The 55542-nt window shown below is 71.0% G+C and carries 54 protein-coding genes, 1 pseudogene and 1 riboswitch (2 of these 56 running past the window's edge); of the genes and pseudogenes, 29 read left to right on the top strand and 26 right to left on the bottom strand.

Features of this window, described 5'->3' with window-relative positions; translation table 11 throughout:
- Window positions 1–972, top strand: the 3' portion of a protein-coding gene (locus tag AC3AGO_RS13105; protein ID WP_487820355.1) for a catalase. The gene continues 495 nt to the left of window position 1, outside the view; only the last 972 of its 1467 coding nucleotides appear in the window; the start codon falls outside the window, past its left edge; its stop codon occupies window positions 970–972.
- Between the two features lie 81 nt (window positions 973–1053).
- Here AC3AGO_RS13105 and AC3AGO_RS13100 read toward each other — a convergent pair whose 3' ends face one another.
- Both AC3AGO_RS13100 and hisN read right to left on the bottom strand, forming a co-directional pair.
- A complete protein-coding gene (locus AC3AGO_RS13100; RefSeq protein WP_487820354.1) occupies window positions 1054–1464 on the bottom strand; it encodes a CBS domain-containing protein in 411 nt (136 codons plus the stop codon).
- A 205-nt stretch (window positions 1465–1669) separates the two neighbouring features.
- Window positions 1670–2464 carry a histidinol-phosphatase gene (hisN, locus tag AC3AGO_RS13095; RefSeq protein ID WP_487820353.1) on the bottom strand — a complete coding sequence of 265 codons (795 nt, stop codon included), beginning with the start codon at window positions 2462–2464 and terminating at the stop codon, window positions 1670–1672.
- Window positions 2465–2641: 177 nt separating this feature from the next.
- Between hisN and AC3AGO_RS13090 the strand changes: the two genes are divergently transcribed.
- Window positions 2642–3256: a TetR/AcrR family transcriptional regulator gene (locus AC3AGO_RS13090; protein ID WP_487820352.1), complete on the top strand. Its 615-nt coding sequence runs from the start codon at window positions 2642–2644 to the stop codon at window positions 3254–3256.
- A gap of 80 nt (window positions 3257–3336) precedes the next feature.
- Here the strand turns inward: AC3AGO_RS13090 and AC3AGO_RS13085 are convergent, their stop codons facing one another.
- From AC3AGO_RS13085 to AC3AGO_RS13070, 4 genes are all read right to left on the bottom strand, one after another.
- The gene (locus AC3AGO_RS13085; protein ID WP_487820351.1) at window positions 3337–3660 is read right to left on the bottom strand and encodes a DMT family transporter; all 324 of its coding nucleotides are present in this window, start codon (window positions 3658–3660) and stop codon (window positions 3337–3339) included.
- A 65-nt stretch (window positions 3661–3725) separates the two neighbouring features.
- Window positions 3726–4760 carry a ribosome small subunit-dependent GTPase A gene (rsgA, locus tag AC3AGO_RS13080; protein WP_487820350.1) on the bottom strand — a complete coding sequence of 345 codons (1035 nt, stop codon included), beginning with the start codon at window positions 4758–4760 and terminating at the stop codon, window positions 3726–3728.
- A 12-nt stretch (window positions 4761–4772) separates the two neighbouring features.
- Window positions 4773–6134: a 3-phosphoshikimate 1-carboxyvinyltransferase gene (aroA, locus tag AC3AGO_RS13075; RefSeq protein ID WP_487820349.1), complete on the bottom strand. Its 1362-nt coding sequence runs from the start codon at window positions 6132–6134 to the stop codon at window positions 4773–4775.
- A gap of 99 nt (window positions 6135–6233) precedes the next feature.
- On the bottom strand, window positions 6234–6965 hold the full coding sequence (locus tag AC3AGO_RS13070) for a M50 family metallopeptidase (protein WP_487820348.1): 732 nt from the start codon (window positions 6963–6965) through the stop codon (window positions 6234–6236).
- A 91-nt stretch (window positions 6966–7056) separates the two neighbouring features.
- Here AC3AGO_RS13070 and AC3AGO_RS13065 point away from each other — a divergent pair, with 91 nt between their 5' ends.
- The 8 genes from AC3AGO_RS13065 (at window position 7057) to def (ending at window position 14759) form a co-directional block, all read left to right on the top strand.
- Window positions 7057–7875 carry an SOS response-associated peptidase gene (locus tag AC3AGO_RS13065; protein WP_487820347.1) on the top strand — a complete coding sequence of 273 codons (819 nt, stop codon included), beginning with the start codon at window positions 7057–7059 and terminating at the stop codon, window positions 7873–7875.
- Window positions 7876–7936: 61 nt separating this feature from the next.
- Entirely contained in the window at window positions 7937–8614 is a 678-nt protein-coding gene (locus tag AC3AGO_RS13060; protein ID WP_487820346.1) for an alpha/beta hydrolase family protein, read from the top strand.
- A gap of 337 nt (window positions 8615–8951) precedes the next feature.
- Window positions 8952–9605 (top strand): sigma-70 family RNA polymerase sigma factor, encoded by a 654-nt coding sequence (locus AC3AGO_RS13055; protein WP_487820345.1) that lies wholly within the window; start codon window positions 8952–8954, stop codon window positions 9603–9605.
- On the top strand, window positions 9602–9958 hold the full coding sequence (gene rsrA, locus AC3AGO_RS13050) for a mycothiol system anti-sigma-R factor (protein WP_487820344.1): 357 nt from the start codon (window positions 9602–9604) through the stop codon (window positions 9956–9958). Before AC3AGO_RS13055 ends, rsrA begins: the two co-directional genes overlap by 4 nt.
- A 195-nt stretch (window positions 9959–10153) precedes the next feature.
- On the top strand, window positions 10154–11638 hold the full coding sequence (locus AC3AGO_RS13045; protein ID WP_487820343.1) for an HD-GYP domain-containing protein: 1485 nt from the start codon (window positions 10154–10156) through the stop codon (window positions 11636–11638).
- Entirely contained in the window at window positions 11635–12894 is a 1260-nt protein-coding gene (locus AC3AGO_RS13040) for an HD-GYP domain-containing protein (RefSeq protein ID WP_487820342.1), read from the top strand. Before AC3AGO_RS13045 ends, AC3AGO_RS13040 begins: the two co-directional genes overlap by 4 nt.
- 95 nt (window positions 12895–12989) lie before the next feature.
- Entirely contained in the window at window positions 12990–13991 is a 1002-nt protein-coding gene (locus tag AC3AGO_RS13035; protein ID WP_487820341.1) for a tetratricopeptide repeat protein, read from the top strand.
- 138 nt (window positions 13992–14129) lie between these two features.
- Window positions 14130–14759 (top strand): peptide deformylase, encoded by a 630-nt coding sequence (gene def / locus AC3AGO_RS13030; protein WP_487824640.1) that lies wholly within the window; start codon window positions 14130–14132, stop codon window positions 14757–14759.
- Between the two features lie 63 nt (window positions 14760–14822).
- On the opposite strand, the gene AC3AGO_RS13025 is transcribed toward def, so the two are convergent.
- The 5 genes from AC3AGO_RS13025 to AC3AGO_RS13005 all read right to left on the bottom strand — a co-directional run bounded on the left by AC3AGO_RS13025 (window position 14823) and on the right by AC3AGO_RS13005 (window position 22282).
- Window positions 14823–15839, bottom strand: a complete 1017-nt coding sequence (locus AC3AGO_RS13025) for a ribonucleotide-diphosphate reductase subunit beta (RefSeq protein ID WP_487820340.1) — start codon at window positions 15837–15839, stop codon at window positions 14823–14825.
- Window positions 15839–18322: a ribonucleoside-diphosphate reductase subunit alpha gene (locus AC3AGO_RS13020; RefSeq protein WP_487820339.1), complete on the bottom strand. Its 2484-nt coding sequence runs from the start codon at window positions 18320–18322 to the stop codon at window positions 15839–15841. Before AC3AGO_RS13020 ends, AC3AGO_RS13025 begins: the two co-directional genes overlap by 1 nt.
- Before the next feature lie 136 nt (window positions 18323–18458).
- A riboswitch (adenosylcobalamin-variant (AdoCbl-variant) riboswitch) is annotated at window positions 18459–18559 on the bottom strand.
- A gap of 61 nt (window positions 18560–18620) precedes the next feature.
- Complete coding sequence (locus AC3AGO_RS13015) at window positions 18621–19133, bottom strand: GNAT family N-acetyltransferase (protein ID WP_487820338.1); 513 nt, start codon at window positions 19131–19133, stop codon at window positions 18621–18623.
- Window positions 19134–19206: 73 nt separating this feature from the next.
- A complete protein-coding gene (locus tag AC3AGO_RS13010) occupies window positions 19207–21384 on the bottom strand; it encodes a carbon starvation CstA family protein (protein WP_487820337.1) in 2178 nt (725 codons plus the stop codon).
- A 103-nt stretch (window positions 21385–21487) separates the two neighbouring features.
- Window positions 21488–22282, bottom strand: a complete 795-nt coding sequence (locus AC3AGO_RS13005) for a GntR family transcriptional regulator (RefSeq protein WP_487820336.1) — start codon at window positions 22280–22282, stop codon at window positions 21488–21490.
- A gap of 278 nt (window positions 22283–22560) precedes the next feature.
- Here AC3AGO_RS13005 and AC3AGO_RS13000 point away from each other — a divergent pair, with 278 nt between their 5' ends.
- The 5 genes from AC3AGO_RS13000 to AC3AGO_RS12980 all read left to right on the top strand — a co-directional run bounded on the left by AC3AGO_RS13000 (window position 22561) and on the right by AC3AGO_RS12980 (window position 29134).
- Window positions 22561–23832 (top strand): extracellular solute-binding protein, encoded by a 1272-nt coding sequence (locus AC3AGO_RS13000; RefSeq protein ID WP_487820335.1) that lies wholly within the window; start codon window positions 22561–22563, stop codon window positions 23830–23832.
- A gap of 112 nt (window positions 23833–23944) precedes the next feature.
- Window positions 23945–24928 (top strand): carbohydrate ABC transporter permease, encoded by a 984-nt coding sequence (locus AC3AGO_RS12995; protein WP_487820334.1) that lies wholly within the window; start codon window positions 23945–23947, stop codon window positions 24926–24928.
- Window positions 24925–25755, top strand: a complete 831-nt coding sequence (locus AC3AGO_RS12990) for a carbohydrate ABC transporter permease (RefSeq protein ID WP_487820333.1) — start codon at window positions 24925–24927, stop codon at window positions 25753–25755. The genes AC3AGO_RS12995 and AC3AGO_RS12990 overlap by 4 nt, the downstream gene beginning before the upstream one ends.
- 10 nt (window positions 25756–25765) lie before the next feature.
- Complete coding sequence (locus tag AC3AGO_RS12985; RefSeq protein WP_487820332.1) at window positions 25766–27295, top strand: glycoside hydrolase family 3 N-terminal domain-containing protein; 1530 nt, start codon at window positions 25766–25768, stop codon at window positions 27293–27295.
- A gap of 363 nt (window positions 27296–27658) precedes the next feature.
- Window positions 27659–29134, top strand: a complete 1476-nt coding sequence (locus tag AC3AGO_RS12980; protein WP_487824639.1) for a histidine kinase N-terminal domain-containing protein — start codon at window positions 27659–27661, stop codon at window positions 29132–29134.
- Between the two features lie 136 nt (window positions 29135–29270).
- On the opposite strand, the gene AC3AGO_RS12975 is transcribed toward AC3AGO_RS12980, so the two are convergent.
- Entirely contained in the window at window positions 29271–29534 is a 264-nt protein-coding gene (locus tag AC3AGO_RS12975; RefSeq protein WP_016469673.1) for a WhiB family transcriptional regulator, read from the bottom strand.
- A gap of 320 nt (window positions 29535–29854) precedes the next feature.
- Window positions 29855–30823, bottom strand: a complete 969-nt coding sequence (locus AC3AGO_RS12970; protein ID WP_487820331.1) for a diacylglycerol/lipid kinase family protein — start codon at window positions 30821–30823, stop codon at window positions 29855–29857.
- A 72-nt stretch (window positions 30824–30895) separates the two neighbouring features.
- On the opposite strand from AC3AGO_RS12970, the gene AC3AGO_RS12965 reads away from it, so the two are divergent.
- Entirely contained in the window at window positions 30896–31321 is a 426-nt protein-coding gene (locus AC3AGO_RS12965) for a hypothetical protein (RefSeq protein ID WP_487820330.1), read from the top strand.
- Between the two features lie 122 nt (window positions 31322–31443).
- Here AC3AGO_RS12965 and AC3AGO_RS12960 read toward each other — a convergent pair whose 3' ends face one another.
- The 5 genes from AC3AGO_RS12960 to AC3AGO_RS12940 all read right to left on the bottom strand — a co-directional run bounded on the left by AC3AGO_RS12960 (window position 31444) and on the right by AC3AGO_RS12940 (window position 36401).
- Window positions 31444–32379 carry an RNA polymerase sigma factor SigF gene (locus AC3AGO_RS12960; RefSeq protein WP_487824638.1) on the bottom strand — a complete coding sequence of 312 codons (936 nt, stop codon included), beginning with the start codon at window positions 32377–32379 and terminating at the stop codon, window positions 31444–31446.
- Window positions 32380–32399: 20 nt separating this feature from the next.
- Window positions 32400–32822: an ATP-binding protein gene (locus AC3AGO_RS12955; RefSeq protein ID WP_487820329.1), complete on the bottom strand. Its 423-nt coding sequence runs from the start codon at window positions 32820–32822 to the stop codon at window positions 32400–32402.
- A gap of 457 nt (window positions 32823–33279) precedes the next feature.
- The gene (locus AC3AGO_RS12950) at window positions 33280–34188 is read right to left on the bottom strand and encodes a 1-aminocyclopropane-1-carboxylate deaminase/D-cysteine desulfhydrase (RefSeq protein WP_487824637.1); all 909 of its coding nucleotides are present in this window, start codon (window positions 34186–34188) and stop codon (window positions 33280–33282) included.
- 102 nt (window positions 34189–34290) lie between these two features.
- Window positions 34291–34881 carry an N-acetylmuramoyl-L-alanine amidase gene (locus AC3AGO_RS12945; protein ID WP_487820328.1) on the bottom strand — a complete coding sequence of 197 codons (591 nt, stop codon included), beginning with the start codon at window positions 34879–34881 and terminating at the stop codon, window positions 34291–34293.
- Window positions 34882–34994: 113 nt separating this feature from the next.
- Window positions 34995–36401 (bottom strand): NsdA family TPR-like regulatory protein, encoded by a 1407-nt coding sequence (locus AC3AGO_RS12940; protein WP_487820327.1) that lies wholly within the window; start codon window positions 36399–36401, stop codon window positions 34995–34997.
- A 214-nt stretch (window positions 36402–36615) separates the two neighbouring features.
- Between AC3AGO_RS12940 and AC3AGO_RS12935 the strand changes: the two genes are divergently transcribed.
- Complete coding sequence (locus AC3AGO_RS12935) at window positions 36616–37974, top strand: NsdA family TPR-like regulatory protein (RefSeq protein WP_487820326.1); 1359 nt, start codon at window positions 36616–36618, stop codon at window positions 37972–37974.
- Between the two features lie 89 nt (window positions 37975–38063).
- The gene (locus AC3AGO_RS12930; protein ID WP_487820325.1) at window positions 38064–38594 is read left to right on the top strand and encodes an NUDIX hydrolase; all 531 of its coding nucleotides are present in this window, start codon (window positions 38064–38066) and stop codon (window positions 38592–38594) included.
- Between the two features lie 42 nt (window positions 38595–38636).
- Here the strand turns inward: AC3AGO_RS12930 and AC3AGO_RS12925 are convergent, their stop codons facing one another.
- Window positions 38637–38903: a hypothetical protein gene (locus AC3AGO_RS12925; RefSeq protein ID WP_487820324.1), complete on the bottom strand. Its 267-nt coding sequence runs from the start codon at window positions 38901–38903 to the stop codon at window positions 38637–38639.
- A 70-nt stretch (window positions 38904–38973) separates the two neighbouring features.
- Window positions 38974–39861, bottom strand: a complete 888-nt coding sequence (locus AC3AGO_RS12920; RefSeq protein WP_487820323.1) for a LysR family transcriptional regulator — start codon at window positions 39859–39861, stop codon at window positions 38974–38976.
- Window positions 39862–39929: 68 nt separating this feature from the next.
- Between AC3AGO_RS12920 and AC3AGO_RS12915 the strand changes: the two genes are divergently transcribed.
- From AC3AGO_RS12915 to AC3AGO_RS12895, 5 genes are all read left to right on the top strand, one after another.
- Complete coding sequence (locus tag AC3AGO_RS12915; RefSeq protein WP_487820322.1) at window positions 39930–40904, top strand: EamA family transporter; 975 nt, start codon at window positions 39930–39932, stop codon at window positions 40902–40904.
- Between the two features lie 23 nt (window positions 40905–40927).
- Window positions 40928–41971: a methyltransferase gene (locus AC3AGO_RS12910; RefSeq protein ID WP_487820321.1), complete on the top strand. Its 1044-nt coding sequence runs from the start codon at window positions 40928–40930 to the stop codon at window positions 41969–41971.
- Window positions 41972–42077: 106 nt separating this feature from the next.
- Window positions 42078–43823, top strand: coding sequence for an FAD-dependent oxidoreductase (locus AC3AGO_RS12905; protein WP_487820320.1), 1746 nt, complete (start codon window positions 42078–42080; stop codon window positions 43821–43823).
- A 65-nt stretch (window positions 43824–43888) separates the two neighbouring features.
- Window positions 43889–44800, top strand: a complete 912-nt coding sequence (locus AC3AGO_RS12900; protein ID WP_487820319.1) for a YceI family protein — start codon at window positions 43889–43891, stop codon at window positions 44798–44800.
- A 159-nt stretch (window positions 44801–44959) separates the two neighbouring features.
- A complete protein-coding gene (locus AC3AGO_RS12895) occupies window positions 44960–45529 on the top strand; it encodes an EF-hand domain-containing protein (RefSeq protein WP_487820318.1) in 570 nt (189 codons plus the stop codon).
- A 4-nt stretch (window positions 45530–45533) separates the two neighbouring features.
- Here the strand turns inward: AC3AGO_RS12895 and AC3AGO_RS12890 are convergent, their stop codons facing one another.
- The 3 genes from AC3AGO_RS12890 to sodN all read right to left on the bottom strand — a co-directional run bounded on the left by AC3AGO_RS12890 (window position 45534) and on the right by sodN (window position 47089).
- Window positions 45534–45947 (bottom strand): ATP-binding protein, encoded by a 414-nt coding sequence (locus AC3AGO_RS12890; protein ID WP_487820317.1) that lies wholly within the window; start codon window positions 45945–45947, stop codon window positions 45534–45536.
- A gap of 38 nt (window positions 45948–45985) precedes the next feature.
- Window positions 45986–46480 carry a DUF3662 domain-containing protein gene (locus AC3AGO_RS12885; protein ID WP_487820316.1) on the bottom strand — a complete coding sequence of 165 codons (495 nt, stop codon included), beginning with the start codon at window positions 46478–46480 and terminating at the stop codon, window positions 45986–45988.
- A gap of 213 nt (window positions 46481–46693) precedes the next feature.
- A complete protein-coding gene (sodN, locus tag AC3AGO_RS12880; protein WP_487820315.1) occupies window positions 46694–47089 on the bottom strand; it encodes a superoxide dismutase, Ni in 396 nt (131 codons plus the stop codon).
- 144 nt (window positions 47090–47233) lie between these two features.
- On the opposite strand from sodN, the pseudogene AC3AGO_RS12875 reads away from it, so the two are divergent.
- Window positions 47234–47506, top strand: a pseudogene (locus AC3AGO_RS12875) (S24 family peptidase); the annotation flags it as partial.
- A 92-nt stretch (window positions 47507–47598) separates the two neighbouring features.
- On the opposite strand, the gene AC3AGO_RS12870 reads toward AC3AGO_RS12875, so the two are convergent.
- Window positions 47599–48294 (bottom strand): CGNR zinc finger domain-containing protein, encoded by a 696-nt coding sequence (locus AC3AGO_RS12870; protein WP_487820314.1) that lies wholly within the window; start codon window positions 48292–48294, stop codon window positions 47599–47601.
- Between the two features lie 105 nt (window positions 48295–48399).
- On the opposite strand from AC3AGO_RS12870, the gene AC3AGO_RS12865 reads away from it, so the two are divergent.
- On the top strand, window positions 48400–49158 hold the full coding sequence (locus tag AC3AGO_RS12865; RefSeq protein ID WP_487820313.1) for a class I SAM-dependent methyltransferase: 759 nt from the start codon (window positions 48400–48402) through the stop codon (window positions 49156–49158).
- Between the two features lie 360 nt (window positions 49159–49518).
- Here AC3AGO_RS12865 and AC3AGO_RS12860 read toward each other — a convergent pair whose 3' ends face one another.
- Complete coding sequence (locus AC3AGO_RS12860; RefSeq protein WP_487820312.1) at window positions 49519–50715, bottom strand: NAD(P)-dependent malic enzyme; 1197 nt, start codon at window positions 50713–50715, stop codon at window positions 49519–49521.
- 467 nt (window positions 50716–51182) lie between these two features.
- Here AC3AGO_RS12860 and AC3AGO_RS12855 point away from each other — a divergent pair, with 467 nt between their 5' ends.
- From AC3AGO_RS12855 to AC3AGO_RS12840, 4 genes are all read left to right on the top strand, one after another.
- Window positions 51183–52136: an ABC transporter substrate-binding protein gene (locus AC3AGO_RS12855; protein WP_487820311.1), complete on the top strand. Its 954-nt coding sequence runs from the start codon at window positions 51183–51185 to the stop codon at window positions 52134–52136.
- Window positions 52137–52138: 2 nt separating this feature from the next.
- On the top strand, window positions 52139–53089 hold the full coding sequence (locus AC3AGO_RS12850) for an amino acid ABC transporter permease (protein WP_487820310.1): 951 nt from the start codon (window positions 52139–52141) through the stop codon (window positions 53087–53089).
- Between the two features lie 5 nt (window positions 53090–53094).
- A complete protein-coding gene (locus AC3AGO_RS12845; protein ID WP_487824636.1) occupies window positions 53095–53847 on the top strand; it encodes an amino acid ABC transporter ATP-binding protein in 753 nt (250 codons plus the stop codon).
- A gap of 267 nt (window positions 53848–54114) precedes the next feature.
- Window positions 54115–55077, top strand: coding sequence for a zinc-binding dehydrogenase (locus AC3AGO_RS12840; RefSeq protein WP_487820309.1), 963 nt, complete (start codon window positions 54115–54117; stop codon window positions 55075–55077).
- A gap of 32 nt (window positions 55078–55109) precedes the next feature.
- On the opposite strand, the gene AC3AGO_RS12835 is transcribed toward AC3AGO_RS12840, so the two are convergent.
- Window positions 55110–55542, bottom strand: partial view of a DUF6624 domain-containing protein gene (locus AC3AGO_RS12835; protein WP_487820308.1) — the 3' portion only. 116 nt of this gene lie beyond the right edge of the window; only the last 433 of its 549 coding nucleotides appear in the window; its start codon lies beyond the right edge, outside the window — the gene reads right to left on this strand; it ends in the stop codon at window positions 55110–55112.

The following is a 55542-nucleotide window of genomic DNA, read 5'->3' as shown; positions in this document are numbered from 1 at the left end:
GTCTGGGACTTCTGGGGTCTCTCGCCGGAGTCCACGCACCAGGTGACGTGGCTGATGGGCGACCGCGGCATCCCCGCGTCGTACCGGCACATGGACGGCTTCGGTTCGCACACCTTCCAGTGGACGAACGACGACGGTGAAGTCTTCTGGGTCAAGTACCACTTCAAGACCGACCAGGGCATCAAGAACCTCACCCAGGCCGAGGCCGACAAGCTCGCCGGTGAGGACCCGGACAGCCACCAGCGTGACCTGCGCGAGTCCATCGAGCGCGGCGAGTTCCCGAGCTGGACCGTCCAGGTGCAGATCATGCCGGCGGCGGACGCGGCCGACTACCGCTTCAACCCGTTCGACCTGACCAAGGTCTGGCCGCACGAGGACTACCCGCCGATCGAGTTCGGCAAGCTGGAGCTGAACCGCAACCCGCGGAACATCTTCGCCGAGACCGAGCAGTCCATCTTCTCCCCGCACCACTTCGTGCCGGGCATCGGCCCCTCGCCGGACAAGATGCTGCAGGGTCGGCTGTTCGCGTACGGCGACGCGCACCGCTACCGCGTCGGCATCAACGCCGACCACCTGCCGGTGAACGAGCCGAAGGCGACCACCGCGCGTACGCACGGCCGGGACGGCGTGATGTACGACGGCCGGCACGCGGGTGCGAAGAACTACGAGCCCAACAGCTTCGGCGGCCCGGTGCAGACGAACCGTGCGCCGTGGGAGCCGACCGCCGTCGCCGGGGTGACCGGTGACCACGTCGCGCCGTCGCACGCCGAGGACGACGACTTCGTGCAGGCGGGCAACCTCTACCGGCTGATGTCCGAGGACGAGAAGAAGCGCCTTATCGACAACATCTCCGGCGGCATCTCGCAGGTCTCGCGGGACGACATCGCCCAGCGGGCCATCGAGAACTTCCGCAAGGCGGACGAGGACTTCGGCAAGCGTCTGGAGGCCGCGGTCCAGGCCCTGCGCGGCTGACCCGGCGCTCGCCGAAACAACCCGGAGGGACCGGACGCCATGGGGCTCCGGTCCCTCCGGTGCTGTCTCCTCCCGCCCGTGTCAGACCGCGAGTTCCGGTTCGGAGCGCTCTCCGGCCGTCGTCCAGCAGCGGACGATGTCGCGTACGGAGACCACGCCGACAGGTTCGCGGTCGTCGAGCACGATCAGGTGCCGGAAGCCGCCGTGTGTCATGGCGTCCGCCGCCTGCTGCAGCGTCCAGTCCCCGGCGGCGAAGACGACGTCGGTCGTGGTGTGTGCCTGAGCCGTCTCGGCGTCCGGATTCTGCCCCGCTCCCAGGGAGTTGAGGATGTCGCGCTCGGTGAGGATGCCGATTCCGCTGGTGTCGGGGTCGAGCACGATGGCCGCGCCGACGCACCGCGCCGACATCAGTTCCGCGGCCTGTCGGAGAGTGTGAGTGGGGCCGATGGTGAGCACGAGCGTGCTCATGGCGTCGTTGACGTGTTGGGGCATGGCCGTTGGCCACCTCCTTGGCGGAACCACTTCCGCTGGAGAAGCAATTCACAAGGGCACAAGCGGTCGAGTTCTCATGTTCACACGGGGCCGTGACCACAACAAGGGGCGCGCGAGACGAACCGGTTCTGCTCGGTCCGCCCCGCGCGCCCCTGCGCCGTTCTGCCCTCCGGTACGTGCCTCGTGCACGTACGAGCCGGGGGTCTCAGGCCGTCAGATATCCCAGCAGCTGGTCGTGCAGCAGGCCGTTCGAGGCGGCCGCGTTTCCACTGTTCGGGCCCGGATTGCCGTCGAGCCCCGTGAAGCAGCCGCCCGCCTCCTCGACGATGAGGGCGTTCGGCGCCATGTCCCACAGCGACAGCTCCGGTTCCGCGCACATGTCCACCGAGCCCTCGGCGACCATCATGTACGGCCAGAAGTCCCCGTAGCCGCGGGTGCGCCAGCAGTCCCGGGTCAGGTCCATGAAGCCGCCCATCATGCCGCGCTCCTCCCAGCCGTGCAGCGAGGAGTACGCGAAGGAGGCGTCCCGCACCTGGGACACCTGCGACACGTGGATCTGGCTCGCCTTGGTCAGACTGCGGCCCGTGTAGGCGCCGCTGCCCTTCGCCGCCCACCAGCGGCGGTTCAGCGCCGGCGCCGACACCACGCCGACCACGGGACGGTCGCCGCCCTCGCCCAGCTCCATGAGCGCGATCAGCGTGGCCCACACGGGCACGCCGCGTACGTAGTTCTTGGTGCCGTCGATCGGGTCGATGACCCAGCGGCGGGGCCCGTGGCCCTCGGTGCCGAACTCCTCGCCCAGCACGGCGTCGCGCGGCCGGGTGCGCTGGAGCGACGTACGGATCAGCTCCTCGGTCGCCTTGTCGGCCTCGCTCACCGGCGTCATGTCGGGCTTGGTCTCGACCTTCAGGTCGAGAGCCTTGAACCGCTCCATGGTCGCGGCGTCGGCGGCGTCGGCCAGCACATGGGCGAGACGCAGATCATCGTGGTAGTCCAGCATGTGCGAAGAGTATCGAGCCCCCGGAACAGGGGCCACAGCACCACGGCCCGGTGAGCCGCGGGTACACGCGTCCGGTGTGTACCCGCGGTATTGACAGCTTCTTACGCGACGTATTGACACCGTCTGGCGGTGCGTCAATTCTGAGCCGCACCCCAGCAGTCGGGTCCGGAGGCGACGATGCCTACTGCGCGCGAGTCCCTGCTCGAGGCCGCACACGCAGCGGTCGTCGCACAGCCCTGGACGGGAGTGCGGATGGTGGACGTCGCAGCCGCGGCGGGCGTCTCCCGGCAGACCCTCTACAACGAGTTCGGCAGCAAGGACGGGCTGGGCGCGGCCCTCGTCAGCCGTCTGATCGAAGGGTTCCTCGACGGTGCGGCCCGGTCGGCGACCGAGGCGGCACGGCGCGGCGCCGACCCGGCGACCTGCTGCGCGGCCGCGGCCGCGTGGATGCTCCGTACAGCCCGCGGCGAACCCATCGTGCGGGCGGCGCTTACCGGGTGCTGGGGGCTGCGCATGCCGTCGCCCGCGCCCGCACGGCACGCGCCGTCGCAGTCCGTACCGGGAGAGCCCGCCCGGCTCGCCTCCGTGCTGCGCGACCGGATGGTGTCCGGGCTGGCCTCCGGCGGGACGTTCCTTCCCGCGGCCACATCGCCGGCCGCCCTCGGCAGGGCGTACGACGCGGGGCTGCGCGTCGCCCTGTCGTACGTCGTGGCGCCGGAGGACGCACCGGACGACGAGACGTGCGGACGGGTCGGGGACGTCGTACGGGCGCTGCTGACAGTGCGTCAGTGACCGCGCGCGGGTGCTCGGTTGCTGCCCGACGGTGTGTCAGTGAGTGCACGCCTGTGCGTCGTTGAGCGCGCGCGGGTGTGTCAGTGGGCGCCGCCGGACAGCTGCAGTCCGACCACGCCGAGGATCACCAGTGAAATGGAGACCAGTTTGAGGGCCGACACCACGTCGCCCAGGAAGATCATCCCGTAGATCGCCGTACCGGCGGCGCCGATTCCCGTCCAGACCGCGTACGCGGGGCCCACGTCGAGGCGCTTGAGCGCCAGCGTCAGCAGGCCGAAGCTGCTCAGCGCGAAGACGCAGAAGAAGACGGTCGGCCACAGCCGGGTGAACCCGTGCGACAGCTTGAGACAGACGGCGAACCCCGTCTCAAGGAGCCCCGCGAGGACGACCAGGACCCACGCCATTGTTTTGCCTCCCGTTGGTGCAGCTCGTTTGTGTGAGTATGCACGCAATCAGGAGAGCTGTACGGTCAATCCCCCTCGCGCCGTTCGCGCGTCGCCAGGAGCCGGCGCAGCGAGTAAAGGCGTGCCGGTTCGGCGTGCCCGTCGGCGACCCACTGGTCCAGCGCGCAGTCCTGCTCGTCGTGGCTGCACGCCCTGGGGCACCCTTCGGCCCCCGGCACCAGGTCGGGGAAGGCGAGGATGACCCGTGCCGGGTCGACGTGGTGCAGGCCGAACGACCGTACGCCCGGGGTGTCGATGACCCAGCCCTGCTCGCCGTCCGGCACCACCTCGCCGCCGGGGCCCGGCAGCGGCAGGGCCAGCGCCGACGTGGTCGTGTGCCGGCCGCGGCCGGTGACCGAGTTGACGTGTCCGGTGATCCGCTGCCGCTCCGGTACGAGCGCGTTCACCAGAGTGGTCTTGCCGACGCCGCTGTGCCCGACCAGAACGGTGTTCTGTCCGTACAGCAACTCGCGTACCTGTTCCGCCGTTTCGTCCTCGCCGAGATGGTCGTGGCTGGTGACCACGGCTCGCACGCCCAGCGGCCCGTACGCGTCCAGCATCGGCCCCGGATCGGCGAGATCCGACTTGGTCAGCACGAGCAGCGGTACGAGCCCGGCGTCGAAGGCGGCGACGAGACAGCGGTCGATGAGCCGCGGCCGGGGCTCCGGATCGGCCAGCGCGGTCACGATGGCGAGCTGGTCGGCGTTGGCGACGACGACGCGTTCGTACGGGTCGTTGTCGTCCGCGGTACGGCGCAGCACCGAGGTGCGCTTCTCCACACGGACGACCCGCGCGAGGGTGTCCTTGACGCCGGACAGATCACCGACGATGGCGACCCTGTCGCCCACCGCCACGCTCTTGCGGCCCAGTTCGCGCGCCTTCATGGCGGTGACGGTGGTGCCGTCGACGAGGCAGGTGATCCGGCCGCGGTCCACGGTGACGACGAACCCCTCGACGGCGTCCTCGTGTTTGGGCCGGGTGTGCGTACGAGGGCGGGTGCCCTTGCGGTTGGGCCGTACCCGGATGTCGTCCTCGTCGGTGTGCTTGCCGTAACGGCGCATCGCGGGAGCCCCTCAGGCTTTCGCTCCGGCGGCGCCGGAGGGCCCGGTGCCGTCCGGCTTCCCGTCGAGCATCTGCTCCCACATGCCGGGAAAGTCCGGCAGGGTCTTGCCGGTTGTGGCGATGTCCTCGACCTCGACGTCCGGGACGATCAGCCCCAGCAGGGCGCCGGCGGTGGCCAGCCGGTGGTCGTCGTACGTGTGGAACACGCCGCCGTGCAGCTTCCGCGGGCGGATGCGCAGCCCGTCGGCGGTCTCGGTGACGTCGCCGCCCAGACCGTTGATCTCCTTGGTGAGCGCGGCCAGCCTGTCGGTCTCGTGCAGCCGCAGGTGTGCGATGCCGCGCAGCACGGACTCGCTCTCGGCGAGCGCGGCCACCGCCGCGATGCCCGGGGTGAGTTCGCCGACGTCGCTCAGGTCGACGTCGATGCCCCGCACCCGTCCGGTGCCGGTGAGGGTCAGCCCGCGCTCGTCCAGTTCGCAGCTGCCGCCCATGTCGGTGAAGATCTCGCGCAGCGCGTCACCCGGCTGTGTGGTGTGCTGCGGCCAGTCCGGAACGGTGACCCGGCCGCCGGTGACGAGCGCGGCCGCGAGGAAGGGCTGCGCGTTCGACAGGTCCGGCTCGACGGTCAGATCGCGGCCCAGCAGCGCACCCGGCGTCACCCGCCACACGCCGCGCTCCCCGCCGTCCTCGGGGGCGTCCACCTGTGCGCCGGCCTGGCGCAGCATGTCGACGGTCATCCGGATGTGCGGCATGGACGGCAGGGCGCTGCCCGTGTGCCGTACCTCGACGCCCTGGTTGAACCGCGCGCCGGACAGCAGCAGCGCGCTGACGAACTGGCTGGAGGACGAGGCGTCGATGTCGACGGGACCGCCGGTGAGGGAGCCGCTGCCGTGCACGGTCAGCGGCAGCGCGCCGCGCTTGTCGTCCTCGACGCGGGCGCCGAGGGTGCGCAGGGCGTCGATGACGCCGTGCAGCGGCCGCTCGTACGAGCGGGGGTCGCCGTCGAACCGGACCGGGCCGTCGGCCAGCGAGGCCACCGGCGGCAGAAAGCGCATCACGGTGCCGGCGTTGCCGACGTCGACGGTGGCGGGCCCGTACAGCCCGTCGGGGATGATCCGCCAGGCCTCGCCGGTGCCGTCCGGGCCCACGCCCTCCTCGATGTCCACACCCATGGCGCGCAGCGCGGCGGCCATCAGCAGGGTGTCCCGCGAGCGCAGCGGGCGGCGCAGCCAGCCCGGCTCGGAGGAGAGCGCGGCCAGGACGAGGCCGCGGTTGGTGACCGACTTCGACCCGGGCACGGTGACGGTCGCGTCGAGCGGGCCGGACGCGAGCGGCGCGGGCCAGAGAGCAGTGGCTTCGGTGTGGTCGGTCATGCCGCCCACTTTAGTGGTTCCGGCAGGTCACGGATCTTGATCAAATACGGCGAAATGCCGTCGAAACATGGCACTGATAGCGGGTCCGAGCGGGCTGTGTCACAGCCCGAGGAGCCAGCGCCCGCCGCCGATCAGCGAGAGGATCGCGACCGCGTGGAACAGCAGCAGCCATGCCGCGGCCGGCAGGTGGGTCAGCCGGGCCAGCTGGTCGGCGTCCGAGTCCGGCGCCCCGTGGCCGCCGCGGGTCCCGCGCGGCTTGCGCTTGCGCTGCACCTCGAAGACCGGCCGTACGCCGCCGAGCAGCAGGAACCACACCACGACGTACGCGAACGCCGCCTGCACCTGAGGCCCCGTCAGCCAGGACACGAGCAGGAAGGCGCCGCCCGTGATGACGACGGTGAGCACCCCGTACGCGTTCCTGATCATGATCAGCATGACCAGCAGCAGTGCCGTCGCGCTCCACAGCAGCAGCGTGATGTGGTTCGCGGCCAGCAGCCACGCGCCGCCGAGACCCAGCAGGGGAGGGGCGGTGTAGCCGGAGGCCGCGGTGAGCACCATGCCGATGCCGGTGGGCTTGCCGCGGGAGACGGTGAGGCCCGAGGTGTCGGAGTGCAGCCGGATGCCGTCGAGGCGCCGGCCGGACAGCAGTGCCACCAGGCCGTGCCCGCCCTCGTGGGCGATGGTCACGGCGTTCCGCGAGACCCGCCATATGCCGTGCGGCAGTACGGCGGCCAGGGCCACGATGCCGGTGATGATCACCAGCCACTGGTCCGGGTCGGGCTGGGTGCCGAAGACCCGGTCCCAGATGTCGGTGATGTTCGCGGTGTCCATCGCTTCCTCTGTCCTCCGTTGCCGTCCGCCGCCTGCTGTGCGCTCCCCGTTCGTGCCCGGGCGCGTGCCGTGCCGTGGCAGTGTGGCACTTATGTGCGGACGGTATGCAGCGAGCCGTGGGCCCGAGGATCTGGCCGGGCTTTTCGGAGTGGAGAAGTGGGAGCCCGAGGAGGCTCTGGCGCCGGACTGGAACGTCGCCCCGACGAAGGACGTGTACGCGGTGCTGGACCGGCCGCTCAAGGGCTCGGGGGATCCGGCGCCCGTACGCCAGCTCCGGGTGCTGCGCTGGGGGCTGGTGCCGGGGTGGGCGAAGTCACCCGAGGTCGGCGTGAAGATGATCAACGCGCGGGCGGAGACGGTGCACGAGAAGGCGTCCTACCGGAAGCCCTTCACGGCCCGCCGCTGCCTGCTGCCGGCCGACGGCTATTACGAATGGGTCACCGCCAAGGGCGAGTTGACGCTGGAGCAGGAGGGGAAGAAGAAGCGGCCGCGCAAGCAGCCGTACTTCGTGACCCCCGCGGACGGCTCGGTCATGGCGATGGCCGGACTGTACGAGTTCTGGCGGGACGGCACGCTGCCCGACGACCATCCGCGCGCCTGGTGGGCGACGTGCACGGTCATCACCACCGAGGCGGAGACGACGCCGCTCGCCGGCGGCCCCGCCGAGAACGGCCCGCAGTCGCTGGCCGACATCCACCCCCGGATGCCGCTGATGCTCACCCCGGACCGCTGGAACGCCTGGCTGGATCCGGCCCGTACGGACACCGACGACCTGCGCGGCCTGCTCGTCCCGCCGCCGGCCGGCACGATGCGGGCCTATCCGGTCTCGACGGAGGTCAGCAACGTACGGAACAACAGCTCCGAGCTGGTGAAGGAGCTGGACGGGCCCGAGGTGGGCACGCTGTTCTGATCCCCCGCCGCGGCGCCGGGCCCTGGCACGGTCCGGGGTCCCGCCACGGCAGGATGCCCGTATGACCGAGAACACCACCGGAACCAGCAGCACCGGCAGCACCGCAGCGCAGCTCGTCGGCACCCCGGCCGGCGAGGCCCGCGTCACCTGGCACTCCGCGCCGTCCCCGCGGGCCGTCCTCGCGCTGAGCCACGGCGCGGGCGGCGGCATCGAGGCGCGGGACCTCAGGGCGCTCGCCGCGGCGCTGCCCGCACACGGGTACACCGTCGCCCTGGTCGAGCAGCCCTGGCGGGTGGCCGGCAAAAAGGTGGCACCGGCGCCGAAGACCCTCGACGCCGGCTGGACCGCCCTGTGGCCCGCGCTGCGCGGGCCCGGCCTGCCCGTGGTGGCCGGCGGGCGGAGTGCGGGCGCCCGGGTGGCGTGCCGTACGGGGAGCGGGCTCGGCGCCCACGCGGTGCTCGCGCTGTCCTTCCCGCTGCACCCGCCGGGGAAGCCGGAGAAGTCCCGGGCCGGCGAACTCACCGGGACCGGGCTGCCCGTGCTCGTGGTGCAGGGCGGGCGCGATCCCTTCGGACGCCCCGAGGAGTTCCCGGCGCTCCCCTCGGACGCGGAACTGACCGAGGTGCCGTACGGCGACCACGGGTTCGCGGTGCCGAAGAGCGCCGGCGTCACCGAGGAGGAGACCCTCGCCGTGATCACCGGGGGGACGCTCTCCTGGCTCGGACGGCTCTTCGCCTGAACGCCGTGCCCCGGGGCGTACGGGCGCCGTGCCCCCGGGTGGCTCAACTCACGTGCCCCGCCCGACGGATCACACGCACCGCACGCCCGTCGTCGGGAATGCGCCACGGGGCGGCGGTGTTGTCGCCCCCATCAGCACGTCACGAGGAGCACGAGGAGAGGGAGCCGCCCGTATGGGTTCTGTCGCTTGCCCGCAGCGTCCCCAGGCCGCTGACCTGGACTGGGCCACGCTGGCGCTCGCCGGTGACCCGATCTTTCCGGCGGCACGGACAACGGATCGTCGTCTATTCTCCGATTCGAGCGGATCCGCATCCGGATTCGTCGCGACGTCGGAGGAGGTGGGTCCGGTCTCAGAGACCGAGGACGCCGGAAGCGCCAAGCAGGAGACCGAGGCGGAGCGGAGCGCACGCTTCGAACGTGACGCTCTGACCTACCTGGACCAGATGTATTCGGCTGCTCTCCGTATGACCAGGAATCCCGCCGACGCGGAGGACCTGGTCCAGGAGACGTACGCCAAGGCGTACGCGTCGTTCCACCAGTTCCGCGAGGGCACCAACCTCAAGGCGTGGCTGTACCGCATTCTGACCAACACGTTCATCAACTCCTACCGCAAGAAGCAGCGTGAGCCGCAGCGCAGCGCGGCGGAGGAGATCGAGGACTGGCAGCTGGCCCGTGCCGAGTCGCACATGTCGACCGGGCTCCGCTCGGCCGAGGCACAGGCACTCGACCACCTGCCGGACTCGGACGTGAAACAGGCTCTGCAGGAGATCCCGGAGGAGTTCCGGATCGCCGTCTACCTGGCGGATGTCGAAGGCTTTGCGTACAAGGAGATCGCCGACATCATGGGGACACCCATCGGCACGGTGATGTCCCGTCTGCACCGCGGACGCCGTCAGCTGCGCGGCATGCTGGAGGGCTACGCACGCGACCGCGGGATGGTTTCCGCGGGCACCGGGGAAACGTCGCACGACCGGAAAGGCTCGGGCTCATGAGTTGCGGAGAGCCGCACGACACGGACTGCTCTGAGGTCCTGGACCATCTCTATGAGTACCTGGACCGGGAGATGCCCGACAGCGACTGCGAGAAGTTCAAGGAACACTTCGACGAGTGCTCCCCGTGCTTCGAGAAGTACGGCCTCGAGCAGGAGGTCAAGAAGCTCGTCAAGCGCTGCTGCGGCCACGACGACGTGCCCTCGGACCTGCGGTCCAAGGTGATGGGCCGGATCGAGACCATCCGCGCGGCCGAGACCGGGCAGGCGTCGGAGGACTCTTCCTCGGACGACGGCGCCGGGGTGCCGGACCAGTCCGGCACGGCGACCGCCGACGCGGAGCAGACCACACGCTGACGCCGCGGGCGCCGGCGCGGGGCGTCAGTTCGGTCTGTTACGTGAACTGACGCCGTACGTCTCAGAATTCACCTGCGCCTCACTCGATCGTGTGAGGCGCAGCCCTCTCGGGCCGGGTAATGAGCGAATGCGCCCACACCCCCCTTTCCTGCCGTCATATCCTCCCGTACCGGTGGTGCGGGGAGGAGGCTCACGATGCGTGCAGGACGGGCGGGGCTGCCGTGGGGGGCGCGCGGTGTCATCGCGAGCGCGGTGGCCGGGGCGGCCTGGTGTGCCGCGCCCGCCGTCGCCGGCCCCGAGCGGACGGAGTGGACCGTCCTGCTGCCGCTCGCCGCGCTGTACGCGCTCTGCGAATACGTGCCGCGCTGCCCGCTGATGGGCCACCGTGTGCCCCGGAACATGGGCGCCTTCTTCCCGATCCTGCTGACCGGGGTCTTCCTGCTGCCGCCTGCCGCCGCGGCCCTGCTGCCGCTGCCCGGCGCGCTCGTCGGCCGGGTCGAGGAACGGCACGCCATGGCCCGCCGCCTGTGGCACGCGGCCCAACTGGGCCTCGCCGCCTGGTGCGGCGCCCATGTGCAGGGCGCGCTGAGCGACGGCGCCACGGACCCGTCCGGGCATCAACCCCCCGGCGTGGTCATCGACTTCCCGTACGCGCTGCTGCCCGCGGCCCTGGCGTCGCTGGCCTTCTGCGCGGTCGTCACGGCGCTGGACGGTGCCATCCTCGTGGCGGCCGAACGGCACGCGCCGCGCACAGCGTGGCGGGGCCAGCTGCCCCGTGCGGCGGTGCCCCATCTGGTGCACGGGCTGGCCGGGTTGATGATGGCCGTGCTGTGGCGCAGTTCGTACGGCCCGGTCGCGGCACTGTTCGTGCTGCTGCCGATGTACATCTGCTGCTGGGTGTTCACGCAGTACCACCGGGAACGCGGCGCCCACCAGGCCACCATCCGGGCCCTCGTGCAGGCGGTCGACATCAAGGACCGCTACACACGCGGACACAGCGAACGTGTCGGCCGCGCCTCCTCGTTCATCGCGCGCGAACTGGGCATGGACGACGACCGTACGGAGGCGCTCCGGCTCGCCGGCATCCTGCACGACGTCGGCAAACTGGGCGTCCCCACACGGCTGTTGCGCAAGGACGGACCGCTCACGCCCGAGGAGCGGCGGGTGATCGAGCTGCACCCGGAGTACGGGCACGAAATGGTGCGCGGCATCGGCTTCCTGGACGAGGCGCGGGCCGCGATCCTGCACCATCACGAACGGCTGGACGGCAGCGGCTATCCGTACGGACTGCGCGGCGAGGGCATCCCCGAAGTGGCCCGTGTCGTCGCCGTGGCCGACGCGTTCGACGCCATGACGTCCACCCGCAGCTACCGCAGGGGCCGCCCCGTACCGGCCGCCGTGGAGGAGCTCGAGCGGTGCGCCGGCACGCAGTTCGACCCCCGCATGGTCGGCGCGCTCGCCCGGGCGCTGGACCGCGAGGGGTGGTCCCCGGCCGTCACGGCGGACGAGACCGGTCCGCAGCCGCTCCCCGGCCCGCAGCCGTCCGCCGAGCCGCAGCCCGCCGCACAGGGCGGGCAGCCGGCACAGGGCGCCCAGCCGTACGGCGTCGATCCCGCACAGGGCGCGCAGGTTCCCCGGAGCGCGCGGCCGGCGCCGGAGATCACGGGGCGCAGCGCGTGACGCGGCTCGTCGCGGTGGTCTACGGCGCGGCGGCCGTGCTCACCGCCACCGCGCTCGGCGGCACGCTGTGGCGCGGGCTCGAACAGCCCCATATCGCCGTGGCGTTCGGACTCGTGATCGCCGTCGGCGAACTCGTACGGGTCCGGCTGCCCGGCACCGGACACAGCGACCGGCCCGGAGTGACCGACACCGCGGGACCGCTGGGCACCGCCGGAGCGCTGGGCTACGCGCTGCTGGGCGAGGCCGCGGGCGAACCGACCACACACGGGGCGCTGCAGTGCGTCGCCGTCACCGTGGTCGCGGCCCTCGCCGGGCTGGCCCCGCACGTCGCGCTGGGCCGCGCGCCCGCGCTCGACCATGTGGTGCGGGGCGTGCTGTCCGTCGGGTTCGCCGCCGTGTGTTTCCAACCGCTTTACAACACCGGCACGTTGAACCACTGGCTGGGCACCGGTCCGTACTACGCGCTCACGCTGCTCGCCGTGACACTGCTCACCGGACTGTGCGACGCGGTGCTCGACGCCGTCCTCGGCGCGGGGCGCACAGGGTGGCCGTTCGCGCCCCTGCTGCGGGACCAACTCCGTTCCCGGCTGGGCATCGTGCCGGCCATCTCCGCCACGGGCGCCGTCCTCGCGCTGGCCGTCGCCGTGGCCGGACTGTGGGCGCTGCCGGTGTTCTGCGTACCGCTGCTGCTGACCCAGTTCTCCTTCCGCCGCTACGCCTCCGTACGGACGACGTACCAGCAGACGATCGCGTCACTCGCGCGCGCCACCGAAGTCGCGGGACACACACCGCACGGGCATGCCCGCAGAGTCGCCGCGCTGAGCACCGCCGTCGGCCGCGATCTGGGCCTGGGAGAGCCCGAACTCACCGTGCTGGAGTACGCGGCGCTCATGCACGACATCGGCCAGCTGTCCCTGGTCGACCCGGTGCCGGGCGGGGCGACGGAGCCCCTGGACGCGGCGGAACGGCGGCGCATCGCCCTGCTCGGCGGAGCCGTCGTACGGCAGACGGGAGTGTCGGCGGATGTCGCCCTTGTGGTCGAGCGACAGGCCGACCCGTACCGTGAACAGCCGCTCACAGCACGGATCGTGTGTGCCGCAAACGCATACGAGGACATGCTTGCGGGGGAGTCGGGGAAAGGAATAGAGGGCTCACTGCGTGCGCTGGAGCGACTGCGGCTCGGCAGCGCGCAGAGCTACGAACCACGCGTCGTCGAGGCGCTGGCGCGTGTCGTGTCCCGGGGGTCGGCTGCCTGACTCCCGGGTAGTGAGCGAGCATCCCTGTGGGCATGGTTGGATGCGAACAGGGGAACCGCGGACCAGGCAACAGGCGGGAATCAGGCGGGAACATCGTGAGGATCTTCGGCAAGGTGCGGCACCGGCCCTCCGCCTCATGGCGGCAGGCCACGGACCGCGCGTTCACGCTCATCGGCGACGGCCGGTACGAGGACGCGGGGGCGCTGCTGACGCGCGCCGCCGACCTGGAGCCGTGGCTGTCCGAGTCCTGGTTCAACCTCGCGCTGCTGCACAAGTTCCGGCACGACTGGGAGCAGGCACGCGCGGCGGGACTGCGCGCCGTGGCACTGCTGGAGCGGGAGACCGGGGCGCCCGACTGGTGGAACGTGGGCATCGCGGCCACCGCCCTGCAGGACTGGCCGCTCGCGCGGCGCGCCTGGCAGGCGTACGGGCTGCGGGTGCCGGGGCAGGCGCAGACCGCCGCGGCGGCCTCCGAACCGACCGGCATGCAGCTCGGCAGCGCCGCCGTGCGGCTCTCCCCCGAGGGGGAGGCCGAGGTGGTCTGGGGCCGGCGGATCGATCCGGCACGGCTGGAGATCCAGAGCATTCCGCTGCCGTCCTCCGGGCGCCGCTGGGGCGAAGTCGTGCTGCACGACGGTGTTCCGCACGGTGAGCGCACCACGACGGCCGGCCCTTCGTACCCGGTCTTCGACGAGATCGAGCTCTGGGCGCCTTCCCCGGTGCCCACCTGGGTGGTGCTGCTGGAGGCCGCCACGGAGGCCGACAGGGACGCGCTGGAGCGGCTCGCGGCCGACGCCGGCTTCGCCGCCGAGGACTGGTCGTCGTCCGTACGGCTGCTGTGCCGGTCCTGTTCGGAGAGCCGGATGCCCACCGACGAGGGCGACGGCTCGGCCCATCTGGATCCGCACGACCACAGTTCGCCCGGACAGCCCGGGCCGCTGGGACACATGACCGCCGGGGGACCCGGGCAGGTGTGGGTCCCGGAGCGGGAGTGCGGTCTCGCGGCGCCGGCCTCGCTGGTGCGGGGGCTGCTGGACGGCTGGGTCGCCGACAGTCCGGACACCCGCGAGTGGCGGGACCTGGAAGAAGTCTGCTGATGTCGGGCGCCCGGCGGGCGCCCCGTACCCTGTAGGGCGACGATTCAGTCGTTTCTTCGGTCCGGGGCCCGGCCCCCGGCCGAGCAGTCCGGGACTCTTCGGGTCCAGTCAGGTGTCAGGAAGGCGTACGGCGGCATGGTGCGGCAGCAGGAGACAAGCGCGGAAGCGGTCGGCGAGTTCATCGACGACACCCAGGACTGCGAGGAACGCGAGAGCGCGCACCGGGAACGGGGCACGGCCCGCCCGGTGACCGTCGTGGGCAATCCGGTGCTGCACAAGGAGTGCAAGGACGTCACCGAGTTCGACGAGTCGCTCGCCGCGCTGATCGACGACATGTTCGCCAGCCAGCGTGCGGCCGAGGGTGTCGGGCTCGCCGCCAATCAGATCGGCGTGGACCTGAAGGTCTTCGTCTACGACTGCCCGGACGACGACGGCGTGCGGCACGTGGGCGCCGTGTGCAACCCGGTGCTCGACGAACTCCCCGCCGAGCGGCGGGTGCTGGACGACTCCAACGAGGGCTGCCTGTCCGTCCCCACGGCGTACGCGCCGCTCGCCCGCCCCGACTACGCGGTCGTCCGCGGTCTGGACGCCGAGGGCAAGCCCGTCGCCATCGAGGGCACCGGCTACTTCGCGCGCTGCCTGCAGCACGAGACGGACCACCTGTACGGCTATCTGTACATCGACCGGCTCTCGAAGCGGGAGCGCAAGGACGCCCTCAAGCAGATGGAGGAGGGCACCCCGCGCTACGAGACGGTGCCCAACGCGTGACCGCCTGACGCCCGGCCGCCCACGCCCCGCGCCCCCCTCCGGCGCGGGGCGGGCCGGACCCTTCTAGAACTCGTCGTCGAACGAGACGGAGCCCTCCACCGCGACCTGGTAGGCGGAGGCGCGGCGTTCGAAGAAGTTCGTGAGCTCCTGCACGTTCTGCAGCTCCATGAAGGAGAACGGGTTGTGCGACCCGTAGCGGACCGGGAAGCCCAGCCGGGCGAGCCGCTGGTCCGCGACGGCCTGCAGATACTCCCGCATGGACTCGGTGTTCATGCCGGACAGGCCGTCACCGCACAGGTCGCGCGCGAACTGCAGCTCGGCCTCGACGGCCTCCTCCAGCATCGCGGTGACCTCCTTCTCCAGCTGCTCGTCGAAGAGTTCGGGCTCCTCCTGGCGCACGGTGTCCACCACGTCGAACGCGAAGGACATGTGCATGGACTCGTCGCGGAACACCCAGTTGGTGCCGGTGGCCAGCCCGTGCAGCAGTCCGCGGGAGCGGAACCAGTAGACGTACGCGAACGCGCCGTAGAAGAACAGCCCTTCGATGCAGGCGGCGAAGCAGATCAGGTTGAGCAGGAAGCGGCGCCGGTCCGTGGCGCTCTCCAGCCGGTCCATCTCCTCCACCGAGTCCATCCAGCGGAAGCAGAACTGCGCTTTCTCGCGGATGGACGGGATGTTCTCGACGGCGGCGAACGCCTCGACCCGCTCGTCCATGTCGGGCAGATAGGTGTCGAGCAGCGTCAGATAGAACTGGACGTGCACGGCCTCCTCGAACAGCTGCCGGGACAGATACAGCCGCGCCTCGGGCGAGTTGATGTGCTTGTAGAGGGTGAGCACCAGATTGTTCGCCACGATGGAGTCGCCGGTCGCGAAGAACGCCACCAGACGGCTGATCATGTGCTGTTCGCCGGGTGACAGTTTGGCGAGATCGGCCACGTCCGAATGGAGGTCGACCTCCTCCACGGTCCAGGTGTTCTTGATGGCGTCCCGGTAGCGCTCGTAGAAGTGCGGGTAGCGCATGGGGCGCAGGGTCAGTTCGAAGCCCGGGTCGAGCAGGCTCTTGGCGGGTGCGGTGGTCATTACTGGCAGGCCTCGCAGGACTCGGGGTTCTCAAGGGAGCAGGCGACGGCCTCGTCGGACTGCGCCCGGGGCAGGGGGTGTTGGGTCTCTCCCGGCTGTACGGGGTGACCGGGCTGTTCCGGCTGTCCGGACTGTTCTGATGGCCCGGGGACGGTGGCGGAGGCGGCGCTGCTCGCGGCGGGGGCGATCCGGGTCGCCGGGCGGGAGCGCAGGTAGTAGGTGGTCTTGATGCCGCGCTTCCAGGCGTACGCGTACATCGAGCTGAGCTTGCCGATGGTCGGCGCCGCCATGAAGAGGTTCAGCGACTGGCTCTGGTCCAGGAACGGCGTACGGGCTGCGGCCATGTCGATGACCGCGCGCTGGGGCAGCTCCCACGCCGTGCGGTACAGGTGCCGTACGTCCGCCGGGATCCACTCCAGGTCCGCGACCGACCCGTTGGCCTCCCGCAGCGCGTCCCGCGCCCGGTCGTCCCACAGGCCGCGCCGCTTCAACTCGTCGATCAGGTAGGCGTTCACCTGGAGGAACTCGCCGCTGAGCGTCTCGCGCTTGAAGAGGTTGGACACCTGCGGCTCGATGCACTCGTACACGCCGGCGATCGACGCGATGGTGGCAGTCGGGGCGATGGCGAGCAGCAGGGAGTTGCGCATGCCGGTGCTCCGGATGCGGGCGCGCAGCGCGTCCCAGCGCTCCGGCCAGGCGGCGTTCCGTACGGCGTCCGGGTAGTGGTCGGGGTGCAGCACACCGCGTGCCGTACGGGTCGACTCCCAGGCGGGCAGCGGGCCGTGCCGTTCGGCGAGGTCCGCCGACGCCTCGTAGGCCGCCAGCATGATGCGTTCGGCGATACGGGTGGACAGCTCGCGGGCGCCGTCCGAGTCGAAGGGCAGCCGCAGCCGGAACAGCACGTCCTGCAGACCCATGACGCCCAGACCGACGGGCCGCCAGCGGGAGTTGGAGCGGCCGGACTGTTCGGTCGGATAGAAGTTGATGTCCACGACGCGGTCGAGGAAGGTCACGGCCGTTCGTACGGTGGCGTCCAGCCGTTCCCAGTCCATCCGGCCGTCGTCGCCCAGGTGCGCCGACAGGTTGACCGAGCCGAGGTTGCACACGGCGGTCTCCCCGTCGTCGGTCACCTCCAGGATCTCGGTGCATAGGTTCGAGGAGTGCACGGTGCGGCCCGGTTCGGCCGTCTGGTTGGCCGTCCGGTTGGACGCGTCCTTGAACGTCATCCAGCCGTTGCCGGTCTGCGCGAGGGTGCGCATCATGCGGGAGTACAACTGCCGTGCGGGCACCTGCCGTACGTACAGCTGCTCGTCCTCGGCACGGCGGTACGCGGCGTCGAACTCGTCGCCCCACAGGTCGACCAGTTCCGGTACGTCGGCGGGGGAGAACAGCGACCAGTCTGCGTCCGCCTCGACGCGCCGCATGAACTCGTCGGGGATCCAGTGCGCGATGTTCAGATTGTGCGTGCGCCGCGCTTCCTCGCCGGTGTTGTCGCGCAGCTCCAGGAACTCCTCCACGTCCGCGTGCCAGGGCTCCAGATAGACGCACGCCGCGCCTTTGCGCCGGCCGCCCTGATTGACCGCGGCCACCGAGGAGTCGAGGGTGCGCAGGAACGGCACGATGCCGTTGGAGTGTCCGTTGGTGCCGCGGATCAGGGAGCCGCGGGCCCTGATCCGGCTGAACGGCAGCCCGATGCCGCCCGCGTGCTTCGAGAGCCGGGCGACCTGGTGGTATCGCTCGTAGAGCGAGTCCAGTTCGTCCAGCGGCGAGTCCAGCAGATAGCAGGAGGACATCTGCGGGTGCCGCGTCCCGGAGTTGAACAGCGTGGGGGAGGACGGCAGATAGGCGAGCGAACTGGTCAGCCGGTACAGCTCGGCGACCTCCTCCAGCGCCTCCTGGGACACACCGTCCGCCAGACCGCACGCCACCCGCAGCAGGAAGTGCTGCGCCGTCTCGGTGACCTGACGGCTGGTCGGATGCCGCAGCAGGTAGCGCGAGTGCAGCGTGCGCAGCCCGAAGTAGCCGAACCGGTCGTCGGCGCCGTCCGCGACGGCCTGTTCGGCCAGCGCGTCCAGACGCGCCGCGTGCCGCCGTACGAAGTCCGCCGTGCCGTCCGCGATCAGCCCCTCCCGGTGGCCGGTGGCGACGGAGGCGGAGAAGGACACCGCGCCCTGCGCGGCGGCCTCCTCCCGCACGGTGCGGGTGAGCAGCCGCGCGGCGAGCCGCGAGTACTCCGGTTCCTCGGCGGTCAGCCCCGCGGCGGCCTCGGTCGCCAGGGACCGCAACTCGGCCTCATCGGCGCCCGGTTGCCGTCCGAGCCGTACGGCGGCGGCGATCCGCTCCGGGTCGGTGGCCGGCAGTCCGGCGCTGAGCTCCCGCAGGGTGTTCAGCAGCCGGCCGGCCGCTGAACCGGGCTCGTCGGACCGCGGTTCCCCGCCGGACGGGCCCGACGTGCCGGCGGGTGCTGCTGGTGCGATGGTCACTGGACGCGCTCTCCCTCGCATGCGGGGCCGCGAGAGCGAGTCGGGACGGGGCGCGTACGGGGGCCGCCGCACCGGCGCGGGGCACACCCGTCAGCGTCCGCCGGCTCAACCCACGAAGCCCGGACGACAGTTCACACTGCCGGCAGGCACTCGGACTTGTGTGGGCAGACAAAGCAGCCCATCACTCACCGTTGCGGGACAGTTCCGGACTTGCACCGGATTCCCCTGCGGCGACAGCGAGCACGAGCATACATCTTGTGCTGCCCCGTGCGCCCCACCCCATATCTTGTGTCGCCGGTCAATCCGCTGGGGACAGTTCCACCCCGAAGGTCAGCAGGGTGAACTCCGGGGCCGGACCCCAGTCCCGATCGGGGCTGCGGACGAACCCCAGCCGCCCGTACAGCCGGTGGGCCGGAGCCATCCGCGGGGAGCTCGACATGACGACCCGTTCCAGCCCCTGCTCGCGGGCCCGGTCCAGACAGGCCCGCACCAGCGCCTCACCGACGCCGCGCCGCCGTCCCGCCCCGCGCACGGCCAGCATCCGGAACTCGCCCTCGCCGGGGCGCGAGACCTCCGCGTACGCCCCGTCGGGTCCCGTGTAGGTCACGCTGCCCAGCAGTTCGCCGGTCGCCGAGTCCACGGCGACGAGCAGTTCGGCCCGCGCCGCACGGCCCCGCGCGTCGCGCAGGGTGGTCAGATAGCTGTCGGCCTCCCCGAAGTCCAGCAGACCGTCCCCGAGATACGCCTCCGCGGTGAGCTCCCCGACCTCGTCCAGCTCGCCGGAGTGTGCGCGTCTGATGCTGAAGTCCATGCGGCAAGCATGCGGCACCCCACTGACAGCGGTCAGTGGGGTGCCGTGGTGTCCGGTGCGGCAGTGCGCGGCGTCAGCGGCTGTCCGTACGGCCCGCGTCGGGGTCGTCGCCCGGACTCGCCGCGGCGGCAGCCAGTTCGGCCTTCTCCTCCTTGGTGGTGATCAGGCCGGCCGGTGCCACGATCCGGGACTGTTCGTACGGGGCCTCGTGCAGCCGGGCCGCGATGCCGCTCCGCTGCTCCCGCAGCGAACGCACGCAGGTGCGCGCCGAGTCCGCCAGGACCACGACAACCAGCAGGGCGAACAGTGCGGAAAGCACCCCGTCCACCGTGGTGTTGGTGACGATGGTGTGCATGTCGTCCATGGTCTTGGCGGGCGGCAGCACCTTGCCCTGCTCGATGGCGTCCTGGGTGACCGAACGCTGCTTGAAGAAGCCCACCTTGGGATCGGACGAGAACACCTTCTGCCAGCTCGCGGTCAGCGTCACGACCGCGTCCCACACCAGCGGAATGCCCGTCACCCAGGCCCACTTGAGCCGTCCGGACTTGATCAGCAGCGTCGTGGCGACCGCCAGGGCGACCGCGGCCAGCAGCTGGTTGGCGATGCCGAAGAGCGGGAAGAGCTGGTTGATGCCGCCCAGCGGCTCGTGCACGCCGACCCACAGGAAGTAGCCCCACAGCGCCACGACGATGGCGCTGGTGAGCCACAGTCCGGGCTTCCAGCTGATGTTGCGGAACTTCGGCATGACGTTGCCGAGGGTGTCCTGCAGCATGAACCGGCCCACCCGGGTGCCCGCGTCGAGCGCGGTCAGGATGAACAGCGCCTCGAACATGATCGCGAAGTGGTACCAGAACGCCTTCATCCCGGCGCCGCCGACCACTTGGGAGAAGATCTCGGACACGCCGACCGCCAGTGTCGGCGCACCGCCCGTACGGGACAGCAGCGACTGTTCCTCCACCGCCTTGGCCGCGGCGGCGAGCTGGTCGGGCGAGATGGAGTAGCCGAAGCCGGCGACCGCCTGCGAGGCGGACTGTACGGAGTCGCCGATGACGCCCGCGGGAGCGTTCATCGCGAAGTACAGGCCGGGGTCGATGATGCAGGCCGCCACCATCGCCATCACGGCGACGAAGGACTCCATCAGCATCGCCCCGTACCCGATCATCCGGATCTGGGACTCCTTCTGGATCATCTTCGGGGTGGTGCCCGAGGAGATCAGGGAGTGGAAGCCGGACAGGGCGCCACAGGCGATGGTGATGAAGACGAACGGGAAGAGCGCGCCGGCGAAGACCGGTCCGGTGCCCTTCGTGGCGAAGTCCGTGACCGCGTCCATCTTCATCGTCGGCAGGGCGACGACGACGCCGAGCGCGAGCAGCGAGATGGTGCCGATCTTCATGAAGGTGGACAGGTAGTCGCGCGGCGCCAGCAGCATCCACACCGGCAGCACGGACGCGATGAACCCGTAGACCACCATCCAGACGACCAGCGTGGCGGGTTCCAGGGTGAACGCTTCCGCCCAGGAGGACTCGGCGACCCAGTTGCCCGCGACGATCGCGAGGAGCAGCAGCGCGACGCCGATCAGCGAGACCTCGCTGACCCGGCCCGGCCGCAGCACGCGCAGATAGACGCCCATGAACAGCGCGATCGGGATGGTCATCGCGATCGAGAAGGTGCCCCACGGTGATTCGGCGAGCGCGTTGACCACGACGAGGGCCAGCACCGCGAGCAGGATGATCATGATGGCGAAGACCGCGAGCAGTGCGGCGGCCCCGCCCACGGGCCCGATCTCCTCGCGTGCCATCTGGCCGAGCGATTTGCCGTCCCGGCGCATCGAGAAGAACAGCACGACCATGTCCTGCACGGCACCCGCGAAGATGACGCCGGCGATGATCCAGATGGTGCCGGGCAAGTAGCCCATCTGCGCGGCCAGTACGGGCCCGACCAGCGGTCCGGCGCCCGCGATGGCGGCGAAATGGTGGCCGAACAGCACGCGCCGGTCGGTCGGATGGAAGTCCACGCCGTTGTTCAGCCGTTCCGCCGGCGTGGCCCGCGACTTGTCGGTTTTCAGTACCCGGTTGACGATGAAGCGCGCGTAGAAGCGGTACGCGATGGCGTACGAGCCGAGTGCGGCCGCCACCATCCATGCGGCCGACACCTCCTCGCCGCGGGCGAGCGCGAGCACGCCCCACGCGGCCGCGCCCACGAGCGCGACGGCGGTCCAGATGACGACTGTTCGTGGACTTGCGGTACGCACCCGGTCGGCCCCCTGTCGGCGCGATGGATCACACACTCACGGACGATCCGGACCGTAGAGCACAGAAGTGATCCGCGCTACACCCCGAGAGGGCTCAACACGGTTACATCGTCGGCCGCTTGAGGTTGGCCACGAACTTGTAGCGGTCTCCGCGGTACACGGAGCGCACCCATTCGACGGGTTCCCCGCGCGTGTCGAGGGAGTGCCGGGACAGCATCAGCATCGGCAGCCCCACGTCGGTGGCGAGCAGTCCGGCCTCGCGCGGGGTGGCGAGCGAGGTCTCGATGGTCTCCTCGGCCTCCGCCAGGTGCACCCCGTACACCTCGGCCAGCGCGGTGTAGAGCGAGGTGTACTTGACCAGATTGCGGCGCAGCGCGGGGAAGCGTTTCTGGGAGAGGTGGGTGGTCTCTATGGCCATCGGCTCGCCGCTGGCCAGCCGCAGCCGTTCGATGCGCAGCACTCGTCCGCCGGGCGGGATGTCCAGCAGCCCGGCCAGCCGGTCGTCCGCGGTGACGTACCCGATGTCCAGCAGCTGGGAGGCCGGTTCGAGCCCCTGGGCGCGCATGTCCTCGGTGTACGAGGTGAGTTGCAGCGCCTGGGAGACCTTCGGCTTGGCGACGAACGTGCCCTTGCCCTGGATGCGCTCCAGCCGTCCCTCGACGACGAGCTCCTGGAGGGCCTGCCGGACGGTCGTACGGGAGGTGTCGAACTCGGTGGCGAGGGTGCGCTCAGGGGGAACCGGGGTGCCGGGCGGCATGGTCTCGGTCATCTCCAGCAAGTGCCGCTTCAGCCGGTAGTACTTGGGCACGCGCGCGGTCCTGCCGACGCCGTTCCCGCTCGCCGGCTCGGCCTCAGCCGCGGCTGCCGGCCCCGCGGCCGCGCCCCCTTCCGTACCCATGGCACGCCTTCCCGAGTTGTGTCGTGCTGCCGTCACCGGCTCCTCCAAGTGCGTAGTCCCGCCCGGACCGTCGGCTTGCGCCCGGCCCCTGACCGGCCTCGCGGCTCACATCGTGGCACGGGCACGGCCTTCCGGGGCGTCCCGGCTCAGATGTCGGTCCGGTAACGGAAGCGACAGCGTGCTTTATACACCGTTGACACCCCATCAGGTCTAGTCCAAGCTCCGGTTACTGGTCTAAACCATTAGAGACCACTCATCAGTGTGCAGGGGAGGATGCTGTGAATCGTGGGCTCATAGCCGCGGTGGGAGTCGTGGCCCTGACAGTGAGCGTCGCGGCCTGTGGGTCCGGCGAACAGAGCGGCAAGAGCGGTGCCGAGAGCTTCAAGGGGCAGACGCTCACCCTCTGGGCGATGGACGGATCCACGCCCCCGCAGTGGGAGAAGGACGTCCGCAAGGCCTTCGAGAAGAAGACCGGTGCGAAGCTGAAGCTCGAGGTCCAGCAGTGGAACGGCATTCAGCAGAAGATCACCACAGCGCTGTCGGAGTCGGACCCGCCGGACGTGGTGGAGATCGGCAACACCCAGACCCCGGCCTACGCGAAGACCGGCGGACTGCTCGAACTCGGTGACCTGAAGAAGGGCGTCGGCGCCGACTGGACCGACTCCATCAACAAGTCGGCCGTGTACGGGGGGAAGCAGTACGCGGCGCCGTGGTTCGTGGCGAACCGCACGGTCGTCTACAACAAGAAGATCTGGGCCGACGCCGGCCTCAAGGGCACCCCGAAGACCCGCGCGGAACTCTTCGCCGCCTTCGACGCCATCGGGAAGAAGACCGACGCGGAACCGGTCTACATGCCCGGCCAGAACTGGTACTTCTTCGACGGGCTGCTCCTCGGCAACAAGGCGCAGCTGGTGAAGAAGCAGGGCGGCAAGTGGGTCTCCAACCTCGCCGACCCGAAGGTCGGAGAGGCCATGGAGGTCTACAAGAAGTACGCCTCCTACTCCGACGCGCCCCAGGACAAGGACGAGGCCACCCCGCAGCAGGCCGAGGTCTTCGCCAAGGGGAAGACCGGCGCGTTCATCGGGATGGGCTGGGAGGCCGCGACGGCCGTCGAGAACAACCCGAAGATCGAGAAGGACATCGGCTACTTCACCATCCCGGGGGAGCAGGCCGGCACGCCCGAGGGTGTCTTCCTCGGCGGCTCCAACCTCGCCGTCGCGGCGGGCAGCGAGAAGCAGGAACTCGCCAAGGAATTCCTGAAGATCGCCATGTCGGACAAGTTCGAGGGGGCGCTCGCCAAGGAGGGCGGCGTCATCCCGAACAAGCAGGCCCTGGAGAAGAACCTCAAGGGCAACCCGGCTGCCGAGGCCGCCGCACCCGCGGTGGAGGACGGCGGCATGACCCCGCTGATCCCCCAGTGGGGCGCCGTGGAGAACCCGCCGAACCCGATCAAGACCTATATGACCGCGGTGCTCAAGGGCCGTTCGCACGCCGTCGCCGCCAAGTCGGTCGAGGCCGAGTTCAACAAGCGGCTCGCACAGCAGCAGTAGCGCTGCCGCGCCGAAGCGGCGGGTCCGGCCGGCGGTGTGACGCCGGCCGGACCTCCGCCGCCGCGCCCCGGCTCGCCCCACCCCGGTGGAAATCCCGACTCACGGAGTGCAGATGTCAGTACAGGCCGGTGACGCGCCACCGCTGCGGAAGGCGCCGGAAGTGCAGGGCGGCCCGGAGCGGGAGCCCGAACCGCCCCGTGCACGGCGTGCGACGGCGCTGCCGTACGTGCTGCTCCTGCCCGCCCTCGCGGCCACCGCGCTGCTGCTCGGCTGGCCCATGGCGAAGAACGTCGTGCTGTCGTTCCAGAACCTCAACATGACGCAGCTGATCCAGCACCTCACCGAGTGGAACGGGTTCGGCAACTACACGGACACGCTGGGCAGTTCCACCTTCTGGCGCGTCACCGCCCGTTCGGTGCTGTTCACCGTCGTCAACGTGGTGCTCATCATGGCCGGCGGCACCCTGACCGGACTGCTGCTCGCACGGCTCGGCAGCCGGATGCGGCTGCTGCTCACCGGCGGCCTGGTGCTCGCCTGGGCGATGCCCATCATCGCGGCGACCACCGTCTACCAGTGGCTCTTCGCGCAGCGCTTCGGCGTCGTCAACTGGGTGCTGGTCCAGCTCGGGTTCGACGGCATGGCGCGCTACAACTGGACCGGCAGCCAGATGTCGACGTTCTTCGTCGTCTCGCTGCTGCTCGTGTGGACGTCCGTCCCGTTCGTCGCCATCAACCTCTACGCGGCGACCACGACCATCCCGCGCGAGCTGTACGAGGCCGCCGCGCTGGACGGCGCCGGCGCCTGGAAGGGCTTCACGAACGTGACGCTGCCGTTCCTCAAGCCGTTCCTGCTCGCCACGACGTTCCTCGAAGTCATCTGGATCTTCAAGGCGTTCCCGCACATCTTCGCGGTGAACGAGGGCGGCCCCGACCGGCTAACCGAGACGCTGCCCGTGTACGCCTTCGTCGAGGGCGTCGGCAACCAGCACTACGGAACGGGCGCGGCGATCTCCGTGCTCACCATCCTGATCCTGCTCGCCCTCATGTCGTACTACCTGCGCATCGTGCTCCGACAGGAAGAGGAGACCGTACGGTGAGACGCTCACTCCTCGGCCGGGCCTGGCCGAACGCCACGGCCGCCGTGCTCTTCGTCCTGTTCGTCTTCCCGGTCTACTGGATGTTCAACACGGCGCTGAAGCCGAACAGCGACATCATCAGCGAGAGTCCCGTCTGGTTCCCGGACAGCCCGACCCTGGAACACTTCCGCACGGCGGTGTCCGCCGACCACTTCTGGACGCTGGTGCGGAACTCCGTCACCGTCACCGTGCTCGCGGTCGGATTCTCCCTGGTGGTCGCCCTGTTCGCGTCGTTCGCGCTGGCGCGCATGCGGTTCCGCGGCCGCAAGAGCATGATCCTCACCTTCATGATCGCCCAGATGGCGCCCTGGGAGGTGATGGTCATCGCGATCTACATGCTGGTACGCGACGCCGACATGCTCAACAGCCTGCTGCCGCTGACCCTCTTCTACACGATCATGGTGCTGCCGCTGACGATTCTCACGCTGCGCAGCTACGTGGCCGCCGTACCGAAGGAGCTGGAGGAATCCGCGATGGTCGACGGCTGCACCCGCACCCAGGCCTTCGTGAAGGTCATCTTCCCGCTGCTGGCACCCGGCCTGATGGCCACCTCGCTGTTCGGATTCATCACCGCCTGGAACGAGTTCCCGATGGTGCTGATCCTCAACAAGGACGCCGAGGCGCAGACCCTGCCGCTGTGGCTGTCGAAGTTCCAGACCGCGTTCGGCGACGACTGGGGCGCCACCATGGCCGCCGCCTCGCTCTTCGCCCTCCCCATCCTGCTGCTCTTCCTCTACCTCCAGCGCAGGGCAGTCAGCGGCCTCACCTCCGGCGCAGTGAAGGGATAGCACCCCCGAAATGACGACCTTCGCCCATGACACCGACACCCTGACCCGGGACGCCCTCGCCGTCCTCCAGCCCGGTTTCACCGGCACCGAGGCCCCGGACTGGCTGCTGCGCCGGCTCGACGAAGGGCTCGCCGCCGTCGGCCTGTTCGGCCGGAACATCGCCTCGTCCGGACAGCTCGCCGAACTGACGGCCCAACTGCGCGCGGTACGGCCCGACGTGCTGGTCGCCATCGACGAGGAGAGCGGCGACGTCACCCGGCTGGAGGCCCGTACGGGCTCGTCCTTCCCCGGCAACCTCGCCCTCGGCGTCGTCGACGACACGGCACTCACCCGCCGGGTCGCCCGCGAACTCGGCGGCCGGCTCGCGGCCTGCGGCGTCAACCTCAACTGGGCGCCGTCCGCCGACGTCAACTCCAACCCCGACAACCCCGGCATCGGCGTCCGCTCCTTCGGCAGCGACCCGCAGCTGACGGCCCGGCACACCGTCGCCTATGTGGAGGGCATGCAGGAGGCCGGAGTCGCCGCCTGCGTCAAGCACTTCCCCGGCCACGGCGACACCGCCGTCGACTCGCACCTCGCCCTGCCCCGCGTGGACGCGGACCTGGAGACCCTGCACGCACGGGAGTTGGTGCCGTTCCGCGCCGCGATCGACGCGGGCGTCCAGTGCGTGATGAGCGCGCACATCCTGCTGCCGGCCCTCGACGCCGCCCGCCCCGCGACCCTCAGCCCCGCCGTGCTCACCGGCCTGCTGCGGGCACCGCGCGACCGGGGCGGGCTCGGCCACGAGGGGCTGATCGTGACGGACGCGCTGGAGATGAAGGCCATCTCCGACACGTACGGGGTCGCCGGCGGCGCCGTCCTCGCCCTCGCCGCCGGAGCCGACGCGCTGTGCGTCGGCGGGCACTTGGCGGACGACGAGACGGTGCTGGGCCTGCGGGACGCGCTGGTCGACGCCGTACAGCGGGGCGAACTCCCGCGCGAGCGGCTGGCCGAAGCAGCCGCGCGGGTACGGGCCCTCGCCGCGTGGACGGCGCGGCAGCGGCACGCCGCGGCACCGGCGGACGGCGGCAGCACCGGACTCGATGCCGCACGCCGGGCCCTCGCCGTCACCGGTACGGGAGCGCCCCTGGAGGAGCCGCCCTTCGTCGCCGCCTTCACCCCGCTCGCCAACATCGCCGTCGGCGACGAGACCCCCTGGGGCGTCGCCGCCGAGCTGGCCCGGCTGCTGCCCGGCACCGCGACCGCCACGTACGGAGCGGCCGAGGCCGCCGAGGACGGTACGGAACATCTGGTGGCGAACGTACTGGCCGCGGCGGGGGAGCGGCGGATCGTCGCCGTGGTCCGCGACGTGCACCGGCACTTCTGGATGGCGGACGCGCTCGACACCCTCGTCGGGGCCCGTCCGGACACCGTCGTGGTCGAGATGGGAGTGCCGCAGGCGGCTCCCGCGGGAGTCCTGCACCTCGCGACGCACGGAGCGGCGCGCGTCTGCGGACAGGCGGCGGCGGAGGTCATCGCGGGGAGGGGAGCACGCCGGTGAACGGCGCGGCGGGCGTTCCGCGTTCAGCGGGGGGATACGCCGCGGGCCGCGGCGCCAAGGCGGGACCCTCAACCCTCCTGGCACCGCAGCCCGGAGCTGCAAGGCCCCGGCGCGGTCAGGGCAGAGAGCGCCGCGGGCCTCGTTCTGCCCTCCTGTGCGGGGAGAGCAGAAGCCTGTGTTGTTCTCACCGCACATTGTGGACTAGACCACTCTTGGCTGTCCATGGCTTGAACGGAGTCGGTGCTGTGCGGTATCCGCTGCCGTAGATTCTTGCGCACAAGAGCGGTGCGCGACAGCCCCATGGAGGAATGCCCTCCGCGATCCGCGGGACCGGGCGCCGGTAGGCTCGCGAGCGTGCCCTCCATGAACGATCTCGTACGCCACCACACCGCTCTGTCGGACCTCGACCTGGAGTGGCTGCATCTGCTCGTCTCCGAATGGCAGCTGCTCGCGGACCTGTCCTTCGCCGACCTGGTGCTGTGGGTGCCCACCCGGGACGGCACCCGCTATGTGTCGGTGGCCCAGATGCGGCCGAACACCGGGCCGACGTCCCACCAGGACGACATGGTCGGCCACCTCGTGCCGCGCGGCCGCCGTCCGCTGCTGGACGCCGCGCTGGACGAGGGCCGGATCGTACGGGAGGGCGACCCGGAGTGGCGCGAAGAGGTGCCGGTACGGGTGGAGTCGATCCCGGTGCGCCGGGAGGGCCGGGTGCTGGGCGTCATCGCGCGCAACACCAACCTGCTGACCGTCCGCACCCCCAGCCGGCTCGAACTCACGTATCTGCAGAGCGCGTCCGACCTGGCGCAGATGATCGCCGCGGGCACCTTCCCGTTCCTCGGGCAGCAGCTGGACATCGACCACATCCCGCGCGTCGGCGACGGCCTGATCCGGCTCGACGCGGACGGCGTGGTGCTCTACGCCAGCCCCAACGCGCTCTCCGCCTACCACCGTCTCGGCCTCGCACTGGACCTGGTCGGAGTGCACCTGGGCCAGGCCACCGCCCAACTCGCCCCGTCCCGCGCCCCGGTGGACGAGGCCCTGGTGAAACTGGCCAGCGGCTGGGCGCCGCGCGGCGCCGAGGTGGAGGCCAACGACTGCGTCGTCCAGCTGCGCGCCATCCCGCTGAAGCCCAAGGGCACCCGCATCGGCTCGCTCATCCTGCTCCGCGACATCACCGAAGTGCGGCGCCGCGAGCGCGAGTTGATGACCAAGGACGCCACCATCCGGGAGATCCACCACCGGGTGAAGAACAATCTGCAGACCGTCGCCGCGCTGCTGCGGCTGCAGGCCCGCCGGATGGATTCGGACCGCGGCAAGGAAGCGCTCAGCGAGGCGGTGCGCCGGGTCGGCTCGATCGCCATCGTGCACGAGACGCTGTCCCAGACCCTTGACGAGCGCGTCGAGTTCGACGAGATCGCGGACCGGGTGCTGGCGATGGTGGCGGAGATCTCGCCGGGCCGGGTGAAGGGCAGCCGTACGGGCCACTTCGGCATCCTCGGCGCGGACGTCGCCACACCGCTGTCGATGGTGCTCACCGAAGTGCTGCAGAACGCGCTGGAACACGGATTCGGCCCCACCGAGCAGGGCACCGTCGAGGTCGGCGCGGTACGCGGCGGCGGCGCGGGCAGGGAAGAGGCCCGGCTGCTGGTCACCGTGCAGGACAACGGCCGCGGACTGCCCGAGGGCTTCGACGCGAAGAGCGCGGGCAATCTGGGGCTGCAGATCGTACGGACGCTGGTCGAGGGCGAGTTGGGCGGCACGTTCGACATGCTGCCGGCGCCCGGCGGGGGCACCCGTGTCGTCTTCGACCTCCCGGTGCCGTCCGAACAGCACTGAATCCGCACGCGCCGGGCCCGTAGGACGGAGCCCGTCCGAACAGCACTGAGCCCCGGTCCTCAGTGAGGACCGGGGCTCTCAGATGCTCTGCGCGCTGCGGCTCGGGGTGCAGCTGGTGCAGGGCTGGGCGTCAGTTTCAGGCGGTTGCGGCGTTGTTCCGCGCCCGGTTGCGAGCGGCGCGGCGCTTCATGGCGCGGCGCTCGTCCTCGCTGAGGCCTCCCCAGACACCGGAGTCCTGGCCGGACTCCAGGGCCCACTGCAGGCACTGCTCCATGACGGGGCAGCGACGGCAGACAGCCTTGGCTTCCTCGATCTGCAGCAGCGCAGGACCGGTGTTGCCGATGGGGAAGAACAGCTCGGGGTCTTCCTCGCGGCAAACGGCGTGGTGACGCCAGTCCATGGCTGCTACCTCTCCTCGTGTTGCGGGCTCGTTGCTTGTGAATGTGAACGCTTTCACGAATCCCTCCGCAGGGGAAGGGGAACCGCTCAGCTGTGATGCGGGTCCCATCTGGAATGAGGAGGGGGATTCGAGCTCTCAAGGGGGCCGCCGTTGAGGGGCCGTCCCGATCGCCATGAAGAGACTCGCAAACCTCGGCGGCGGATACAACCCCTTCCGGAAAGTTTTTTTTGAATCCTTGGTGTCGCCTGGCTCACAGTCGTACTTCCAGGGGGTGGACCCTGGTCTAAACGTTCGAGTAGAAGGACTTTAGGCCCTTCCGCTTACACAATCACACGCAGTGCACGCCGTACGCCTGTGAAGCGCACGCCGGTACGCACTCCCAGGTGGTCACCATCCATCTGAAACGGCAGTGAAACCTGCGATTGCAAGGTGAAGTCCGTCAGATCGTGCAGGGAGACCGCGTGCTTGCCGCGAGGGCCGCGCTCCGGGGACGAGGTGAGCAGCTGGCCGGCGTACCTGCTGACGGAAGAGGAGGTCAGACGGTTGAGACCGAGCACGTCGAGGGCGGTGTCGAAGGACGCGGCGGGCGCCGCGTACACCGGCCGGTTGCCCAGATAGGTCCACGGCGCGGTGTTGCAGACTATCGACAGCACCAGGCCCTCGATGTCGTCCTCGCCCGGCCGGGACAGGGTGATCGTGCCGCCGCGGCGGTGCTGTTCCTTGAGGAACTGACGGACGACCTGTCGCACGTACAGGGCGTGCGTCGAACGCTTGCCGCGTTCCCGCTGCTGCTCGACCCGGCCGACGACACCGGCGTCGAAACCCAGGCCGGCGGTGAAGGTGAACCAGCGCGACGGGACCGCCGCGTCGTCGGTGCCCGGCGCGCCGGAGGCGAGGCCGAGTCCGATCGTGCGTTCGCGGCCGTCGCGCAGCGCGTCCAGCAGCGCGCCCGTCGCCTCCACCGGGTGGTTGGGCATGCCGAGGGCGCGGGCGAAGACGTTGGTGGAGCCGCCGGGGACCACGGAGAGACGGGGGAGTCCGTCCGGGTCGGGGCCGTCGTGCAGCAGGCCGTTCACCATCTCGTTGACGGTGCCGTCGCCGCCGAGGGCGATCACCAGCTCCGTCTCGCCGCCCTCCGCGGCCTTCCGCGCGAGATCGCGTGCGTGGCCGCGGTACTCGGTCGTGACGACCTCCAGCTTGAGGTCGCTCGCGAGGGCGTGGGCGATGACGTCACGCGTCCGCGCGCTGGTGGTGGTGGCTGCCGGATTGACCACGAGGAGTGCGCGCATGGGGGCAGGTTACCCAGAGGTCCGCCGACGGTGGGAGCGAGTGGTCCGGGGAGCGGTGGCTACCCTGGCGGTGTGAGTGAGAAGCCCGCGTCCGAACCCGAGTCCCCCACCGTGCCGCGACGGATCCTGGCCGCCGCCGTGCTGACCGCGCTGGAGGGGGTGGTCGTCCTCGGTTTCGGGCTGTACTCGCTGGTGCTGCTCTTCACCGACAAGCCGGACGACATGACGCAGGCCGTCACCCTCGCCGTGACCGTGCTGGCGCTCGCCGTGCTGCCGCTGGCCGCGGCGCGCGGGCTGTGGCTGCGCCGGAGGTGGAGCCGCGGGCCCGCGATGATCGTGGGCCTGCTCTCGCTGCCGGTGGCGTGGCAGATGGCACAGAACGGCGGCGCGGCGGTGGCCGCGGGCGTCGCGATCGGGGTGGCCGGGCTTGCCGTGCTGGGGTGTGTGGTGAATCCGACGGCGACCGCGGCGTTGGGGATCGGGCCGCGGGACGTCTGACCCCTGGCGGGGTCGTGTGCGGGCCGCGTGCGTTGCGTGCGGGGTGCGTTCCCTGCGCGGGTGCGGTCTGCGCTGTGCCCACCCTGCGCCCCTGGCGCAGACTGCCCACAGCGCAGCGGGGGTTACTCCTCTACCAGGAGTTTGTCTCGGAGTTGGGCCAGGGTGCGGGCCAGGAGGCGGGAGACGTGCATCTGGGAGATGCCGACCTCCTCGGCGATCTGCGACTGCGTCATGTTGCCGAAGAACCGCAGCAGCAGGATCTTCTTCTCGCGCGGCGGGAGCTCCTCCAGCAACGGCTTGAGGGACTCCCGGTATTCGACGCCTTCCAGCGCGTCGTCCTCCGCGCCCAGCGTGTCCGCGACCGCGGGGGACTCGTCGTCCGTGTCGGGGACGTCGAGCGACAGGGTGCTGTAGGCGTTCGCCGACTCCAGGCCCTCCAGCACCTCCTCCTCGGAGATGGACAGCCGCTCCGCCAGCTCGTGCACGGTCGGCGCGCGGCCGTGCCGCTGGGACAGCTCGGCGGTCGCCGAGGTGAGCGAGAGCCGCAGCTCCTGCAGCCGCCGCGGAACGCGGACCGCCCAGCCCTTGTCGCGGAAGTGCCGCTTGATCTCTCCGACGACGGTGGGCGTGGCGTACGTCGAGAACTCCACGCCGCGCTCCGGGTCGAAGCGGTCGACGGACTTGATCAGGCCGATCGTCGCCACCTGCGTCAGGTCGTCCAGCGGCTCCCCGCGGTTCCGGAAGCGGCGGGCCAGGTGCTCGACCAGCGGCAGGTGCATGCGCACCAGTTGGTTGCGCAGTTCGGCGCGCTCGGCCGAGTTGTCCGGGAGCTTGCGCAGTTCGATGAAGAGGGTGCGCGCACCGGCGCGGTCGTGCGGGTCGAACTGCCCGGCGGTGTGCGCCGGCTGTTCGCCCTTCCCGTGCTGCTCGTGCTGCTGGTCCATCTCGTCCGCCCGCTCTGCCTGCTCCGGTAGCTGACTGCTGGGGTCGGCCGGGTGCGGCCGGGCCTGCTCAGGGATACCGGGGCCGGCCGCCGCCCCGTTGCGGCCGATCCACATCTCCCTCGCCTCGTGCTCGGTCACGATGCTCCGGGGCCCGCACCGCGCTTCTTGTGCAGGCTGATGCTGACCGTACGGTCGTCGGACACCGCCGAGTCCACCTCGCCGGCCAGTGCGGAGAGCACTGTCCAGGCGAAGGTGTCCCGTTCCGGTGCGCGGCCGTCTGTCGTGGGGGCCGAGACGGTGACCCGGAGCGAGTCACCGACAAGCTTGAAGACGCAGCTGAGGACGGAACCGGGGAGGGCCTGCTGGAGCAGGATCGCGCACGCCTCGTCGACGGCGATCCGCAGATCCTCGATCTCGTCGAGGGTGAAGTCCAAGCGGGCGGCGAGGCCGGCGGTGGCCGTGCGCAGCACCGACAGATAGGCACCCGCAGCGGGCAGCCGGACCTCCACGAAGTCCTGCGTGTCCTGCTCCGCGGGCTCGCCTGCGATCTGGGACACCCTCACCTCCAAGGGGACGCAAGCCCGTTGGGCTCGTTTCGCTGTTACGAGTGCGCTGGTCCGTCGGTCTCTCTGCGGGCCTTGACCGCGAGGGGGCAGGCGGGCCGGCGCGGTGGATCGTTCGCCTGTGACGCTATCGCGATCCGTGACCCGATGTCGCCCGTGCGGATCACTGGTACACCAACCCGAAAGCGTCACCCATAGTAAACACATGGGTACAGTCTGTGGCTAGGGGGTGAGCACCCCAAATCCGAGACGATTACGCTCTGTTGGCAATTTTGGCGGCTCGCCATGCTGCCTCGGGTCCGCGTCTGCGTTGTACCCACTCGTCGGATCGTTAATAGTGCGCCCGACGCGCAATCCGTGGCAAGTACGCAGAGTGAGGAGATTTCCGGAGTGATCGATTCCGGAAGAACTGAGCGACACTCAACATGTAACTCTCCGTACACGCGTTGGGTCAAGCAGTGATGACGGCGGTGACGGTGGTGCCCCCGGGGAAGGCGCCTTCCTCTGTGAGAGCCGTCAGTCCGTGGAGCAGTTTCGCCACGTACACACGGTCGATCTCCGGCAGCGCGTGCCGCTCCGCGAAGTCGATGGTGAAGGCTTCCAGTTCGGGCGTCGTACGGGCGTAGCCGCCGCAGTGGAACCTGTCGTCCAGCGACCAGACGCCGCGTGCCCCGCCGAACGCCTCGTGCTGCAGCCGCGCGACCTCGGCCCCCAGGAAACCTCCCGCGAGCACCGGTACGCCGAGTGCGCGCTGTCCCGGCGCGAGCCCGGCGGCGAGGCCCGCGAGGGTGCCGCCCGTACCGCAGGCGACGGCGGCCACGTCGGTGCGGCCGCGCAGCTCCCGGCCGAGCTCCGTACAGCCGTGCACAGCGCGCGCGTTGCTGCCGCCCTCCGGTACGACGTACACGCCGCCGGGGCCGTCGAAGCGCTCGCGCAGCGCCTCCTGGAAGGCCGGCTCGGCGCGGCGCCGGTAGTCGGCGCGGGAGACGAAGTGCAGCCGCATGCCGTCCGCTTCGCACTGCCGCAGTGAGGGGTTGAGCGGCTTGTCCGCCAGCTCGTCGCCCCGGACGACGCCGACGGTGGACAGGCCGAGCAGCCGGCCGGCGGCCGCGGTGGCGCGCAGATGGTTCGAGTACGCGCCGCCGAACGTCAGCAGGGTGCGGTGGCCCGCGTCTGCCGCGACGGCCAGATTGGGCGCCAGCTTGCGCCACTTGTTGCCGGGCAGCGCCGGGTGGATGAGGTCGTCCCGCTTGAGCAGGAGCCGCACGCCGTTGCGCGCGAAGCGCGGGTCGTCCGGCTCCTGGAGCGGCGACGGCAGCCGCGGGGCCGGGCCCGGCACGGCCGGCGCGGCGGCGGACAGCGGCTCGCCGGAGGGCGGGGGCTGTCCGGGAGGCGGCGGCTGTGCGGAAGGGTGCCCGGTCGGCCGGGCGGACGGATGTGCGGACACCCTTCCGATTGTGGCTCAGCGCAGCCGGTCGGCGATCCGCGCCCGCATGTCGTCCATGGTGAAGCCGCGGGGGTCGGACTTCTGGTTCGTCCACTCCAGGTGTCCGATGACCGAGGGGGCGCCCCAGCCGTGGTGCCGGCAGAGCGCGGCGGCGGCCTTCTCGATGGCCTCCAGCTGCTCGGGCGGCCACGGGTCCTTGCCGTCGCCCATGTTCTCGCACTCGAAGCCGTAGAAGGAGCGGTTCCCGTCCGTGTTCATCTCGTTGGGACGGGGCAGGTCCCGCTCGGCGATGACCGCGTCCAGCACGTCGTCGTCGCCCAGGCCCGCGTGGTTCGCCCGGCCGTGGCCCACGAGATACACGGTGCCGTCCTTGGTGATGACCCCGTGCGTCAGCGGGCCCGGCAGGTCGGAGCGGCCGTCGTAGCAGAGGTCGACGGTCTGCTTCGCGCCGTTGGTGGCGGTGTGGTGGACGACCACGCCGTGCACAGGACCCCAGGCGCCCTTGTGGTTGCGGTTGTGGTTCCGCCAGTCGCGCACCTCCTCGACCTTCAGTCCCTCCTTCTTGAGCGCTTCCACAAAGGCGTTCGCCGTGATGGGTGTGGCCATGGTGCCCCCGTCTCCCGGACTTCGTATGGACGTTCGTCAGTTGATGCCCGGAGTGCGGTCCGCTTACTCCGGCCCCCGTGCCCAACGAGCAGGCACGGGGGCGGGCGTCGCCCTCACGGGAAACGCTGCAGCAGAACCTGCACACACTTCTCCCCGGCGTACGGGTGCAGAAGCCGCGGCATCCGGTCGCGCGCGCGGCGTGTACGGCCGGAGCGCACGAGCGTGCAGTCTTCCAGGAACACCTGCCAGGCCGCACAGGCCTCCTCCAACCTGCCGCAGGAGAGCAGCAGTTCGGCGAGTTCGGCGTGGCTCAGCGCACGCGAGCGCCGCTCGCCGGCGGGGCGGGAGCGCAGCGACGAACGGAGTTCGCCGATGGCGCCCGTACGGTCGCCGAGCGCCCTGCGCACCTGGCCCGCCTGGTACAGCAGGGCCGCGTCCTGGTACGAGCCGACGGGTTCGGCGTTCGGGCTCTCCGGACCGGTCGTCAAGTCGACCGGGGCGCGCGCCAGTTCGTGCTCGGCGCGCCGGAGTGCCTCCATGGCGGAGACGCGTTCGCCGCCCGCCGCCTGGGCCACCGCGAGCCCCGCGTACAGGAAGGCGCGCGCGGACGGCTCGGCGTCCGGCGGCGCCGTCTCACAGGCGGACTCGGCCAGTGCGAGGCTGTGCCCTGTGTGCCCCAACTGGTGTGCCTGTGAACTGAGTGCGCGCCGGGCGAGGGCCACGCCTTCGAGGTCCCCGCCCTCCTCGGCCAGGTCGGCCGCCGTCAGGAACGCGCGCTGCGCCAGGCCGTTGCGCTGCTCGTCCGCGTACACCCGGGCGAGCAGATAGCTCAACCGTGCGGCTCCCGCGAGCAGTTGGGCGTGGTGCGGCCCCTCGCCCCCGGTGCGCAGCCTGCGGACGAGTCCGCCCAGACAGGCCGCGAGGGGGGTGCGGATGTGGCCGCCGCCGTGCCGGTCCGCCTGCTGGGCGAAGAACCGCGCGTGCTCGCGCACCGAGGCCACCTCGTCCGGACTGGTACGGCGGACTGTCCGCCCGCCCCGGTCCGCGGAGGGGAAGAGGGACCGGGGCGGACGGGGCTGTGGGGCCTGGCGCACGCCGGGCGGACGTGTCAGCAGAGTCAGCTGATACGGCGCCGCGGGCGGGGTGTTGGCGCGGGGCGGGCCCACGACCGGGTTCGTCAGTGCGGCGAGCCGGTCGGCGGGGTTGGCCGCGGCGCGGGCGCGCTGCGGAGCGGGCGCGTCGCCCATGCCGAGTTCCGGCACTGTCACGAGGCGGCCCAGGCGGCGCGACAGCGCCTCGGCGAGGAGCTGCCGCACACGGGGTGCCGGGCGGCTGCCGCGCAGCCAGTGCGCGACCGAAGTACGGTCGTAGCGCAGGTGGATGCCCGCCTCCGCGCCCAGTGCGGCGATGGACCGGGCGAAGGCCTCCTGGGTCCACTCGGATTCCCGCAGCAGCGCGCGCAGCGCGTGATTGGGTGCGCGGCCGGGATGGTCAGCGGACGGCATGTCGGGTGCCGGCACGAGCTCGAATCGGGTCGTTCACGGGGTGGTTCCTCCTCAGGAAGACGTATACGGGTTCCGTATGCGCCGTTGCGTACGGATGTCTTCCAGCCAACCGCATCCGGGGCGCGGGCGGGAGCATGTGCCGGGTGCATGAGTGGGCGGGACTTTCACACCCCGTGTGAACCGATGTCGGTTACTCTGCGAAACAGGAGCCGGACGACCGGAGGGCGGGATGGAGCCCAACAGTCAACTCGACGCGCTGCTTGACCAGTCGGGGATTTCCCGGGCCGGTCTGGCCGCGCGGATCAACCGTCTCGGAAGACAGACGGACCTCACCCTGCGTTACGACCATACGGCCGTGGGCCGCTGGCTCAAAGGGCAGCGTCCGCGCGGCCGTGTGCCGGAGATGATCTGCGAGGTCATCGGTGTACAGCTGGGCAGGACACTCACCCTCGCGGACATCGGGATGGCCGCGCCGGGACAGCCGGCGACGCCGGCCCCGGACGGCGACCCGGAGGACGCGGCGGGCCTGGGCCGGTTCGTCGAACGGGCCGCGGTGTTATGGCGGTCCGACCAGCTGCACGCGGCCAGTACGGGGCCGCGGCTGCTGACGGGCGCCGCCGCCATAGCCCCCGTGTGGGAGTGGGAGAACCCGCCCGAGGACCTGGACGTCTCGCACGGCGGCCAGTTGGAGGTCACCGACGCCGACGTGGAGGTGCTGACGGCGGCCCGCAGCCACTACGAGCACCTCTACCGGAACGCGGGCGGTGTGGCGACGCGGGCGCGCGTCGTCGGTTTCCTCACCGCCGAGGTGGCGCCGCTGCTGCGCGGGGGCTACGGCGACGACACCGGGCGTCAACTGCACCGTGCCGCGGGCTCGTTGGCGGCGGTGAGCGGCATCTGCGCGTACGACGCCGACGCGCAGGGACTCGCCCAGCGGTACTTCCACCAGGCGCTGCGGCTCGGAAAGGCCTCGGGCGACCGGCTGTTCGGCGGGTACGTGGTGGCGCTGCTGGTCAACCAGGCGCTGTTCCTGGGCGACAGCCGGCGTGCGATCGCCTGCGCCGAGGCGGTGCTCCGTACGGCAGGACCGCATGCCAGCCCTGCGCTGGCGACGGATCTGTACGCGATGCAGGCGAAGGCGTACGCGCAGCTGGGCGACCGGCGGAGCGCGCACGACTGCATGCGGTGGGCGGAGGCGTACTCGGAACGCATTCGTCCCGAGGAGGAACCGGTGGAGACCGGATACGTCCAACCGGGCCTGGTGGAGGTGCGGTTGGCCGAGGCGCTGCTCGTACTGGGAGAGGTCGGCGCCGCGGGGAAGTATGCGAAGGAGGCGGCCAGGGCACCCGCCCATGTGCGTGGACGGGTCAACAGGCTTGCCACCCTCACCGATGTCGAGCTGCGCAGCGGCGAAGCGGAGCGGGCGGCGGCCACGGCGGCCGAAATGGTCGGCTACGCGCAGGGCATCGAGTCCCAGCGGCTGCGGGGCCGGATGCGGAGGGTACGGGACCACTTGGCCCAGCACCCCGGCACTTCGGCCGCGGAAGCCGCGGAACTGATCGACGACGCGCTGCGCGTGCCCCTCTGACCTGAGGAACCGCCCCCGTGCGCCTCTGTCAGCTGGGCGCCGCAGCGTGCTGGGATGTGCCCAACTTTCGTCAAGAAGGGGGCACATACGTGCAATGGAAGAACCTGGGTGAAAGCACTGTGTACGAAAATCAGTGGCTGCGGGTCAACCTGGCGGACGTTGAGCTTCCCGACGGCCGGCACCTGGACCACTATCTGATCAGGCTGCGGCCCGTCGCCATGGCCACGGCGGTCAACGAGAAGAACGAAGTGCTCATGCTCTGGAGGCACCGGTTCATCACGGACAGCTGGGGCTGGGAACTGGCGGCCGGCGTCGTGGAGGACGGCGAGGACCTCGCCGAGGCGGCGGCCCGCGAGATGGTCGAGGAGACGGGCTGGCGGCCCGGCCCGCTCGCCCACCTCATGACGGTCGAGCCGGCGAACGGGCTCACCGACGCGCGGCACCACATCTACTGGGCGCAGGAAGCCGAGTTCACCGGGCATCCGCAGGACGACTTCGAGTCCGAGAAGCGCGAGTGGGTGCCGCTCAAGGAGACACTGGACCTGATCGCCGCCGGCGCGGTGCCGGCGGCGAACACGGCCGCAGCGCTGCTCATGCTGCACCGGCTGCGGTTCGGCTGAGGCCGCGCCCCAGCCGGGCGGCCGGACCCCGCGGCGCGCGGCTCAACGGCCGAACGAGCCGCCGCCGTTGCCGCCACCGCCGTGCAGGAAAGAGTCGCCGTGCTCGGCGATGTGCTGCTCCACCGCGGCCAGCGCCTGCTGGAGATCGGCGGGCGAACCCGCCCCGCGCTGCTGCGCGTAGTACGCGGCGCCCAGCTTGCGCAGCAGGTCGTTGCCGGTGCGCTGGGCCTGCACCTCTTCGACCTTCTCCTTGCCCTGTGCCAGTCCGCGCTGCGCCTGTTCCTTGGCCCTGTCGAGGAAACCTGCCATGGTGCTGCCTCCCGTGCGGTCGGTGCGGAGTGAGGGAGGAGTGCCCTCGAGTGCCCAACGTATGCCGTGATCAGCCGGTTCCCCCGGGTCCGCCGCGCAGTACCTCCCTGGCCAGCGCCACCAGCTGCGGAATCGCCGGATGGCCCGGCGCGTCGTGCCGTACGAGCAGCAGCGGGACGTCGGGGACGCCGGCCAGCGGGCGGTAGGCCACCCCCGGATGCGGATGCATCGCGGCGGTCGCGCTCGTGGACACGCCGACCGTGCCGCCCGCCGCGATGGCGCCCAGCCAGTCGTCGGTGTTGGCCACCCGCACCGTTCCGGAGGGCTCCGGGCGGATCGCCTCCGGCCACAGACCGAGCGTGGTGAGCCCGGAGACGGTGTTGAGCGCCACTCGCCGCTCCGCGAGGTCCTCCAGGGTCAACGGGTCCCGCCGTGCGGCCAGTTCGCTCTCCGCCGGCACGGCCGCGACGCGCGGCTCGTCGAGCAGCCACTCCGTACGCAGCCCCCGCGCGTCACCGGGAAGCGGCCCCCGTACGAGCGCGACGTCCACCCGGCCGCTCAGCAGTCCCGCCGTCCGGTCGTCGACGCGCAGCAGCTCCAGCGGGGTGTCCGGGTGCTCGTCCCGCCACCGGCGCAGCAGGGGAGTGGTGTACGTGCCGAGCGCCGACCAGGCGTGCCCCAGCCGCAGCGGCCGGCCGGACAGCCGCGCGGGGTCCAGGGCCTCGTCCACGGCGGCGAGCGCTGCGGCCGCCCTGTCCCGGAAGGCGCGGCCCTCCGGCGTCAGCTCCAGATGGTGCGTGGAACGGTCCACCAGCAGGACGCCGAGATGCGCCTCGAGCTGGCGCAGGGTGCGCGACAGCGCGGGCTGGCCCGTGCCCAGGCGGGCGGCGGCACGGGTGACATTGCCCTCCTCGGCGATGGCGAGGAAGGCCCGCAGGTGACGCAGTTCCGCGGTCATGCCTCCCGAGCATAGCCGCAGGCGGAATGGCATTTCACGCGGAGAACGGGCCGCTCTACCGTGGGCGCATGACCTCTGCCGACGAGCCCTCCGCCGCCGTGCCCGCAGCCACCGCGGGCTCCCCAGCCGTCGACAGCACCGTCGCCGGCGGAGCCGCGGACGGCGCAGCCGGCGGGCGGATCGTGCGCGGCAACGGGCCGCGGCCGGACGGCCGGGCACGGGCCGGCGCCGTCGGACTGGTCATCGGCAGCGCGCTGTCCCTGCAGTTCGGCTCGGCGGTCGCCGCCACGCTGTTCCCGCGCGCGGGTGCGCTGGGCGTGGTCGCCCTGCGGCTGATCTTCTCCGCCGTGATCATGCTGATCGTGTTCCGGCCACGGCTGCGCGGCCACTCGCGTACGGACTGGGCCGCGGTGACCGGGCTCGGTGTGGCGCTGGGCACCATGAACTCGCTCTTCTACCAGGCCATCGACCGGATCCCGCTGGGCGCCGCGGTCACCCTGGAACTGCTCGGGCCGCTCGTGCTGTCCGTCGTCGCCTCGCGCCGCCTGCTCAGCCTCGTGTGGGCCGCGCTGGCACTGGCCGGCGTGTATCTGCTCGGCAGCAGCGGCTTCGACCAGCTCAACCTCGCCGGAGCCGGCTTCGCGCTGGCGGCGGGCGCGATGTGGGTGGCGTACATCGTCTTCAACTCGCGCACCGGCGCGCGCTTTCCGAAGGTCGACGGGCTGGCGCTGGCCATGGGGATCGCGGCCGTGGTGAGCGCGCCGCTCGGGGTGTACAGCGCGGGCAGCGCACTGCTGGACCCGGTGACGCTCGGGCTGGGCGCGGCGGTGGCCGTACTGTCGTCGGGCCTCCCGTACACACTGGAGATGTTCGCGCTGCGGACCCTGCCCGCGGGGACGTTCGCGGTGCTGATGAGCCTGATGCCGGTGGCGGCGACGGCCGCGGGCTTCCTCGTTCTGGGGCAGACGATGCGGCCCGTGGAACTCGTGGCGATCGCCCTCGTCATCGCGGCCAGCGCGGGAGCGGTGCGGACCTCGCGGTAGGCGCGTTCTTCTAAGGTGGTCCGGTGAAGGAAGTTGACGACGGGCTGCGCGCCGACGCCGCGTACAAGCTCGCCTGCGAGGGTCATGCGCTGCTGTGGCGCGGGGATTTCCAGGGGGCACGGCAGATGCTCCGGGCGCTGGCGAAGCGCGTGGACCGGAAGCCCGCCAAGCGCGGGGACACCCCGCGCGAGACCTTCCATCTGCACCGCCAGGCCCAGTCCCGCAGGGCGCGCGTCCTCGGCATGCTGTACGTCCCGCTGGACGGCGACTACACCGTGCCGCTGCGCCGCGCGCCCGAGGTGCGGGACGCCTGCACCGCCGCGTACGGGCCGCCCGCCGGGGAGCCGTCCACCGTCCCGCTGCGCGAACTGCTCGGCGTGATCGGCGCGTACGAGTGGCAGCGCAAGGGCGTGGAGATCCCGGCGCTCGGCGGGGAGCGCGTGCACCCCTCGTACGGCGTCTTCTCTCCGGTGCGCGGTGAGTACGTCGACCTCGTCGCGGACGCCGAACTGCCCGGCACGGAGCTCGCGTACGACATCGGCACGGGCACCGGTGTGCTCGCCGCCGTGCTCGCCCGGCGCGGCGTGCGCCGCGTCCTCGCGACCGACCAGGACCCGCGGGCGCTGGACTGTGCGCGGATGAACATCGAACGGCTGGGGGTGGCGGATCGTGTGGAGGTCGTACAGGCCGACCTGTTTCCGGACGAAGCGCCTCCCGCACAGCTGATCGTCTGCAATCCGCCCTGGCTTCCGGCCAAGCCGACCGCATCGCTGGAGCACGCCGTGTACGACCCGGGCAGCCGGATGCTGCGCGGGTTCCTCGACGGGCTGGCGGCCCGGCTGGCGCCCGGTGGACAGGGATGGCTGATTCTTTCCGACCTCGCGGAGCACCTCGGGCTGCGCGGAAGGGACGAACTGCTCGGCTGGATCGACGCGGCGGGGCTGCGGGTCGTGGGACGCGACGACATCCGGCCACGGCACCCGAAATCGACGGGCGCCGACGCGGCCGATCCGCTGCGCGAAGCCCGCGCGGCGGAGGTCACTTCGCTGTGGCGTCTGGCGACTTAAGGCGACAGCACCCGAATTGCTCCCGTGGTCGGCGGAGCCGGACGATCCGATTACGATCTTCGGACCCCTTCTCCCCGAAGGCCCCCCGAACTGGAGCAGCACACCCGTGCAGAGAGTCGAGACCGACGTACTGATCGTGGGCAGCGGTCCCGCGGGAGCCGCCGCCGCACTCGCGCTGAGCACGTACGGCGTCCCCAACATGGTGGTGACCCGCCACGGCGCCCTCGCCGACACACCGCGTGCCCACATCACCAACCAGCGGACCATGGAGGTGCTGCGCGACCTCGGCGTCGAGGACGAGGTGGCCGCCAAGGCGACCCCGCAGCACCTGATGGGCAGCACGCCGTTCTGCACCAGCCTCGCCGGCGAGGAGCTGGGCCGGGTGCGCTCCTGGGGCAACGACCCGCACATCCAGGCCGCGCACGAACTGGCCGGTCCCAGCCGGATGTGCGACATGCCGCAGAACCTGATGGAACCGGTACTGGTCGACGCCGCCGTGGCCCGCGGCAGCGCGCTGCGCTTCCACACCGAGTACCTCTCGCACGAGCAGGACGGCGAGGGCGTGACGGCGGTCGTCAAGGACCGGCTGCGCGGCGACAGTTACGAGATACGGGCCAAGTACCTGATAGGCGCCGACGGCGGACGCAGCCGCGTCGCCGAGGACCTCGCACTGCCCACCAAGGGCCGGATGGGCGTGGCCGGCGCCCTCAACATCGTCTTCGAGGCGGATCTCACCGCGTACACCGCGCACCGCCCGAGCATCCTCTACTGGATGCTCGCGCCCTCCGCGACCGTCGGCGGCGTCGGCGCGGGAGTCGTGCGCTGTGTGCGCCCGTGGACCGAGTGGATGGCGATCTGGGGGTACGACCTGGAGACCGGGCCGCCCGAGATCACCGAGGACTACGCGCGCTCCGTGGTCCACCAGCTGATCGGTGACGACAGTGTGCCGGTGACCATCTCCTCGACGTCCACCTGGACGGTCAACCACCTGTACGCGGAGCGCTATTCGGACCGCCGCGTGCTGTGCGCCGGCGACGCCGTGCACCGGCACCCGCCGTCCAACGGGCTCGGCTCCAACACCTCCATCCAGGACTCCTACAACCTCGCCTGGAAGCTCAAGCTGGTGCTCGACGGCGTCGCGTCCCCCACGCTGCTGGACACGTACGACGAGGAACGCGCCCCCATCGGCGCGCAGATCGTCGAGCGGGCCAACCGCAGCATCGCCGAGACCGCGCCCATCTTCGACGCCCTCGACCTGACGGGCGTCGGCACCGACGAGCTGGAGCGCCGGCTGGATACCCGCAAGGACGCCACCGACGAGGGCGCCCTCAAGCGGGCACGGCTGCGCGACGCGATCGCCGCCAAGGTGTACGAATTCAACGCGCACGGCGTCGACATGAACCACCGTTACACCTCGGCCGCCGTGGTGCCGGACGGCACCGAGGACCCCGGCTACGAGCGGGACCCCGAGCTGTACTTCCAGCCCACCACCCGGCCCGGCGCGCGCCTCCCGCACGCCTGGCTGACCAGCGGGCGGCGCACCCTCTCCACCCTCGACCTCGGCGGCCGGGGGCAGTTCAGTATCATCACCGGCGTCGGTGGCGAGTGCTGGATCCGGGCCGCGCAGGAAGCGGCCCGCGAGACCGGCTGCGAGATCACGACAGCCGTCATCGGTCCCGGGCAGGAGTACGAGGACCCGTACGGCGACTGGGCGCGGCTGCGCGGGACAGAGGACGCGGGCTGTCTTCTCGTACGCCCGGACAACCACATCGCTTTCCGCTTCCCCGGCGCCGATTCGGGCGCGGAGAAGCTCCTGGCCGCGGCACTGCGGCACATCCTGGGCCGGAACTGACGCGCGCCCCGCGCGCGTCGGGATACCGGACGGACAGCAGACAGCAACAGAGAAAGGCGGTCAGCATGGGCCTCTCGCTGCTTCGGCGAAAGTGGTCGAAAAGCGGCGGCAGGGGGGCAGGGCTGCTGCCCGAAGTTCCCCTGACAGCCGGTGTCATGGCACTGGAGATCGTCGACACGATGGGCTCGCCCGTCAGTGGCGCGGACGTCCAGGTCAAGTCCCACGACAGCGGGCGTCTGGTGATGAAGGGCCGGACCGACCCGTTCGGCATGCTCAACGCCGCGGTCCCGCCCGGCACCTACGCCGTACTGGTCTCCGTGGACGGGCTGCAGCCCGGGCAGCGGACCGTGGAGGTGATCCGCGGCGAGGCCACGGGCCTGCAGCGGATCACGCTGGAGAGCGCCCGCCCGCACGACCCGCCGCAGCCGGGCATCTGGCTGTTCGATCCGCCGCACACCGCGATCCGGTTCATCGGCAAGCACGTCGGCATGGCCAGCATCCACGGCCGGTTCACCCGGTTCGACGGCGGCATCCGCGTCGGCGACCGCCCGGAGGACACGTACGTCGAGTGCACCATCGACGCCTCCAGCATCGCCACGGGCAACAACACCCGTGACAACCACCTGCGTTCCGCGGACTTCCTGGACGTGGAGAACTACCCGTACATTCACTTCGCGAGCAACCGCTTCGTGAACGTGTCGGGCAACAAGTGGACGGTGCACGGCACCCTGACGCTGCACGGCGTCAGCCGGTCCGTGAGCCTGGAGACCGACTACCTGGGCTCCGTCGAGGGCGGCTACGGCGAGGAGCTGCGCTGCGCCGCGCTGGCCCGCACCGAGCTGCACCGCGAGGAGTACACGCTGAACTGGCGGAACATGCTCGCCAAGGGCATCGCCATCGTCGGCCCCACCGTGCAGCTGGAGCTGGACATCCAGGCGATGCACCGCAACCAGGACACCCCCACCCCGCCGGAGTGACGGCCCGGGCCCGGCGCGCACTCCCGGGACCGCACACGGAGTGACGCTCCGTGCGCTGTTCGCGGAGGGCGAGCCGGGCCTGTCGGCTGATTGCCTCCGCGTACTCTGGGGGCCGCAGTGCTGGACGGCGCTGTGAAGGACGGATTTGGAGCGGCAGACATGGCGGAGGACCTGCTCAGCAGGAAGCTCGCGCACGGGTTCGCGATGCTCGACGCGGACAGCGACGGGCTTCTGACCGAGCGCGACCACGAGGTGATGGGCCGCCGGTCGGCCGCGGGCATCGGGCTGGCGCCCGGCGATCCCGCGGAGACGCGCCTCGAGGACGCCTACCGCGAGCTGTGGCAGCGGGCGCTGCTCCCGTACGCGGACGAGAACGGACAGCTCGACCAGGCCGGCTTCACCGCCGCCATGACCGCCCTCGCGGAGGACCGGCAGCTCGCCGAGGAGTCCCTCATGCAGCTGGCGTCGGCCTATGTCGACGTGGCGGACCGGGACTACGACAACCTGCTGTCCCCGGACGAGTACCGCGCCCTCGTGAACGGCCACACCCCGAGCCTCGACGACGAGGAGATCGACCGGGCGTTCGCGCAGCTGGACACCGACGGTGACGGCGCCGTCTCGCGCGCCGAAGTCGCCGCCGCCGTGTGGGACTTCTGGACCGGCCCGGACCCGCAGGGCCCGGGCAGTCACTTCCTCGGCGACCCCTCGCGCTACGGCGAGGACGGCTGACGGATCAGGCGGCGGCCAGCACCGTCCGGACGGTTTTCCCCCGGCCGGGCGCGCTGGTCACCCTGAACTCCTGTGTGAGAAGCCGCACGAGCGCGATGCCGCGGCCCCGCTCGGAGTCCGGCCCCGCCATGCCGCCCTGCGGCCGCAGCGGACTGTCGTCGTGCACCTCGACGGTCAGCGTTCCCGCCGCGATGTGCAGGCGCAGCCGGCACGGGCCCGTACCGTGCTCGGTGGCGTTCGCCACCAGCTCCGACACCACCAGCTGGGCCTCCGCCGCCGACAGGGCGGGGGAGTGCGGCACCCCGTCGAGAAACGTGCCGGTGAGTTTGCGTGCCCAGCGCGCCGAGCGTCTGTGATACGGCAGGGTGAACTCGGCGCAGGCGGTACGCCGACGACGAGCCTGCGTGTGAGCACGCATGACGGTCACTCCCCCTCGTGAGGACTGCCGCGGCCGCTTCAGCGGGCCGCGGCGGCTGGCCCCGTGCGGCTCTGATGCCCCTGGCCACCGGCCCTCAACCCTTCCCCGCCCGGCACCACGGGCAGGGCCTTGGTGAAGTCGTCGGTGTGCGCCGGCGCGCAATGGGGCGCGATACGGCTGTGCACGCGATAGCGCGTCCGCTCGCACTCCGGCCGGGCGTCCAGCCGGATCTCCACGGGCCCGGCGAAGCTGTAGCGCTTCTCGGCCGCGTGCCGGCGGATCTGGGCCGTCAGGTCCGGCAGCAATTCCCGGCTGTGCTCCGCCAGTTGCCGGTGGCTGTCGTGGGGCAGCTCGATGGTGAAGTGATTGGGCACCAGGGTGCGGCCCCGCGCGACGATCAGGGCGTTGTCGTCGCACTCCCTGCGCAGCACCGCCACGACCTCGGCGGGCTTGTGCCGCGGTTTGCGCACCGAGCACCACACGGCGCTCGTCCAACGCTCCAGGGCGTGCTCGAAGTTCGCGATCATCCTCATCGTCGCTGCTGCCTGCTTCCGTACCCGCTGTGTGTTCCGTCCGAGGGCACGTGAGTCCGTGCCACAGGGCTAACGCGGGGAGGGCCGCGGAGGCACGGGGCAGAAGAAGGACCGCACCCGGCCCGCGGGTCCGCCTGGTGACGGACTGCGGACCGGGTGCGGCCCTGAGGCGTCATGCGGTCGCGCGGACCGCCGCCCGGAGCTGAGGGTCACTCAGCCCTTCTTGGTCTCCCAGAAGATCTTGTCGATCTGGGCGATGTAGTCCAGAGCCTTCTGGCCGGTGGCCGGGTCCGTGGAACCCTTCGCCGCGCTGAGAGACTTCAGCGCGTCGTTCACCAGCTGGTGCAGCTCCGGGTACTTCTCGAAGTGCGGAGGCTTGAAGTAGTCGCTCCACAGCACCGAGATGTGGTGCTTCGCGAGCTCCGCGCGCTCCTCCTTGATGGTGGTCGCACGGGCCCGGAAGTGCGGGTCCTCGTTGGCCTGGTACTTCTCCTGGACGGCCTTGACCGACTCGGCCTCGATCCGGGCCTGGGCCGGGTCGTAGACGCCGCAGGGGAGGTCGCAGTGAGCGCTGACCTCGACCTTGGGGGCGAACAGGCGGGAAAGCATGAAGCTGTCCTTCCTCGTGATCGTCTTCTCACGTGCGAGATTACTCCGTGGGGGAAGCCTTTTCGCGTGTGCCCCCATGGGCTTACGACAAAAGTCCGGTCCCGTGCGGGGCCGGCGAGGGACCGACCGGAGGCGGAGAGCGGGATGACCGAGCAGCGGACGCGGGGAGACCGCGAGGAACGACGGCCCGGACAGGGCGGTTCGGGACCGCTGAAGCGGATCGGACTCGCGGAGGTCTACAACCCGTCGATGCAGCCCACGCTGCGCCCCGGCGACCAGCTGGTGGTGAAGTACGGGGCGCCCGTACGGGTCGGTGACGTGGTCGTGCTGCGGCATCCGTTCCAGCACGATCTGCTCATCGTGAAGCGGGCGGTGGAGCGGCGGGCCGGCGGCTGGTGGGTGCAGGGGGACAACCCGCTGGTCGAGAACGACAGCCGGGAGTTCGGCGTGATTCCGGACGAACTGGTCGTCGCACGCGCCTGGATGCGGGTGCGGCCGCCGCGCGGAATTCAGCCTTCCGTGTCATCCGCTGTCGGCTGGGTGTGGGAGTCGGTGCGTCCGCTGGTGCCGGCCGGCGCGGTGCGCGCCGGTGTACGGGGCGGGGTGCGTTCCGGGGTGCGCGGGGTGCGGTCGGCCTCGGCCTCGCTCTCGCGGCGCTTGCGGGCCCGGTAGGCGGCGACGTTGGCGCGGGTCGCGCAGCGGTCCGAGCAGTAGCGGCGGGACCGGTTCGTCGAAGTGTCCAGATAGGCGTTCCGGCAGGAGTCGGCCTGGCAGATGCCGAGCCGCTGCACGCCCAGGTCGGTCAGGTGAAAGGCCAGCCCCATACAGGCCGTTGCGGCGTAGCCGGCGGTGGCGTTGGCCGGGTGCTCGGCCAGGTGCATGTGCCAGCGCGGCCGGCCCTCGTCGTCCTGGAGCTCGTGCCCGGAGATCTGCGGACTCGTCGGATACTCCATCAGCAGCGAGTTGAGCAGGTCCACGGCGCGGGTCTCGTCGCCCTCGGACGCGGCGGTGAAGACGGCGCGCAGCCGGGTGCGGACGGCGCGCAGCCTGGCCACGTCCGCGTCGGTCGCGCGGCGCGCCATCTGGCTGCCCGCGCCGGAGAGTTCGCGCACCGCGTCGACGGTTGTGAGGGAGTCCTCGCCGCGCTCGGGCTGCTCGGTGTTCACAAGGCGGACCGCCATGTCCGAGTAATAGCTGAGTTCCACTTGTAGTCCTTACGGGGGCGGTCTAGGGTCGGCACTGTCTCGTAATGACTGGCTGAGCCTAGAGGGTATTACGTCTCGGGCGGCTCCGACCTGGAGGTGGGGATCGTGGCGATCTGGCAGACCTGGCAGGACAGTTGGGACCGGCAGCAGGAGTGGTACCTCCCCGACCGGGAGGAGCGCTTCCGCGTGATGCTCGACATGGTGGAGGCGCTGACCGGGACGGCGCCCCGCGTGCTGGACCTGGCCTGTGGCACGGGCAGTATCTCCGACCGGCTGCTGCGCCGGTTCCCCGAGGCGACGGTCGTCGGCGTCGACCTGGACCCCGCGCTGCTGACCATCGCACGCGGGCACTTCGAGGGGGAGGGGCGTGCGGAGTTCGTGACCGCGGATCTGACTGACCCGGGGTGGACGCGGAAGCTGCCCGGCGGCCGCTTCGACGCGGTGCTCACCGCGACGGCGCTGCACTGGATGCGGACCGGCCGGTTGCGGGAGCTGTACGGGCGGCTCTCCGGAGTGCTGCGGGAGGGCGGGGTGTTCCTGAACGCCGACCACATGCCGGAGTCCGGCACCCCGCGCATCGACGCGGCGGTGCACGCCTTCGACGTCGCGCGCCGCGAGCGGGCGCGCGGCACCGGCGGCCAGGACTGGGCCGCCTGGTGGCAGGAGCTGGCCTCCGACCCGGAGCTCTCGGACGTCGTACGGGAGCGGTACGGGATCTTCGGCGATCCGGCACGGGGCGACCACTCCGACGGTGAGGTGCAGTCCGTGGGGTGGCACGCGGCGGCGCTGCGCGAGGCGGGCTTCGCGGAGGCACGCGGGGTGTGGGCCTCGCCCAGCGACGCGATGGTGTTGGGCCTGCGGTAGCGCTGCGCTGCCGCTGCGCTGGGCGGCCACACGCGAAGAAGGGCGGTACAGGCCGAGTTGGCCCGTACCGCCCTCGCCCGTTTCCGGGCCGCGACGCGCTCAGACCGCCGACCGGTCGCGGCGTGGTTGCTCGCCGCTGCGGCGGAGAAGGGGGGCGGGGCGGGTGAGGGAGAGGGCGGAGTAGGGCGAGTCAACCGGGGCGCCTGTCGCGGGGCGTCGTGCGTGCGCACCGCCGGCCGGGCGCGCTGTGGTCCCTCGCCGTTGCGGCGGAGAAGGGGGCGGGGCCGGAACACAGCGAGGGCGGGAGGGGTGGCCCCTCCCGCCCTCGTTCTGACTTCGCTGTCGCTCGGCGCGTAGCCGTCAGCGGCGGGCGATGCCTTCTGCGCGGGCCGCGGCCGCTACGGCCGACGTGACCGCGGGGGCGACCCGCTCGTCGAACGGCGAGGGGATCACCTTGTCCGCGGTCAGCTCGTCCGCGACCACGGCGGCCAGCGCCTCCGCGGCGGCGAGCTTCATGCCCTCGGTGATGTCGGTCGCCCGCACCTGCAGCGCGCCCGCGAAGATGCCGGGGAACGCGAGCACGTTGTTGATCTGGTTCGGGTAGTCGCTGCGCCCGGTGGCGACCACCGAGGCGTACTTCTTCGCGACATCCGGGTGGATCTCCGGGTTCGGGTTCGCCATGGCGAAGATGAAGGAGTCCTTCGCCATGGTGGCCACGGCCTCCTCCGGCACCGTGCCGCCGCTGACGCCGATGAAGACGTCGGCGCCGTCCAGCGCGGTCTCCAGCGAGCCGGTCAGGCCCGCCTTGTTGGTGAAGCCCGCGGTCTCCCGCTTGATCTCCGTGAGGTCGTCGCGGTCGGCGGAGACGACGCCCTTGCGGTCACAGACCGCGACGTCCCCGATACCGGCTTCCACCAGGATCTTCGCGATGGCCACGCCCGCCGCGCCCGCGCCCGAGATCACCGCGCGCAGCTCGCCGAGCGAACGTCCGCTCAGCTTGGCCGCGTTGCGCAGCGCCGCGAGCGTGACGATGGCCGTACCGTGCTGGTCGTCGTGGAAGACCGGGATGTCGAGCCGCTGCTTCAGCTTCTGCTCGATCTCGAAGCACCGCGGTGCCGCGATGTCCTCCAGGTTGACGCCGCCGAAGGACGGCGCGAGCCGCGCGACGGTCTCCACGATGTCGTCGGCGTCCCGGCAGTCCAGCGCGATCGGCACGGCGTCCACGCCGCCGAACTGCTTGAACAGAATGGCCTTGCCCTCCATCACGGGGAGGGAGGCCTCCGGGCCGATGTCGCCCAGCCCGAGCACCGCGCTGCCGTCGGTGACGACCGCGACGACCTGTGACTTCCAGGTGTAGTCGGCGACCAGCTCGGGCTTCTCCGCGATGGCGCTGCACACCTTGGCGACGCCCGGTGTGTACGCGAGGGACAGGTCGTCCGCGTCCTTGACGGGCACTGTCGCCTGCACGGCCATCTTGCCGCCCCGGTGCAGTGCGAAGGCCGGATCGAATGCGTCCTCGCCCAGCCCGTCCTTCGAATTGACGATCTCCGCTGCCACTTTGTCTGACCCCTTTGTCGAATCTTGTGAGGGTGACCGCTCCCTGGTTGAGAACGGGCGGGCACCGCGTCCGCTGCCGGGCCGGCGGATGGCCGCCGCTCCGGGGGAGGTACGGACGCCGGGCGCGCCGCACACGCGCCCAGGTCCCCGGGTGAGGGGTGTAATCGACCTTTCTACAGGACGAGACCGGTCCGGGACGACCCCACTTTCGGCTTCTGAGCAGCACACAGGCTGCTCGGGAGCAGCGCACGGGCGGTGCGGGGTGACGAACTTCTCAGCGGGATCCGCCGTCCCGAAGGCCGCTGTGCGGTATCCGAACTCGCCGTCCGTTACCCGATTTTGACATCACGGCCCCCCTGGGCGTGTCCGGTCCGGTGGCAAGATGCCTCCACCCATACGCGGTCGCGACACCCGAAGGTGTGTGCACGACCGGTCTTTTGACTGCCTCATCGCAGGAGGATCCAGAAATGACCGCAAGCACCACCCGCCGGACGGCCCGCGTACGCCCGGGGCTCGCTGCCGCCGGCGCCCTCGCGGCCGCCGCGGCACTGCTGCTGGCCGGCTGCGGCGACCAGACCGACTCGGCGAGCGGTGGCGGTGATGCGAAGTCGGTGGACAAGAAGGCCCCGCTGTACGGCAAGCTCCCGGCCGACATCAAGGACAAGGGCGTCATCAAGGCCGGTACGGACGCGGCGTTCAAGCCCATGGAGTACAAGGACGGCGCGAAGATAGCCGGCTTCGACCCGGATCTCGCCAAGGCGCTCGGCAAGGAGCTGGGGGTGCCCGTCCAGTTCTCCAACGGCACCTTCGACGGCCTGATCACGTCGATGCAGAGCAAGCGCTACGACATCGTGATGTCCTCCGTCTCGGACACCAAGGACCGCCGCGAGGGGCTCGACGAGAAGGGCAAGAAGATCGGCGAAGGCATCGACTTCGTCGACTACTTCAACGCCGGCTTCTCCGTCCTCGTGCAGCGCGCCAACCCCGAGAAGGTCAAGAGCGTCGAGGACCTGTGCGGCAAGAAGGTCGCCGTACAGCAGGGCACCGTCTCGCACGACATCGTCAAGGCGCAGGCCGCGAAGTGCGTGAAGGACGGCAAGGGCAAGATCGCACTGGAGCCCTTCGAGAGCGACGACGAGGTGCGGGTGCGGCTGAAGGGCGGCGGCGTGGCCGCCAGCGTCGCCGACTACCCGGTCGCCGCGCACGCCGCGAAGAGCGGCAAGGACTTCAAGGTCGTCGGTGAGCAGCTGGAGTCCGGTCCGTACGGCATCGCCGTCGACAAGGACAGCGCGCAGCTGCGGGACGCGCTCAAGTCCGCGATGGACGCGGTCATCGAGAACGGCGAGTACGAGAAGCTGCTGAAGAAGTGGGGCCTCGAGGCGGGTGCCGTCAAGAAGGCCCAGATCAACGGTGGTTCCTGACCATGGCGGCACCCACTGACAAGGCGCCGGCGGACAGCGGGCCGCCGGCGCCGCCGCCTGCCGACATCCGGGCGATCCCCGTACGGCACTACGGCCGCTGGGTGGCGGCCGCCGTCGTCCTCGTGCTGCTCGGGCTGCTGGCCTCCGCCATCGCCAACGCGAACGTGGAGTTCCAGGTCATCCCCGGGCTGCTGAAGGACGGCACCATCCTCACGGGGCTCGGGCGCACCGTACTGATCTCCGTGCTGTCGATGGCCGTGGGCCTGGTGCTCGGCGTCGTGCTGGCGGTCATGCGGATGTCGAAGAACCCGGTGACCTCCTCGGTCGCCTGGGGCTACATCTGGTTCTTCCGCGGCACCCCGGTGTACGTCCAGCTGATCCTCTGGTTCAACCTGGCGCTGCTCTTCCCGTATCTGAACATCCCGGGCATCTACCGGGACGAGATGAGCGACGTGATGACCCCGTTCATGGCGGCCCTGCTGGGGCTCGGCCTGAACGAGGCCGCGTACATGGCGGAGATCTGCCGTGCCGGCATCCAGTCCGTCGACGAGGGGCAGACGGAGGCCGCGCACGCGCTCGGGCTCAAGCAGAGCCAGAACATGCGGCGGATCGTGCTCCCGCAGGCCATGCGGGTCATCGTCCCGCCGACCGGCAACGAGTACATCAACCTGCTGAAGACGTCGTCCCTGTGCGCCGTTGTGCAGTACGACGAACTGCTGCGCACCGCGCGGAGCATCGGCAACACCTCCGGCGCGGTGATGGAGCTGCTGTTCGTCGCCACGCTCTGGTATCTGGTGCTCACCAGCGTGTTCAGCGTCGGCCAGTTCTACCTGGAGCGGCGGTACGCGCGGGGCGCCCTGCGCGAACTGCCGCCCACACCGTGGCAGAAGCTCACGGCGAACCTGCGGATGCTGCGGCGTCCCTCCGTACCGGGGAAGGGGACGGACGCGTGACCGCGATGGTGAAGGCCGAGTCCGTGCACAAGTCCTTCGGGGCCGCGCACGTGCTGAAGGGCGTCGACCTGGAGGTCGCCCCGCGCGAGGTGCTGTGCGTCATCGGCCCCTCGGGCTCCGGCAAGTCGACGTTCCTGCGCTGCGTGAACCACCTGGAGAAGATCAACTCCGGGCGGCTGTACGTCGACGGGCAGCTGATCGGCTACCGGGAGCACGGCGACCGGCTGTACGAGCTGCGCGAGCGCGAAGTGGCCGCGCAGCGGCGGGAGATCGGCATGGTCTTCCAGCGGTTCAACCTCTTCGCGCACATGACCGCGCTGGAGAACGTGATGGAGGCGCCGGTCCAGGTCAAGCGGGTCCCGAAGGCGGCAGCCCGGGAGCGGGCCGGCCAACTGCTGGACCGGGTGGGCCTGTCCGACAAGGCGGACAGCTACCCCGCGCAGCTCTCCGGCGGCCAGCAGCAGCGCGTGGCCATCGCCCGGGCGCTGGCCATGGAGCCCAAGCTGATGCTGTTCGACGAGCCCACCTCGGCGCTCGACCCGGAACTGGTCGGCGAGGTGCTGGACGTGATGCGGGGGCTCGCCGAGGACGGCATGACGATGATCGTCGTCACGCACGAGATGGGCTTCGCGCGGGAGGCCGGCGACAAGCTGGTCTTCATGGACGACGGCGCGGTCGTCGAGTCCGGGAGCCCGCGGGATGTGTTGGGGGATCCGCGGCAGGAGCGGACTCGGGCGTTTCTGTCCAAGGTGCTTTAGGCGCTTTCGCGGGGCCGCGGGTGTGTTTCGTGTGCCCCGCGGTCTTGTTCGGGCGGCTGCGGGTCCGCCGTGCGTTTGCGCAGTTCCCCGCGCCCCTTTTCGCGCAGTTCCCCGCGCCCCTTATCACCCGCGCCCCTGTCTGGGCGGCTGCGGTTCCGCTGGGGTTTGCGCCGTTCCCCGCGCCCCTTAGCCGAGCCCTTGGCGTGTGAGGTACGGCGCGGGGGTGGGGGCTGGTACTCCCTTGCGTGCCGGACTAGCGTCTGGATCATGTTTGCTGCCTACGCCGCGCGTATCGACAAGAACCAGCCGCTCGACGGACTGGAGTTGGGCGACCGGCCGGATCCGGCCGTCCCGGAGAACTGGACGACGGTCGACGTCAGGGCCGCCTCCCTCAACCACCACGACCTCTGGTCGCTGAAGGGCGTCGGGCTCGGCGAGGAGTCGCTGCCCATGATCCTCGGCTGTGACGCGGCGGGGGTGGACGCCGACGGCAACGAGGTCGTGCTGCACTCCGTCATCGGGCAGACCGGGCACGGCGTCGGGCCGGGCGAGAAGCGGTCGATCCTCACCGAGAAGTACCAGGGCACCTTCGCGGAGCGGGTCGCCGTGCCGCGCTGGAACGTGCTGCCGAAGCCGAAGGAGCTGTCCTTCGAGGAGGCCGCCTGTCTGCCGACGGCGTGGCTGACCGCGTACCGGATGCTGTTCACCAACGCCGGTGTACGGCCCGGCGACAGCGTGCTCGTCCAGGGCGCGGGCGGCGGCGTCGCCACCGCGGCGATCGTGCTCGGCGCCGCTGCCGGCCTGCGCGTGTTCGCGACCAGCCGGGACGAGGCCAAGCGGAAGCGGGCCGAGGAACTGGGCGCCGAGGCGGCTTTGGAGTCCGGTGCGCGGCTGCCGCAGAAGGTGGACGCCGTCCTGGAGACCGTGGGCGCCGCGACCTGGTCGCACTCCCTGAAGTCCCTGAAGCCGGGCGGCACCGTCGTCATCTCCGGCGCCACCAGCGGGCCGAACCCGCCGGCCGCCGAGCTCAACCGGGTCTTCTTCCTGGAGCTGAAGGTCGTCGGCTCCACGATGGGCTCCAAGGAGGAGCTGGCCGGGCTGCTGAGCTTCTGCGCGGCGAAGGGCGTACGCCCCGTCATCGACTCGACGCTGCCGCTCGACCGGGCCCGCGAGGGCTTCGAGAAGATGGCGGGCGGCGATCTGTTCGGCAAGGTCGTCCTGACGGTCTGAGACCGCGGAACGGGCTGTCCCCGCCGGGCTGTTCAGGCGGGCGGCGCGTACCGCGCGGTGAGCACGGCGAACGGCTCGATGCCGGCCTCCGCGCGGTACTCGTCGACGCGTGCCGGGTCCTCGCAGGGCCAGGGGACCGGCGCGCCGTCCCGCACCCCGGCGATCTGGGTCGCGTAGACCTGTTCCCTGCCCTCGTTGATCCGGGCCCTGTCCAGCAGGAAGGCCAGCTGGTCCGCGGGGGCCTCGCCCTGCCGCACCGCCTCCTCCAGGAGGTACAAAGCCTGCCGCTGGACGTCCAGTTGGGTGTCGGCGTGCTGGGCGAGCAGCCACGCGGCCCGGGCCGCCTCCTCGCCCACGCGGGCCGCGACCGGCCATCCGTACTGCCCGAGGAGTTCGCGCAGACGGTCACCGTGCAGCGTGGTCAGCCTGCGCCAGGACAACTGGTCGTCGAAATCGGGACTGTTC

The sequence above is a fragment of the Streptomyces sp. BL1 genome (assembly GCF_057628045.1).
Note: the sequence above shows the minus strand (reverse complement) of the source record. Positions and strands in the feature narration are given on the sequence as shown.

Bases quoted from the DNA above. Each gene is read 5' to 3' on its own strand.
- AC3AGO_RS13100 (WP_487820354.1), bottom strand. From the start codon at position 1,464: ATGCCCCAACACGTCAACGACGCCATGAGCACGCTCGTGCTCACCATC.
- hisN (WP_487820353.1), bottom strand. From the start codon at position 2,464: ATGCTGGACTACCACGATGATCTGCGTCTCGCCCATGTGCTGGCCGAC.
- AC3AGO_RS13090 (WP_487820352.1), top strand. From the start codon at position 2,642: ATGCCTACTGCGCGCGAGTCCCTGCTCGAGGCCGCACACGCAGCGGTC.
- AC3AGO_RS13085 (WP_487820351.1), bottom strand. From the start codon at position 3,660: ATGGCGTGGGTCCTGGTCGTCCTCGCGGGGCTCCTTGAGACGGGGTTC.
- rsgA (WP_487820350.1), bottom strand. From the start codon at position 4,760: ATGCGCCGTTACGGCAAGCACACCGACGAGGACGACATCCGGGTACGG.
- aroA (WP_487820349.1), bottom strand. From the start codon at position 6,134: ATGACCGACCACACCGAAGCCACTGCTCTCTGGCCCGCGCCGCTCGCG.
- AC3AGO_RS13070 (WP_487820348.1), bottom strand. From the start codon at position 6,965: ATGGACACCGCGAACATCACCGACATCTGGGACCGGGTCTTCGGCACC.
- AC3AGO_RS13065 (WP_487820347.1), top strand. From the start codon at position 7,057: ATGTGCGGACGGTATGCAGCGAGCCGTGGGCCCGAGGATCTGGCCGGG.
- AC3AGO_RS13060 (WP_487820346.1), top strand. From the start codon at position 7,937: ATGACCGAGAACACCACCGGAACCAGCAGCACCGGCAGCACCGCAGCG.
- rsrA (WP_487820344.1), top strand. From the start codon at position 9,602: ATGAGTTGCGGAGAGCCGCACGACACGGACTGCTCTGAGGTCCTGGAC.
- AC3AGO_RS13045 (WP_487820343.1), top strand. From the start codon at position 10,154: ATGCGTGCAGGACGGGCGGGGCTGCCGTGGGGGGCGCGCGGTGTCATC.
- AC3AGO_RS13025 (WP_487820340.1), bottom strand. From the start codon at position 15,839: ATGACCACCGCACCCGCCAAGAGCCTGCTCGACCCGGGCTTCGAACTG.
- AC3AGO_RS13015 (WP_487820338.1), bottom strand. From the start codon at position 19,133: ATGGACTTCAGCATCAGACGCGCACACTCCGGCGAGCTGGACGAGGTC.
- AC3AGO_RS13005 (WP_487820336.1), bottom strand. From the start codon at position 22,282: ATGGGTACGGAAGGGGGCGCGGCCGCGGGGCCGGCAGCCGCGGCTGAG.
- AC3AGO_RS12995 (WP_487820334.1), top strand. From the start codon at position 23,945: ATGTCAGTACAGGCCGGTGACGCGCCACCGCTGCGGAAGGCGCCGGAA.
- AC3AGO_RS12985 (WP_487820332.1), top strand. From the start codon at position 25,766: ATGACGACCTTCGCCCATGACACCGACACCCTGACCCGGGACGCCCTC.
- AC3AGO_RS12980 (WP_487824639.1), top strand. From the start codon at position 27,659: ATGAACGATCTCGTACGCCACCACACCGCTCTGTCGGACCTCGACCTG.
- AC3AGO_RS12975 (WP_016469673.1), bottom strand. From the start codon at position 29,534: ATGGACTGGCGTCACCACGCCGTTTGCCGCGAGGAAGACCCCGAGCTG.
- AC3AGO_RS12970 (WP_487820331.1), bottom strand. From the start codon at position 30,823: ATGCGCGCACTCCTCGTGGTCAATCCGGCAGCCACCACCACCAGCGCG.
- AC3AGO_RS12960 (WP_487824638.1), bottom strand. From the start codon at position 32,379: ATGTGGATCGGCCGCAACGGGGCGGCGGCCGGCCCCGGTATCCCTGAG.
- AC3AGO_RS12945 (WP_487820328.1), bottom strand. From the start codon at position 34,881: ATGGCCACACCCATCACGGCGAACGCCTTTGTGGAAGCGCTCAAGAAG.
- AC3AGO_RS12935 (WP_487820326.1), top strand. From the start codon at position 36,616: ATGGAGCCCAACAGTCAACTCGACGCGCTGCTTGACCAGTCGGGGATT.
- AC3AGO_RS12925 (WP_487820324.1), bottom strand. From the start codon at position 38,903: ATGGCAGGTTTCCTCGACAGGGCCAAGGAACAGGCGCAGCGCGGACTG.
- AC3AGO_RS12920 (WP_487820323.1), bottom strand. From the start codon at position 39,861: ATGACCGCGGAACTGCGTCACCTGCGGGCCTTCCTCGCCATCGCCGAG.
- AC3AGO_RS12915 (WP_487820322.1), top strand. From the start codon at position 39,930: ATGACCTCTGCCGACGAGCCCTCCGCCGCCGTGCCCGCAGCCACCGCG.
- AC3AGO_RS12900 (WP_487820319.1), top strand. From the start codon at position 43,889: ATGGGCCTCTCGCTGCTTCGGCGAAAGTGGTCGAAAAGCGGCGGCAGG.
- AC3AGO_RS12895 (WP_487820318.1), top strand. From the start codon at position 44,960: ATGGCGGAGGACCTGCTCAGCAGGAAGCTCGCGCACGGGTTCGCGATG.
- AC3AGO_RS12890 (WP_487820317.1), bottom strand. From the start codon at position 45,947: ATGCGTGCTCACACGCAGGCTCGTCGTCGGCGTACCGCCTGCGCCGAG.
- AC3AGO_RS12885 (WP_487820316.1), bottom strand. From the start codon at position 46,480: ATGAGGATGATCGCGAACTTCGAGCACGCCCTGGAGCGTTGGACGAGC.
- sodN (WP_487820315.1), bottom strand. From the start codon at position 47,089: ATGCTTTCCCGCCTGTTCGCCCCCAAGGTCGAGGTCAGCGCTCACTGC.
- AC3AGO_RS12855 (WP_487820311.1), top strand. From the start codon at position 51,183: ATGACCGCAAGCACCACCCGCCGGACGGCCCGCGTACGCCCGGGGCTC.
- AC3AGO_RS12850 (WP_487820310.1), top strand. From the start codon at position 52,139: ATGGCGGCACCCACTGACAAGGCGCCGGCGGACAGCGGGCCGCCGGCG.
- AC3AGO_RS12845 (WP_487824636.1), top strand. From the start codon at position 53,095: ATGGTGAAGGCCGAGTCCGTGCACAAGTCCTTCGGGGCCGCGCACGTG.
- AC3AGO_RS12840 (WP_487820309.1), top strand. From the start codon at position 54,115: ATGTTTGCTGCCTACGCCGCGCGTATCGACAAGAACCAGCCGCTCGAC.